The 57,671-nt window shown below is 43.1% G+C and carries 39 protein-coding genes, 1 tRNA gene and 2 pseudogenes (2 of these 42 running past the window's edge); 25 read left to right on the top strand and 17 right to left on the bottom strand.

What is annotated here, in order from left to right:
• On the bottom strand, positions 1-532 hold the 5' portion of the coding sequence (locus PCRYO_RS06765) for a bifunctional protein-serine/threonine kinase/phosphatase (RefSeq protein WP_011513654.1). It extends 1,571 nt beyond the left edge of the window; 532 of the gene's 2,103 nt are visible here — the first part of the coding sequence; it begins with the start codon at positions 530-532; the stop codon falls past the left edge of the window.
• Between the two features lie 2 nt (positions 533-534).
• Positions 535-2,046, bottom strand: coding sequence for a NarK family nitrate/nitrite MFS transporter (locus PCRYO_RS06760; RefSeq protein WP_011513653.1), 1,512 nt, complete (start codon positions 2,044-2,046; stop codon positions 535-537).
• 559 nt (positions 2,047-2,605) lie between these two features.
• Here PCRYO_RS06760 and nirB point away from each other — a divergent pair.
• The 5 genes from nirB (at position 2,606) to PCRYO_RS06735 (ending at position 8,279) form a co-directional block, all read left to right on the top strand.
• Positions 2,606-5,215, top strand: coding sequence for a nitrite reductase large subunit NirB (nirB, locus tag PCRYO_RS06755; RefSeq protein ID WP_011513652.1), 2,610 nt, complete (start codon positions 2,606-2,608; stop codon positions 5,213-5,215).
• 45 nt (positions 5,216-5,260) lie between these two features.
• On the top strand, positions 5,261-5,668 hold the full coding sequence (gene nirD / locus PCRYO_RS06750; RefSeq protein ID WP_011513651.1) for a nitrite reductase small subunit NirD: 408 nt from the start codon (positions 5,261-5,263) through the stop codon (positions 5,666-5,668).
• 126 nt (positions 5,669-5,794) lie between these two features.
• Entirely contained in the window at positions 5,795-6,457 is a 663-nt protein-coding gene (locus tag PCRYO_RS06745) for a hypothetical protein (protein WP_011513650.1), read from the top strand.
• A 342-nt stretch (positions 6,458-6,799) separates the two neighbouring features.
• Positions 6,800-7,762: an acyltransferase gene (locus PCRYO_RS06740; RefSeq protein ID WP_011513649.1), complete on the top strand. Its 963-nt coding sequence runs from the start codon at positions 6,800-6,802 to the stop codon at positions 7,760-7,762.
• A gap of 175 nt (positions 7,763-7,937) precedes the next feature.
• On the top strand, positions 7,938-8,279 hold the full coding sequence (locus PCRYO_RS06735) for a DUF3817 domain-containing protein (protein WP_011513648.1): 342 nt from the start codon (positions 7,938-7,940) through the stop codon (positions 8,277-8,279).
• Between the two features lie 19 nt (positions 8,280-8,298).
• Here the strand turns inward: PCRYO_RS06735 and PCRYO_RS06730 are convergent, their stop codons facing one another.
• On the bottom strand, positions 8,299-9,336 hold the full coding sequence (locus tag PCRYO_RS06730; RefSeq protein ID WP_011513647.1) for a hypothetical protein: 1,038 nt from the start codon (positions 9,334-9,336) through the stop codon (positions 8,299-8,301).
• A 225-nt stretch (positions 9,337-9,561) separates the two neighbouring features.
• Here PCRYO_RS06730 and PCRYO_RS06725 point away from each other — a divergent pair, with 225 nt between their 5' ends.
• The 12 genes and pseudogenes from PCRYO_RS06725 to PCRYO_RS06670 all read left to right on the top strand — a co-directional run bounded on the left by PCRYO_RS06725 (position 9,562) and on the right by PCRYO_RS06670 (position 24,749).
• Positions 9,562-10,587: a LysR family transcriptional regulator gene (locus PCRYO_RS06725; RefSeq protein WP_011513646.1), complete on the top strand. Its 1,026-nt coding sequence runs from the start codon at positions 9,562-9,564 to the stop codon at positions 10,585-10,587.
• A gap of 307 nt (positions 10,588-10,894) precedes the next feature.
• Positions 10,895-12,181, top strand: coding sequence for an NRAMP family divalent metal transporter (locus tag PCRYO_RS06720; protein WP_011513645.1), 1,287 nt, complete (start codon positions 10,895-10,897; stop codon positions 12,179-12,181).
• A 372-nt stretch (positions 12,182-12,553) separates the two neighbouring features.
• Entirely contained in the window at positions 12,554-13,444 is an 891-nt protein-coding gene (prpB, locus tag PCRYO_RS06715) for a methylisocitrate lyase (RefSeq protein ID WP_011513644.1), read from the top strand.
• Between the two features lie 115 nt (positions 13,445-13,559).
• Positions 13,560-14,687: a bifunctional 2-methylcitrate synthase/citrate synthase gene (gene prpC / locus PCRYO_RS06710; protein WP_011513643.1), complete on the top strand. Its 1,128-nt coding sequence runs from the start codon at positions 13,560-13,562 to the stop codon at positions 14,685-14,687.
• 249 nt (positions 14,688-14,936) lie between these two features.
• Positions 14,937-17,570: a Fe/S-dependent 2-methylisocitrate dehydratase AcnD gene (gene acnD, locus PCRYO_RS06705; RefSeq protein ID WP_041753495.1), complete on the top strand. Its 2,634-nt coding sequence runs from the start codon at positions 14,937-14,939 to the stop codon at positions 17,568-17,570.
• Positions 17,571-17,762: 192 nt separating this feature from the next.
• Positions 17,763-18,011, top strand: a pseudogene (locus tag PCRYO_RS06700) (type II toxin-antitoxin system Phd/YefM family antitoxin); the annotation flags it as partial.
• Between the two features lie 113 nt (positions 18,012-18,124).
• Positions 18,125-18,385 (top strand): Txe/YoeB family addiction module toxin, encoded by a 261-nt coding sequence (locus tag PCRYO_RS06695; protein ID WP_011513640.1) that lies wholly within the window; start codon positions 18,125-18,127, stop codon positions 18,383-18,385.
• A gap of 80 nt (positions 18,386-18,465) precedes the next feature.
• Entirely contained in the window at positions 18,466-19,707 is a 1,242-nt protein-coding gene (gene prpF / locus PCRYO_RS06690) for a 2-methylaconitate cis-trans isomerase PrpF (RefSeq protein WP_011513639.1), read from the top strand.
• 73 nt (positions 19,708-19,780) lie between these two features.
• Entirely contained in the window at positions 19,781-20,545 is a 765-nt protein-coding gene (locus tag PCRYO_RS06685) for a hypothetical protein (RefSeq protein WP_011513638.1), read from the top strand.
• A gap of 32 nt (positions 20,546-20,577) precedes the next feature.
• On the top strand, positions 20,578-22,431 hold the full coding sequence (locus PCRYO_RS06680; protein ID WP_011513637.1) for an ABC transporter ATP-binding protein: 1,854 nt from the start codon (positions 20,578-20,580) through the stop codon (positions 22,429-22,431).
• A gap of 83 nt (positions 22,432-22,514) precedes the next feature.
• Positions 22,515-23,105, top strand: coding sequence for a GNAT family N-acetyltransferase (locus tag PCRYO_RS06675; protein WP_011513636.1), 591 nt, complete (start codon positions 22,515-22,517; stop codon positions 23,103-23,105).
• Between the two features lie 141 nt (positions 23,106-23,246).
• Positions 23,247-24,749 carry a bifunctional 2-methylcitrate dehydratase/aconitate hydratase gene (locus tag PCRYO_RS06670; RefSeq protein WP_011513635.1) on the top strand — a complete coding sequence of 501 codons (1,503 nt, stop codon included), beginning with the start codon at positions 23,247-23,249 and terminating at the stop codon, positions 24,747-24,749.
• A 47-nt stretch (positions 24,750-24,796) separates the two neighbouring features.
• Here the strand turns inward: PCRYO_RS06670 and PCRYO_RS06665 are convergent, their stop codons facing one another.
• Together PCRYO_RS06665 and PCRYO_RS06660 are read right to left on the bottom strand one after the other, a co-directional pair.
• Complete coding sequence (locus PCRYO_RS06665; protein WP_011513634.1) at positions 24,797-25,588, bottom strand: SDR family oxidoreductase; 792 nt, start codon at positions 25,586-25,588, stop codon at positions 24,797-24,799.
• Between the two features lie 254 nt (positions 25,589-25,842).
• Positions 25,843-27,324: a nucleobase:cation symporter-2 family protein gene (locus PCRYO_RS06660; RefSeq protein WP_011513633.1), complete on the bottom strand. Its 1,482-nt coding sequence runs from the start codon at positions 27,322-27,324 to the stop codon at positions 25,843-25,845.
• Positions 27,325-27,806: 482 nt separating this feature from the next.
• Between PCRYO_RS06660 and PCRYO_RS06655 the strand changes: the two genes are divergently transcribed.
• Together PCRYO_RS06655 and PCRYO_RS06650 are read left to right on the top strand one after the other, a co-directional pair.
• A complete protein-coding gene (locus PCRYO_RS06655; protein ID WP_011513632.1) occupies positions 27,807-29,213 on the top strand; it encodes a DUF2868 domain-containing protein in 1,407 nt (468 codons plus the stop codon).
• Positions 29,214-29,326: 113 nt separating this feature from the next.
• On the top strand, positions 29,327-30,943 hold the full coding sequence (locus PCRYO_RS06650; protein WP_011513631.1) for a DUF3482 domain-containing protein: 1,617 nt from the start codon (positions 29,327-29,329) through the stop codon (positions 30,941-30,943).
• 41 nt (positions 30,944-30,984) lie between these two features.
• On the opposite strand, the gene PCRYO_RS06645 is transcribed toward PCRYO_RS06650, so the two are convergent.
• The 3 genes from PCRYO_RS06645 to PCRYO_RS06635 form a co-directional block, all read right to left on the bottom strand.
• The gene (locus PCRYO_RS06645) at positions 30,985-32,001 is read right to left on the bottom strand and encodes an ArsA family ATPase (protein WP_011513630.1); all 1,017 of its coding nucleotides are present in this window, start codon (positions 31,999-32,001) and stop codon (positions 30,985-30,987) included.
• Positions 32,002-32,034: 33 nt separating this feature from the next.
• Entirely contained in the window at positions 32,035-32,328 is a 294-nt protein-coding gene (locus PCRYO_RS06640) for a cory-CC-star protein (protein ID WP_011513629.1), read from the bottom strand.
• Positions 32,329-32,440: 112 nt separating this feature from the next.
• Positions 32,441-34,120, bottom strand: coding sequence for a carbon starvation CstA family protein (locus PCRYO_RS06635; RefSeq protein WP_011513628.1), 1,680 nt, complete (start codon positions 34,118-34,120; stop codon positions 32,441-32,443).
• A 308-nt stretch (positions 34,121-34,428) separates the two neighbouring features.
• On the opposite strand from PCRYO_RS06635, the gene PCRYO_RS06630 reads away from it, so the two are divergent.
• Together PCRYO_RS06630 and PCRYO_RS06625 are read left to right on the top strand one after the other, a co-directional pair.
• Positions 34,429-35,097 carry a hypothetical protein gene (locus PCRYO_RS06630; protein WP_011513627.1) on the top strand — a complete coding sequence of 223 codons (669 nt, stop codon included), beginning with the start codon at positions 34,429-34,431 and terminating at the stop codon, positions 35,095-35,097.
• Positions 35,098-35,199: 102 nt separating this feature from the next.
• On the top strand, positions 35,200-35,763 hold the full coding sequence (locus PCRYO_RS06625) for a hypoxanthine-guanine phosphoribosyltransferase (protein WP_011513626.1): 564 nt from the start codon (positions 35,200-35,202) through the stop codon (positions 35,761-35,763).
• A gap of 113 nt (positions 35,764-35,876) precedes the next feature.
• Here PCRYO_RS06625 and recD read toward each other — a convergent pair whose 3' ends face one another.
• From recD to PCRYO_RS06610, 3 genes are all read right to left on the bottom strand, one after another.
• Entirely contained in the window at positions 35,877-38,072 is a 2,196-nt protein-coding gene (gene recD / locus PCRYO_RS06620; RefSeq protein ID WP_011513625.1) for an exodeoxyribonuclease V subunit alpha, read from the bottom strand.
• 76 nt (positions 38,073-38,148) lie between these two features.
• Positions 38,149-42,603, bottom strand: coding sequence for a UvrD-helicase domain-containing protein (locus PCRYO_RS06615; protein WP_011513624.1), 4,455 nt, complete (start codon positions 42,601-42,603; stop codon positions 38,149-38,151).
• Between the two features lie 76 nt (positions 42,604-42,679).
• Positions 42,680-47,164 carry an exodeoxyribonuclease V subunit gamma gene (locus tag PCRYO_RS06610; protein WP_041753100.1) on the bottom strand — a complete coding sequence of 1,495 codons (4,485 nt, stop codon included), beginning with the start codon at positions 47,162-47,164 and terminating at the stop codon, positions 42,680-42,682.
• A gap of 377 nt (positions 47,165-47,541) precedes the next feature.
• Here PCRYO_RS06610 and PCRYO_RS06605 point away from each other — a divergent pair, with 377 nt between their 5' ends.
• From PCRYO_RS06605 to PCRYO_RS06595, 3 genes are all read left to right on the top strand, one after another.
• Positions 47,542-48,045 carry a hypothetical protein gene (locus tag PCRYO_RS06605; RefSeq protein ID WP_041753493.1) on the top strand — a complete coding sequence of 168 codons (504 nt, stop codon included), beginning with the start codon at positions 47,542-47,544 and terminating at the stop codon, positions 48,043-48,045.
• Positions 48,046-48,082: 37 nt separating this feature from the next.
• Positions 48,083-48,892 carry a hypothetical protein gene (locus PCRYO_RS06600; protein WP_011513621.1) on the top strand — a complete coding sequence of 270 codons (810 nt, stop codon included), beginning with the start codon at positions 48,083-48,085 and terminating at the stop codon, positions 48,890-48,892.
• Positions 48,893-48,964: 72 nt separating this feature from the next.
• A tRNA-Arg gene (locus tag PCRYO_RS06595) sits at positions 48,965-49,040 on the top strand.
• A gap of 295 nt (positions 49,041-49,335) precedes the next feature.
• Here PCRYO_RS06595 and PCRYO_RS13310 read toward each other — a convergent pair.
• A pseudogene (locus PCRYO_RS13310) lies at positions 49,336-49,512 on the bottom strand (ferredoxin family protein); the annotation flags it as partial.
• 143 nt (positions 49,513-49,655) lie between these two features.
• On the opposite strand from PCRYO_RS13310, the gene PCRYO_RS06590 reads away from it, so the two are divergent.
• On the top strand, positions 49,656-51,272 hold the full coding sequence (locus tag PCRYO_RS06590) for an NAD(P)/FAD-dependent oxidoreductase (protein WP_011513619.1): 1,617 nt from the start codon (positions 49,656-49,658) through the stop codon (positions 51,270-51,272).
• 374 nt (positions 51,273-51,646) lie between these two features.
• Here PCRYO_RS06590 and fecE read toward each other — a convergent pair whose 3' ends face one another.
• From fecE to PCRYO_RS06565, 5 genes are all read right to left on the bottom strand, one after another.
• Entirely contained in the window at positions 51,647-52,414 is a 768-nt protein-coding gene (gene fecE, locus PCRYO_RS06585; RefSeq protein WP_011513618.1) for a Fe(3+) dicitrate ABC transporter ATP-binding protein FecE, read from the bottom strand.
• Positions 52,414-53,445, bottom strand: coding sequence for a FecCD family ABC transporter permease (locus PCRYO_RS06580; RefSeq protein WP_088591971.1), 1,032 nt, complete (start codon positions 53,443-53,445; stop codon positions 52,414-52,416). The genes fecE and PCRYO_RS06580 overlap by 1 nt, the downstream gene beginning before the upstream one ends.
• 177 nt (positions 53,446-53,622) lie before the next feature.
• On the bottom strand, positions 53,623-54,699 hold the full coding sequence (locus PCRYO_RS06575; protein ID WP_011513616.1) for a FecCD family ABC transporter permease: 1,077 nt from the start codon (positions 54,697-54,699) through the stop codon (positions 53,623-53,625).
• Positions 54,700-54,741: 42 nt separating this feature from the next.
• On the bottom strand, positions 54,742-55,815 hold the full coding sequence (locus PCRYO_RS06570; RefSeq protein WP_011513615.1) for an ABC transporter substrate-binding protein: 1,074 nt from the start codon (positions 55,813-55,815) through the stop codon (positions 54,742-54,744).
• Between the two features lie 73 nt (positions 55,816-55,888).
• Positions 55,889-57,671, bottom strand: partial view of a TonB-dependent receptor gene (locus PCRYO_RS06565; RefSeq protein ID WP_105575663.1) — the 3' portion only. Its footprint extends 305 nt past the window's final position; 1,783 of the gene's 2,088 nt are visible here — the last part of the coding sequence; the start codon falls outside the window, past its right edge; it ends in the stop codon at positions 55,889-55,891.

The following is a 57,671-nucleotide window of genomic DNA, read 5'->3' as shown; positions in this document are numbered from 1 at the left end:
ACAGATGGATACGGTCGCCGATACATAGTAGACCTGATAAGGTGGATAATAGTGGTGGCACGCGCTCATAGACTTGCGGGAAATAGAGGGCGTCATTGGCTTTATTGACCGCCTCACGAATCAAAATGGCAACTTGATTGTCATCAAAGTCTATGTTTGCTGATTGCGATTGGTTCTCTGCCAATACCATCTCTTCAATTGCTTCATTTTTAAGTGCCCCGTTTTTAAGTGCTAAGGTAAGATGGTGCGTGACAGTATTGACCACCAATTGGCTGGCTTGTTTGGGGAACTGACAGGCACTGACACCATCAGCCATTAAAACCAATAAAGGCGCGTGAGGACACTGAACACCGCCGTTGATGGTTGCTGTAAACTGTCCATACGGCAAGCAGGTTGTTATCAGCAAGCTGTCTTGATTTTCAGACTTGCGCCCTTGCATGCTATGAAAATCAAGCTGCCACAGTGCATTATCCGCACTATGGCGACTGGTTTTGTCAGTGGTCTTAAAGTCTTGTGTGCTGCCCTTTTTCATGCTTAGCTCACTTTAATTTGGGCAAAGCTGCCATCAGGCATCTCTTCGATGATAACGCCTTCAGGTTCTTTTAAAAAGAACAGTGCAAAGAAGCCAACGACAGCAGTCGCGGCGATTACCATGAAGAATACTTGATAAGAGACCAGACTCAATACAGTTAAATAAACAACCGAGCCAACATTTCCATAAGCGCCGGTCATGCCAGCAAATTGTCCGGTCATGCTACGCTTGATCAGTGGAATAACCGCAAACACAGCACCTTCACCCGCTTGTACAAAGAAAGAGCAAAACATCGTGATGAATAATGCCAAGGCAATTGGCCATGTTGAATCCACGATGCCCATTAATAGATAACCAACAGCCAAACCTGCGGTCAAAATCAGCAGCGTTATTTTGCGACCAAACTTATCGCTGAGCCAGCCGCCGCCCGGTCGCGACATCAAGTTCATAAACGCATAGCTAGATGCCAAAACCCCTGCCATCACAATTGATAGATTAAATGTCTCTTGATAGAAAAGCGGCAACATAGACACTACGGCAAGCTCTGAGCCAAAGGTCGCAAAGTATAAAATATTTAAGATACCGACTTGCTTAAAATCATATTGATGCGCTTTTGGCACAGGAGTCGTAAATACCTCTTTATTAAAGCGATAACTACTCACAAACTCATAAATATATAAAATAACCAATCCGATGTAGACGATATTGACACTTGCCTGACTGAGTAAGCTGACGCCAGCGGGTGATAGCTTCCATCCCAAAAGCGCTAACGCCAAATACATTGGCAGTTTAAACGCCATCATCAGCCAAAAGTCACCTGCTGAAGTCACCATCATGGCACCAGACTTTTTGGGTTTAAAATATGTCGCACCCTTAGGCGTATCACGCACCATCTTATAAAAAATCACACTATAGAGCATCATCACCACCCCTGAGGTGGCTGTTGCATAACGCCAGCCCTCATTGCCACCAACTATAGCCGCGGCGATAATAGCCACTGTCGGTAACAGCAGCGCAGCAGCAGCAGAACCAAAATTTCCCCAACCGCCATAAATACCTTCAGCAGTACCCAGCTCACTTGCAGGGAACCAATCACTCATGAGACGAATACCCACCACAAACCCTGCACCCACAAAGCCCAAGAAAAAACGGGACAATGCCAGCGTGTTGTAATCTTGCGCAAAGGCAAAGGTAAAACAGGGAATCGCTCCAATAGCCAAAATGGCGGTATAGACGAGGCGCGGACCAAAACGATCGGTCAACATGCCAATAATGACTCGAGCTGGAATAGTCAAAGCGACGTTTAGTATCAATAAGGTTTTGACTTGGTCCTTGGTCAAACTCAAAGTCTCACCGATGGCAGATAAGAATGGTGCGTGGTTAAACCATACAAAAAAGGTCAGAAAAAAAGCCATCCATCCAAGATGGAGTATCTGGTTTTTACCAGTAAAAGAGAGAATATTGAGCTTGTTTTTATTTGGTGCAGCAGGGCTCGGTGATGGCGATGACGACATAAGCGGTTTCCTTAAATAGTAAAATTCAGGGCTAACATGGAAAGCCGTAAGAACACGTTATGTTGAACGAACTGACCAGTTAGAGCATTTAAGGGGATGCAATGGCTGTGCCAGCTGCCGCTATCAGCTTCGTTATACAGATAAAACCTCGGCTTTGATAAAAGCGTTCATGCTTTGCTATAGCTGACTTCCAAGCAACTATTACAAGGTCATTCATAATTTAATAGCCATATAGAAACGCTAATTTTATCGAGATGAATGAAAAACCCTGACTGCCATAAATACAATCAAATTGGTGCATGGTTTTATCTATTTTGGTGCATCCATTTTTTATATCCTCACTTTTAATGAGAAAAGACTTTTTTATTTATCATTGCTATTTATATCCTCACACATACCACGCTGCCTAGGAAATACACTGTCATCGTCAGGTTTTTCGTCTGTAGTGATGAGACTCTCGCTTAAAGATATGGCGCTATATAACGGTGCTTGGCACAGTTATTGAAGATGTAATTACTGTAAGCACTATTTAGACAAACCCATGACTAAGGATAATTACATGAGTAGCACTATAGTGAGTAAGGCAGGTAAAGCTAAGTTGGTGGTGATTGGTAACGGTATGGTCGGGCACCATTTCGTTGAGCGAGCCATAGAAAAAGGGTTACATGAGCAGTTTGAGATTCATGTGTTTGCTGAAGAAGACCGTCCCGCTTACGATCGGGTATATTTATCGAGCTACTTTGAACATAAAGATGTTAGTAAGCTCAACTTGGTTGATTTAAGCGCCTATGCATCTGCCCAGATTCAATTGCATCTGAACCAGCGTATTGTAGATATTGACACCACCAATCAATACATCATCACTGAAGCTGGCGAGCGGATTGAATATGGTGAGCTGGTGCTGGCGACAGGCTCCTATCCATTTGTACCGCCGATTCCAGGGCGTGAGCATGCACACTGTCATGTATATCGCACCATTGCTGATTTGGATGACATTCTTGCCATCGCTGAGCAACCAAAAGTAAAAAGAGGCGTAGTTGTGGGCGGAGGACTACTCGGGCTTGAAGCAGCAAAAGCACTGGTCACCTTAGGACTAGAGACTTATGTGGTAGAGTTTGCTCCGCAATTGATGGGCGTACAGCTTGATGCGGCTGGCGGCGATATTTTAAAACGAAAAATTGAGGCGCTTGGCGTCAAAGTATTAACTGGTAAGAATACCCAAGCCATTATTGATAATAGCGACGCCATACATAAAAACCTGAGCACCTTTAATGAGAATCCGTGCCAGCTGACCATGCAATTCACCGATGATACCTCGCTTGACACCGATATGATCGTCTTTAGTGCAGGTATTCGTCCGCAAGATGGCATTATCAAAAACAATCCTGAGTGCGGTATTGAGATAGGTGCACGAGGTGGTATTTTAATTGACGAACAATGCCGCACCAATGCTGCGCATGTCTACGCTATTGGCGAATGCGCGGTGTGGGATAACAAGATATTTGGCTTAGTAGCACCAGGCTACAGCATGGCGAGTATTTGCGCGGCACAAATCACAGGAGATCAGTCGCAAACCTTTACGGGCGCTGATATGAGCACCAAGCTCAAACTGATGGGCGTCGATGTTGGTAGTATTGGCGACGCCCATGGCAACAGCGCGGACAGCTTGAGCTATTTGTACCAGAACCCTGCTGAGGGCATTTATAAGAAATTGGTCACAACGCCTGATAACAAACGCTTGCTTGGCGCGGTGTTGGTCGGTGATACCGAAGACTATAATAATCTATTACAGCTATATCTCAACGACATCGACCTACCTGCCCACCCTGAAAGCCTCATACTACCCAACGTTGAAAAACCGAAAATGGGTATAGAAAATTTACCAGATAGTGCAACGATTTGCTCATGCTACAACGTCACCAAAGGGGCTATTTGCGCGGCGGTTGAAAACGGTGCGTACTCCATTGCCGAAGTGAAGTCTTGTACTAGTGCAGGTACAGGATGTGGTGGCTGTGCGCCTATGGTGAAAGACACTTTAAGCTACCAGTTAACGACCCTTGGGTTTGAGGTCAATAACGACTTATGTGAGCACTTTGCCTATACCCGTCAAGAGCTCTATAGCTTGATTCGTGTCCATGGTATTAGAACCTTTGATGCTCTGTTGGATGAGCATGGTAACGGTCATGGCTGTGAGATTTGCAAACCTACGGTCGCCTCCATCTTGGCCTCATGCTGGAATGATTATGTGCTCAAGCCTGAACTGACACCGTTGCAAGATAGCAATGACTATTATCTGGGCAACATCCAAAAAGACGGCACCTATTCTGTCGTACCTCGTGTGCCGGGTGGTGAAATCACCGCCGATAAGCTGATCATCCTCGGACAAGTCGCCAAAGAGTTTAATTTGTATACCAAAATCACAGGTGGGCAACGCGTGGATCTATTTGGGGCACGTTTAGACCAATTGCCTGATATCTGGACACAATTGGTGCAAGCTGGCTTTGAGACTGGTCACGCTTATGGTAAGTCGTTGCGTACTGTTAAATCGTGCGTGGGTAACAACTGGTGTCGCTACGGTGTCGATGACAGTGTCGGCTTGGCACTCACCTTAGAGGATCGTTATAAAGGAGTACGTTCACCGCATAAGATAAAGATGGGCGTGTCCGGATGTACACGCGAGTGTGCAGAGGCACAAAGCAAGGACTTTGGCATTATCGCCACTGAGAATGGTTGGAATTTATTTGTCTGTGGTAATGGTGGTATGACCCCGCGTCATGGTGAGTTGTTTGCCACCGACCTTGATAGCGACACGGTCATCAAATACATCGACCGTATTATCATGTTTTATATCAAAACAGCAGATAAACTCCAGCGTACCTCAAAATGGCGTGAGAGCTTAGATGGCGGATTGGAATATCTACAAGCGGTCATTATTGAAGACAGTTTAGGCATCGCTGATGAGCTAGAGGCGCAGATGCAACTGCTGATCGACAACTATGTGTGTGAGTGGAAAGCAACTATAACCGATAGCGAAAAGCTCAAACGTTTCCGTCACTTCGTCAATAGTGAGCAAGGGGATGACAATGTGGTTTTTGTCACCGAGCGCGAGCAGATCCGCCCTGCGACCGATAGTGAAAAAGCTAAAATCTTAGTGACTGAGCTGGCTTAATCAACGTCTAACACTTTCCGATCATATACGAATAAGGATCACCCAATGAACCAGTATACCGTTTGCAGATTAGAAGACATACTCCCTGAGACTGGTGTTTGCGCACTGATAGAGGGTAAACAAGTGGCTATCTTTCGCACTAAGGACGCTAAGCTGTTCGCGCTTGATAACTATGACCCGTTTAGTCAGGCCAATGTATTATCTAGAGGGTTAATTGGAGGCACTACCGTGACCAACGATGCTGGCACTGATGAAGCGGTACTGTATGTGGCCTCACCTATTTATAAACAGAGATTTAACCTTGCCACCGGTCAATGCTTGGATGATACAAGTGTCACGCTTGCTACTTACCATGTTGAGCTTGATACCAGTCTTGAAGGTAATAATGTGGTGATAAAATATGATCAGTTAGAAGCGTCATCTACAACACTATTAGAAATGGAAGTTGTTTAAGGCGTAGCCGTCTTTTTAGCAAATTGAAACATGTAATTTACATTAAGATACTGAATAAAAAATTGTACTGGCATAATATTGGCGGTAAATATATTTCACTTAATGCCATTAAAAGGATCATAAATCATGTCTGACAAGTCTACTAATAACGATAACATTAAAAATGCCTTAGAGTCTCTTGAGAGCGCAGCGACAACGCCTTCAAATGATGCGGTAACAGGCGTAGAAGTAGTAAAAGGTGATACTGTCGTTTATGAAGACGGTGATTTTGAAGATTACAATGCTGACAAAGACTATGAGGTTGATGAAGAAACTAAGTCTGGCAAGGATGATGAGTCCAATAAAGACGATCAAGATGACAATTCTGCCAAAGAAGATAAGCACAGTACGACGATAGCGAACATCTATCAATGGGCTTCTAAGCTCAAAGATGACTTTATTTCTGACAAAAAAGAAGCGAAATCTGACGAAGAGGATAAGTCTGATTCTGAAAATGAAGACAAGCATGAGGACAAGCATAGTGCGACGATAGCTAATATCTATCAATGGGCTGCTAAGCTTAAAGAGGATTTTACGTCTGAAGCTTCTAATATGACGCTTGACGTTTCTGAAAAAGCGGTTGCTATTATGCTTAACAGACTTTTGGATGCCAAAACTGCCGAGTTAGAAGCTTTTGATAAGAAAGTGGCAGACTCTGAAGAATCGGTAGACAATGCAGAAGAAGAGCGTAGTAAGATTGCTGAGAAAAAAGACAAATACCAAGGTATGATTGACCAGCTACAAGGCTAATTGGTACTTTGAGTAATTGGTACTTTGATTGATTGGTCTTATTGATCCAGTGTTAATTATTTAGCACTGGATTTTTTATTGTTTTTGGCTTGTCGTGAGCTCAAGAGTGTTCGTGTCGATCATCGACTGTAAACCCTCTAAATATTAACGGTACATTATAAACCTAGTTTGATATAAAAATAAATCAAATACGATTGATGTCTATTAGCTACTAGGTATATCCACGACTAACGGTGAAATGTAACGCCAAACCAATTACGTAAACACGCCTATCGATTTCTGCTAGTATTATGCCACTACGTTACTAACCACTTATAATATGTAAGGTTAAGAGGATTTAACATGCGATTCAAATCATTCGTTCAAAAACTACATGAACGCAATCCTAAACTTGGCAAAATCGCTTCGCTGACCACAGCAACAGGCGTTATTACTTTTAATAGTATGTTGGCAGGTCCCCCTGTATGGATTATGGGTGCAGCCAAAGCTGTTACTGGTGCAGCGATTGCTGATAAAGCGGTCATTGATGTGACCAATTATTGGATTAACAGCAATAACGCGATGATCGATAACATTCTGCCGAATAAAGACTGGCGTATCAGCCTACCTGACGATATCCATACCAAGGGCAAGTATTTACTGGTAAGCAATCACCAATCATGGGTTGATACCAGTATCGTGCAATATATTAGTGAAAAGCGTTTACCATTGACGCGATTTTTTACTAAGTTTGAGCTGATATATATTCCAGTTATTGGTCAAGCTTTCTATTTTCTCGATTTTCCAATGATGCGTCGACATTCTAAAGAGGCGATTGCGAAAAATCCTGCCTTAAAAGGCAAAGATATCGAAGAAGCAAAACGCGCTTGTGCATTGCTGAAAGACAAGCCTTTTACACTGTTAAATTATCTAGAAGGCACACGTTTTACCACCGTAAAACGGGATAAGCAGCAGTCGCCCTATACACATTTGCTTAAACCAAGAGCGGGCGGTTTGTCGCTAGCGATTAGTGCGCTTGGCGAAGACATCGATGGTATTTTAGATATGACCATCGTCTATCCTGATGGTGTGCCGACATATGGCGACTTATGGAAAGGCAATATCAAGCGTTTGGGCGTCGATGTCAGACATATTAAGATGCCTGATGACTTATTTGCCAGTGTTCAAAATGGCGGCTATGAGACTGATGAGGCGATAAAAGCAGAAATGTTTGATTGGGTCGAGCAAGTTTGGCAGCAAAAAGATCAGCTCATTACTAAGATGCTTGCGGAATTTGAAAGTAAGCCCCCTGCCCTTGATGCTTAGCTAGCAAGCTTTTTAACTTAATCTGTTTTATTTGCACATATATTGACCGTTCTATTGGTTTTTTTACTAAAGATAATAATAGCAACCTACGGCTGCTATTATTGCTTACCTCGTTAAACGACCATGCCTTATATGTCGATGACAAAAGGAAAATACAGTGCCACAGGCTCAGCCAATGTTTGAAACCGCCTCTAATCTTACAACAGAACAAAATACAGCATTAAAAACGCTTACGACGATAGGTTATTTAGAAGGAACCTCGTTTTTACTGTTGCTCTGCATCGCTATGCCACTAAAGTACATGATGGACATTCCAGAAGGGGTAAAGTATATCGGTATGGCTCACGGCGGCTTATTCATCGCCTATATTGTTGTACTCATGGGCACAGCCGTCAAGATAAAAATGCCTATATGGGCGATCCCTGCCGGCGTGCTTGGCTCGTTCTTACCCTTTGGTCCGTTCATATTTGACCATTGGTTAAAAAAGAGCCTAAAGAAAAGCAAGAAAGTTATTTGAGACAAGAGTTTTTATGACGCTAATCATTGGTTTCACGATATAGCGTGTTTTGTGACTCTTCTCTAAAATCTTCGTATGTGATGGCAGGCTTTGATGTTGACGTACTAGCAGCTGCCTCATTATTCATCGCGTTCGTTTCAGGCTTGGGGTTTGATGATTTGGCAGGGTCAGAGTCACTGGGCACTTCAATGACAGCAGGTGGCGTATTAGCCTCTACCACAACATTTTTCTCAGTGGTGTTCATTTCAGTGTCAGTAGCTGTTTGTTTGGTGACCGGGCTTGTCTGAGTCGCGCTTTCATTAATAGGCGTGCCAGCTTCATTTAACGCTGTAGACGTAGTGCCGGCAGACAAGAAACCAGTCGCAATTAACGTGAATACAGCACCAGAAATCATGAGTGAGCCAAGCACCATACCGATAATGAGCGGCTTTTTACTACTCTTCTGCTTTTGTATTGATTTTACCGCTTTCTTTTTTTTCGATTTTTTGATGGGCAAAGTTGTTAAAGGTGCAGTGCTGATAGGTTCATCAATATAAGCGCTATCATTTACCTCAGTATCTTCATCTTTAACTGTAGAAGCTGCGTTATCAGTCGCCTCAGTTGTCATTAAAGGGTGTATAACCTTCTCATCTTCATCAGAGAAGTCCAAGCTTACCGATGTGCTCGCGTTATCAGATATCTGTAACCCTGCTGTATTTTCCACATTATCTTGCTCTTGGCTGCCAAATAACTCTAGTTCTGCTGCACTTAGTGGCTCATAGGATGACAGCTTGTCAGCGTTTTTAAGCGGTTGTAATATGTGCGGCTGAACAGAACTGTCCAGTAGACTTGCACTAAGACCAACATCAGTCTCATCATAAGCATCAGTGGTGACAGTTGGCTTGAGCTCATTTTCTGTATTTTCGATAGTACTTTCAATAGTCTCTGCGCTTTCAACACGAGTGATATAACGCTCATAGATATTATGTTTACGATTACGCAGTCGTGGCTTCGTATTAGCGATTTTTGCTAAGTTTGCCTCTAAATCGGCGCTTTGCTTGTCTTTTTTGTCGCTCATGAAGTGATACCAAACCAGTTTATGCCACGAAACCGTAGATGACTGCTAGAATGAAGGGAAAAGTTTTTTAGTTTGCTAAAGTGTAACGCTATCGTTAATAAACAATATAGAGTGTCAACTCATATGCTTCAAGCATAATTTTATAGTTTTGCTATTATTGATATAAAATACAGTAGTATCCGCTTCATCAATCGACATGATATTACAGATAAATGAGCATAAAACATGGATTTAAAGCAGCTCAATGCGTTTATTGCCGTTGCCGAGCTTCGGAGCTTTAGTGCAGCCGCTACCAAAATCGGACTGTCACAGCCCAGTTTAAGCCGTTTACTGAAGCAACTTGAGATAGACATGGGCGTGATGTTGGTTGATCGTTATCATAGACCGCTACATTTAACAGAAGCTGGCACGTTCTTTTACGATAAAATCAGTACCATACTGACAGAAGTCGATACGGTTGTTGGTATGACCCAGCGCTTATCTGCCCCTAGCAGCGCATTAAATATCGGTTTTGTACCCTCTATACTGTATGGGTTGCTACCTGAGATTATTGCCAGACTGAAGCAGTCCAATCCTGAGATTGACGTCAACCTAAAGGACATTAGCTCCTATCAGCAAATGGATGCGCTCAAATCTGGTGATATCGATATTGGTTTTGGACGCTTTGCCCATCAAGACCCATGGATACAGCAAATACTGTTACGCCACGAGCGCTATGTCGTTGCCCTCCCCAAAGCCCATCCGCTTGCCAATGTGCGCGAGCAACGCTTGATCGATTTGGCCAATAACCGCCTGATTCTCTATCATCAAACCCACTTGCCTGTATCTACAATGCCAGAAACGGTATCAAGCACAGGGACTCCTAAAACCTTGGGGCAGAATAAGAAAAATAATACGAGCCATCATCAAGCCTCTACTGTTGAGCAGATAACAGAGCCTTTACTATATTTATTTGCACAGTACGGCATCTCTCCATTTATGACCACCACCGTTAGTGACTTGCAAGTGGCACTCGGGTTAGTAGCGGCGGGCGAAGGCATCACCTTAGTCCCTGCCAGCTTAAAAACGGTGCGTACGGAGCAGATCAGCTATCAGCGTCTCATTCACGAAAACGTCACCTCACCTATTTATCTGCATACACTTAAGGATTTTGTGCATCCTCATATTCCTGACTTATTGCGTGCGACTTATCATGTCTATGAGCAGCGCGGCATTACTTACCGCCGGCAAAAATTTGAATCTCAGCGCTAAATTATCAGATATTGAGTCATAATTGTGGTATAAAGAAGCCCGAAAAAATAGCCATTGATAAATCTTGATATTTACATTTAATTATGCTAACTATCAGGAATGGCTATGCAAAAAATAAGTAATAATTATATGAATAATCATTCTACTAAACCGGATTGGTGTGCTAAAGTCGATACAAGACAAATCGTTTTAAGAAACAGTACTCGTAAACAGTACTAATGAATAGTATTAAGCGATGCGCTCATGATCATTGGCAAACTGACACAGGTAAGTGATGATTTGCCGTTTTAACCATTTCGAGGTAAGCATGACCACACAACCACTCAATAACCCAAGCGCCACAGGCGATACTCTCTCCGCGCAGCAAGAAGGCTTTAGCTGGCGAATCTTTGGTCCCGGTATTCTGATGGCGACTGCTGCTATTGGCGGCTCGCATCTGATTTCATCGACACAGGCTGGCGCGTTATATGGCTGGCAGCTGGCGATTATGATTATATTAGCCAACGTCTTTAAGTATCCGTTCTTCCGCTTTGCCACCGATTATGTCTACGACACTGGCGAGAGCTTAATCGCAGGCTATGCCAAACGCTCAAAAGCTTATCTCTGGATTTATTTTATCCTATCTATTTTATCGGCGGTGATTAGTACGGGGGCTGTGACATTGCTTGCGGCAGTGATATTGGGCTTTATGCTTCCCGCATCTGTAGGACTATCAAGTATTGCCTTAGCTGTCATTATCGTTGCTGTATGTTGGTTTTTTCTGATTGCTGGTCATTATAAATTGCTTGACGGCGTGACCAAGTGGATTATGATTGCGCTCGTATCTGCAACCGTGTTAGCGGTGATGATTGCTGCTGGTAAGCCGACGGTTATGGTGGCGGATTTTGTCCCTGCCTCTCCTTGGAACTTGGCGACTTTAGGGTTTATTGTGGCTCTTATGGGTTGGATGCCAGCACCACTTGAGTTCGCTGCCATCACCTCGATGTGGACATCAGCCAAGAGAAAAGCGGACAATACCACTCACCGTCAGGGCTTACTGGATTTTAATGTCGGTTTCTTAGTTTCCGCTATTTTAGCCTTGTTCTTTTTAGCGTTGGGCGTTTTCGTACAATACGGCTCAGGTCAAGAGATTCAAACCGCAGGTGTCGCTTATATTGATCAGCTTATCAATATGTATACCGCCACTATCGGTGAATGGTCAAGACTACTGGTCGCCTTTGTCGCCTTTATGTGTATGTTTGGCACCACTATTACCTGTGCGGATGGCTATGGACGTGCCAACGCCGAATGCTGGCGCTTACTAAAAGGTGAAGACGAGATTAATAAAAAGCAAATCGCCTTTTGGACCACCTATGCTATCGGTGGCGGTCTTTTGATTATCAGCTTCTTTGCCGGACAATTAGGCGCTATGCTGAAGTTTGCGATGATATCCGCCTTTATATCCGCGCCTATCTTTGGTTGGTTAAACTATTCGCTCGTGAAAAACCATAAAAAGCTATCAGCCGGTATGAACGCCTATTCGATTGCAGGGCTTGTATTCTTAGGTGGCTTTACCTTGTTATTCCTAGCTAGCCTTGCAGGTATTATTGGTTAAAAATAAAGGTTAGCCAATCTAGCTAATAATAGACTTGATAGAGTAAAAGCCCTTTTAGCAAGACTAAGAGGGCTTTTTTGTAGACAACGATAAAACGCTTATAGATATAATTGTAACCAGATGTAAATATTTAATTAGGAGAAATGCAGCGTTTGATACGTTATGAATACTAATGGATACAAACCTCTAATTATTGGATAGCACTATCCATTAATTAAATAGTATTAATATTTTTAATTTGTTAATTTAATTTATATTAACAGTTGAATGAAAATCCCGCTTTGCAGTCCTGAATAATTGGTTATAATCAAGCACAACGATTGAATCGCGAATGATAACGACAAGATCTTCCCTCCACGTAAGGACCACGACATGACCCTATCAGCTGGCGCTCGCTTTCGCAGTGCAATGAAACAAAAAAATGATAATAATCAACCGCTACAGATTGCTGGCGCAATTAACGCTTATACAGCAATGATGGCAACTCAAGTTGGTCATCAAGCCTTATATCTCTCTGGTGCTGGCGTGGCCAATGCCTCATTTGGCTTGCCAGATTTGGGTATGACTAGCCTTGATAACGTCTTAGAAGATGCGCGCCGTATTACCGATGCGGTTGATACGCCATTATTGGTTGATATTGACACCGGTTTTGGTGGTGCATTTAATATTGCTCAAACCATTCGTAAAATGGAAAAAGCCGGTGTGGCGGCGGTTCATATCGAAGACCAAGTGGCGCAAAAGCGTTGTGGTCATCGTCCAAATAAAGAAATTGTTAGTATCTCAGAAATGGTTGATCGCCTAAAAGCGGCACTTGATGCCAAGACGGACAAAGATTTTGTGGTGATGGCACGTACCGACGCCCTATCTGTCGAAGGTCTTGATGCAGCGGTTGAGCGCGCGGTTGCTTTTCAAGAAGCTGGTGCTGATATGATTTTTGCCGAAGCACTAACGGATATTGAGATGTACCGTAAGTTTACCGATGTGCTTGATATTCCAGTCCTAGCTAATATGACCGAATTTGGTCAGACCGATCTATATACCACCGAGCAGTTATATGCGGTAGGTGTTGATATGGTGCTTTATCCATTATCAGCCTTCCGTGCGATGAACAAAGCGGCATTAAACGTATATCAGCATCTGCTTGATGATGGCACGCAAGACAAAGTTGTCGACACCATGCAAACCCGTATGGAGCTGTATGACTTCTTAAACTATCATGAGTTTGAACAAACGCTAGACAAACTGTTTGCTGATAATAAGTAGTCTTAGCGGTTAAAAGCGTTGGTTTTCCTATCAATGAGGATGTCAACGCAGTATTTGATATTTGCAGCATCTTTATCTTTTATCCAACACAAGCTACCAACAAAAGGAATTTATCATGGCAGCACAAAAAGAACTTTCGGGCGCAGGTTTACGTGGTCAAGTAGCAGGTAAGACCGCTTTGTCTACCGTTGGCAAATCAGGCTCAGGTCTGACTTATCGCGGTTATGACGTATCAGAGCTGGCTGACAAGTGCATCTTTGAGGAAGTGGCTTATATGTTGCTATACGGCAACTTACCTACCCAAAGTGAGCTTGATGCTTATCAAACTAAATTGAAAGGTTTACGTGGCTTACCACAAGCATTAAAAGATGTGCTTGAGCGTATTCCTGCGGACGCCCATCCGATGGACGTATTACGTACCGGTTGCTCGATGCTTGGTAACCTTGAGATGGAAACTGACTTCTCACAAGAGAACGATAAAACCGACCGTATGCTGGCGGTTTTCCCATCAATCATCAATTACTGGTATCGCTTTACCCACGACAACGTGCGTATCGAAACTGAAACTGATGACGATACCATTGGCGGTCATTTCTTACATCTGCTAAAAGGTGAAAAACCAAACGAGCTACATACTAAGGTAATGAACGTATCACTGATTCTTTATGCTGAGCATGAGTTTAACGCCTCAACCTTTACCGCTCGCGTCTGTGCGTCTACCCTGTCTGACATTCATTCTTGTATCACTGGCGCGATTGGCTCATTACGCGGTCATTTACATGGCGGCGCCAATGAAGCGGCGATGGATATGATTGAAGGATTCACCTCTCCTGATCAAGCAGAGTCTGAGATGATGGCAATGCTGGCGCGTAAAGATAAGATTATGGGCTTTGGTCATGCTATCTATAGCGAATCAGATCCACGTAATGTTGTAATTAAAGGTTGGGCTGAAAAACTGGCAGCAGATGTTGGTGATGAAGTGCTATACCCAGTATCAGTACGCTGTGAAGAAGTGATGTGGCGCGAGAAAAAACTCTTCTGTAATGCTGACTTTTTCCATGCGTCTGCCTATCACTTTATGGGCATTCCAACCAAACTGTTTACGCCAATCTTTGTTTGCTCGCGTCTAACAGGCTGGGCAGCACACGTGTTTGAGCAACGTGCGAACAACCGTATCATTCGCCCAAGTGCGGAATATACTGGCGAAGAGCTGCGCCCAGTACCAGAGATGAGCGCGCGTTAATCCATATGTATTTACTATCTCGCATAAATACTTATGCGAGATAGCCGGCTTAACCGCTAGACATATACAACAATTTAGCAGTTAAACCTTTTCTTAATAACCTCACTGTCTTTTTAAGCATATTTTTTTAGCAAAGCCCTCTTCTAACGTCTCATTTCACTGATGATTTTGCTAAAAGAATGACTATTTTTTGAATTTAAACCACCCAACAGCTAAAGGTGACTTATGGACAACGCCCTTGTACAACCGATGAATGAACCCTTTAAAAAGCCATTACCTGGCACAGATTTATATTACTTTGATACCCGTGAAGCCATCGAAAATATCGAAGCTGGCGCGTATGACAAGCTACCGTTCTGCTCAAAAGTATTGTGTGAAAACTTGGTACGCCGCTGCCCACCAGAAGATTTAACCGCAGCGCTCAAGCAACATATCGAAGGCAAGCAAGATTTAGATTTTCCGTGGTACCCTGCCCGCGTCGTTTGTCATGACATCCTAGGTCAGACCGCGTTTGTTGATTTGGCCGGTTTACGTGACGCCATCGCTGAGCAAGGCGGTGACCCATCAAAAGTGAATCCAATCGTTCCAACACAATTGATTGTTGACCATTCATTGGCTGTTGAGCATGCAGGCTTTGAAGAAAATGCATTTGAGAAAAACCGTGCTATCGAAGAGCGCCGTAACGATGACCGTTTTCACTTTATCAACTGGTGTCAGTATGCCTTTGATAACGTCAACGTCGTACCGCCCGGTAACGGCATCATGCACCAAATCAACTTAGAAAAAATGTCGCCGGTTGTGCAAGTGGTACAAAATAAAGCCGGTGAACAAGTGGCATTTGCCGATACTTTGGTTGGTACTGATAGCCATACCCCGATGGTTGATGCTTTAGGCGTTATCTCAATTGGTGTTGGCGGGCTTGAAGCGGAAAGCGTCATGCTTGGTAACCCGTCTTATATGCGTCTCCCTGATTACGTTGGCGTCAAGCTAACTGGTAAATTGCAAAGAGGCATTACTGGTACCGATTTGGTACTCGCTATGACTGAATTCTTACGTGATGCAGGCGTGGTATCTACTTATATTGAATTCTTCGGTGAAGGTGCGCGCCAACTGAGCGTTGGTGACCGTGCATCTATCTCAAACATGACCCCAGAATATGGTGCAACCGCGGCGATGTTCTATATTGATGAGCAAACCATCGATTATTTACGATTAACCGGTCGTAGTGAAGCGCAAATCAAATTGGTCGAGCAATATGCCAAGCAAACCGGTTTATGGGCTGATGGTATGGAAAAAGCCGAATACGCGCGTGTGCTTGAGTTTGATTTGTCCGCTGTTGTCCGTAATATGGCAGGCCCTTCACGTCCGCATGCGCGTGTTTCAACCACAGACTTGGTTGCGAAAGGAATTGCTCACGGTGAGGGTGATAAATTACCAGAGCCAAAAGATGGTCTAATGCCAGATGGCGCGGTGATTATCGCCGCGATTACCAGCTGTACCAATACGTCTAATCCTCGCAACATGGTTGCTGCTGGTCTTGTCGCCCGTAATGCTAATAAGAAGGGCTTATTGCGTAAGCCTTGGGTAAAATCGTCATTAGCACCCGGTTCAAAAACCGTAAAAATGTACCTAGAAGAAGCGGGTCTGATGCCTGAGCTACAAGAAATCGGCTTTGACGTGGTTGGCTTTGCTTGTACCACTTGTAATGGTATGAGTGGCGCGCTTGATCCTGATATCGAAAAAGAAATCATCGATAACGATCTGTTCACCACTGCGGTATTATCGGGTAACCGTAACTTTGATGGTCGTATCCACCCATATGCCAAGCAAGCGTTCTTAGCATCACCGCCACTGGTCATCGCTTATGCTATCGCCGGTAACATTCGCTTTGATATTGAAAAAGACTCATTGGGTAAAGACCAACATGGCAATGACGTTTATCTAAAAGACATCTGGTTTGATGATGACGAAGTCGATGCTATTGTCGCTGCTGCCGTGAAGCCTGAGCAGTTCAATGCCGTGTATATCCCGATGTTTGATGAAGCCAAAAAAGATACGGGTAAAGCGCTCAGTCCACTATATAACTGGCGTGATCAGACCACTTATATTCGTCGTCCACCCTATTGGGAAGGCAAAATGGCAGCGATGAATAAGCTAAAAGGTATGCGTCCATTAGCGGTATTAGGTGACAATATTACCACTGACCATTTATCACCGTCTAATGCGATTTTGGGCGACTCAGCAGCTGGCGAGTACCTTGATACCATGGGTCTGCCAAGCGAGGACTATAACTCTTATGCGACCCATCGCGGTGACCATCTAACTGCGCAGCGTGCGACATTTGCTAACCCTAAGCTGTTGAATGAAATGGTACGTGATGAAAAAGGTGAAGTAATACAAGGTTCGCTTGCTAGGGTTGAGCCACAAGGTCAAGTTATGCGTATGTGGGAAGCAATCGAAACCTATATGAACCGTGAGCAGCCGCTGATCATTATCGCAGGTGACGGCTATGGTCAAGGCTCAAGCCGTGACTGGGCTGCCAAAGGTGTACGTTTAGCAGGCGTTGAGGTGGTGGTCGCTGAAGATTTTGAACGTATTCATCGTCAAAACTTGGTTGGTATGGGCGCACTACCTTTGCAGTTTGAAAAAGGTACGACTCGGAACACCCTAAATATAGATGGTACGGAAGTCTTTGATGTCACAGGCGAAGTTTCTGCTGGCGGCATGATGACGCTGGTGATTAACCGTGCTGATGGTAGCACGACTGAAACCCCTATCATTTGCCGTTTAGATACCGCTGATGAGGTTAAAATGTATAACGCAGGCGGGATGCTACAGCGCTTTGCCAAAGAGTTTATCGATGGCACGTTAGATATCGCGTAAGTGTCATGAGTGTGAAATAATCAAAGAGCCGATGTTGTATAACCTTATATGACATCGGCTTTTATTTGCTTTTGCATTCTACACACTGAGCCTTCTTACTTATACCTAAGTATTAGATAGTAGCTAAATATTGAGTTTACTTAATTAATGGCGTAATATGTACTATATATTGTACAAGTTATGGAGTATGTCGTGAGAGTCATTAGTTTTTCAGAAGCCAGAAAGCACTTAAAGTCCGTCCTAGATACGGTAAACGATGATGCCAACGCCACTATCGTGACCCGTCGTGACGCTGATGATGCGGTTGTCATGTCGCTTGATTATTACAATAGCCTGATGGAAACCGTCTATCTATTAAGATCTCCTGCCAATGCGGCGCACTTAGCGGAATCTATTGCCCAATATAAAGCTGGCAAGACTGTTACGCGTGAGCTAATTGATACCGCAGAAGGCAGTGATAAAAGTGATGGTAGCAGCGATGACAATGAGCATACGAATGGCGACGTTGAGAATGCTTGAACTCAAAGGCTTTAATCAATGCAAAGGGTCTAATAATGAGTGAGCAACTAGCATGGACAGATGCTGCGTGGAAAGACTATCTGTACTGGCAAACACAAGACAAAAAAACACTCAAACGTGTTAACAAACTCATCACCGAATGTAAGCGTAATCCGTTTGAAGGCATTGGTAAACCTGAACCCCTAAAAGAAAATCTATCCGGATTTTGGTCAAGACGCATCGATGATGCCAATCGGTTGGTATATGCCGTCGATGATAACTATCTGACGATTATCTCTTCTCGCTATCATTATTAACGAGCGCTCTTAGTCGTTCGTGTTTACTTGCTGATGGCACCATACCCAATCTTATAACAATAGAAAAAGGACTTAATACAGTGGCCCAAACCAATTCTAAATCAAAACCCTCTTTCGCCCCCCAACTATCCGTTCCTGCTACCTATATGCGCGGCGGTACCTCCAAAGGCACGTTTTTTAAATTATCTGATTTACCTGAGCGCTGCCAAGTCGCTGGTGAATCACGTGATCAATTTTTGCTACGTGTCATCGGTAGCCCAGATCCTTATGGTAAGCAAATCGACGGTTTAGGCAATGGCAGCTCTAGCACCTCTAAGACAGTAATATTGTCTGAATCTGATAAAGCAGACCACGATGTCAACTATTTGTTTGGACAGGTCAATATTGCCAAGCCTATGATTGATTGGGCGGGTAACTGTGGCAACTTAACCGCTTCAGTTGGCGCTTGTGCGATTAATATGGGTCTGATCGATGCTGATAAGATCGCCAATAGTGCGAATACTGGCATCTGTGAAGTGCATATTTGGCAAGAGAATATCAGTAAAACCATTATCGCTCACGTGCCTGTGTATCAAGATGAGCAAGGCAAGGTACAAGTGCAAGAAACCGGTGACTTTGAATTAGACGGTGTGACCTTCCCAGCCGCTGAAGTCAAAATTGAGTTCATCGATCCAGTTGATTCATCTAGTGACATGTTCCCGACAAACAATCTAATCGATGACTTCGATGTCTCAGGCTGTGGTCTAAATATTGATAGTGTCAAAGCAACCTTTATCAGTGCCGGTATTCCAACTATTTTTATGAAAGCAGAAGATTTAGGCTTTACCGGTACTGAGCTGCAAGGCGACATCAATAGCGATGGTGAGCTACTTGCCAAGCTTGAGAAAATCCGTGCCACAGGCGGTGTGGCGATGGGATTATTTAAAGACGTTTCTGAAGCACAGACCAGCCAGCACATTCCAAAAATCGCATGGGTAGCTCCTGCGCAAAGTTACAGCGCCTCAAGTGGCAAAGCCGTTGATGCCAATGATATTGATTTGGTCGTACGGGCGATGAGTATGGGTCAATTGCATCATGCGATGATGGGTACGGCCGCGGTTGCTATTGCTGCGGCAGCGACGACGCAAGGGACATTGGTTAATGAAGCAGCAGGCGGTAGCGAGTTAGGTGAAGTTCGTTTTGGTCATCCCTCTGGCACCTTGCTCGTCGGCGGAAAAACCGAACTGATCGATGGACGCTGGCAAGCCAAAAAAGTCTCGATGAGTCGCTCAGCACGTCGTATCATGATAGGTGAAGTGTTTGTGCCAGCAGATGCGTTTTAATTTTGATGATATTTTTCTCTGATATAATTTGAAGCCCAAATAGCTAGATTAATAAAATAAAGGCTAAACTCATATGTTATTTAATGAAGTCATTGAACGGATGAATTTGTTTACACTTTCGGCAGTAAGAACATCAGATTTAGCAATTTCAGCAAAAAAAATGATGAATTGGGATAAAGAAGCATGGTCTACCTCTCCTTGTTTGTCTACTGCAGCTAATAGACCAGACTTAGATGAAAAACTATTACCGTTAGTACATGATTTATCAAATGAATTAAGTGTAACTATTTCTTTGATCTTTAGAGAACCTGAATCCTCTGATATTTCAGAACATGGCGGTGTAAAATTTGGTCATGAGATAGAATTTACACCTATTGAACATATAGTAGGTACTCAAATAATTCTATACAACTTCTGCCTTCTTGAAGCATATGAATTCGACTTGTATAAAAAATTATTAGATAAAAATAAGGAAAATTTTTTAGATGAGAAAGTTTCTTTAAAAGACATTCTTAATAGGGGTTCAGACAAGCTACTTGCGGGAATTCTTGAACGTGAGCAAAATAAGCATGAGAGAATGGGCGTAAGAAACAGAGTGAATAATTGGAATAAACTTGGTGTAGAACCTATACCCGAAGAATGGGTAAAAGCATATGAGGATATTTCAAATAGAAGGAATACACTGACTCATGAAGCTCATCCAGATGATGTAACTTTAATTGAAGCAATTATTTGTTTCCATCGCATGAGGCTAATAGCAAGGAAGATAGCAATACACTTCGAAGACGATACCGTAACCCTTTGTCCAAGTCCTTTGGACGATTATCCTGAAATTTAGAAAAATTTGAAATAAAATTATAAAACTGACATATGCCAACGTCTCCCCAACCACGCCGCGTACAGTTAGACAAGAAACCGCCGGTCGAGAAAAAAGAACGGCGGGCGCTGTTGTGGGATATCCTAAAAAAGCTTGCTGTATTTGCAAAACCTTACCGTTTACTGATTATTGCCACTTTGATATTAACAGTGCTTGGCTCCTTTACCGCGCAAGTTAATGCCTTTGTGTTGCGCTATGCCGTTGATACCTTGACCGAAATCGCTACCCTTGCCGATCCATGGGAAGCTGGCGTGCGCATGCTGACCATTATCAGTGCGGTACTCTTAACCAAAGAGATATTGTCGATATTCATCTCTTTTGGACAGCGCTTCTTTGGTGAAAAAATTCGTATCAATCTCTCACGTGATTTGTCGCAAAAAATCATTGATCGCATCTTAACCTATCGTATGGCATTTTATACCAGTAGCGAAAACGACAGCGGTAAATTACAAACCCGTATTGATTATGGCGTTAGTAGTCTTACAAGCTTGGTGCAAAACTTCTTTATCGATATGCTACCTCTGTTTGCCAGTGCCATCGTTTCACTGATTATTATGTTTTCGACCAATTTTTGGATAGGCTTGGTTGGTCTGATTATCATCCCGATTTACTTTTTTATTAGTCAAAGACAAGCGCGGCGGTTACAAGGTTTTCGCCGGCAGATGCGCGGCTTTAGAGAAGCCAAAAGCGGGATGGTTATCTCGCTGATTAATTCTATCAGTGTCGTAAAATCGTTTGTCCGCGAGTCTATCGAGGCGGAGAAGCATTTACAGATTCAAAAAGAGATGACCGACAATCAGCTGCGTATTCGTAGCATTGGTTTTATTTATGATGCAGTAAAGACCTTTATTGAGCAAATCGGCGTAGTGGTGATTATTTTACTGACCGCCTATTTTGTATTAAAGGGTCAAATGACCATCGGGATGATTTTATTCCATGTCATGCTATTCCAAAACGTCGCCGCTCCTATCCGACAGTTACATCGTATTTATGATCAAATCAACAATGCGCTGACCTATGCCGAAGGATTTTTTGAGATTTTAGAAGATGAAAGCCAAGTTGAGAACATCACTGGCAGAAGCAGTAAAGATTTAAAAGGTCTCATCGAACTTAAAAACGTTTATTTTACTTATCCCAATGGCACACAAGCGCTAAAAGATGTCAGCTTTACCATCAAACCCAATCGTATTACTGCACTGGTGGGCCTCTCCGGTGCAGGAAAGAGTACGATTATTAGCCTATTGGTAAAGTTTTATGCACCTGATGCTGGCAGTATCTGTCTCGATGGGTATGACTTAGCTGACTGCGATACTCATGAACTTCGCCAAAATATCGGGTTGGTACTACAAAGCAATCATATTTTCTCAGGTACGATTGGCGACAATATCCGTTATGGTGATATGAATGCTAGTGACGATGATATTGTGATTGCAGCAAAAAAAGCCTCTATTCATGAGCAAATCATGTCGTTATCCAAAGGCTATGAGAGTACCGCAAAATCCCTATCAGGTGGACAGCAGCAACGTATTGCGCTAGCAAGGATGTTCTTAAAGGATCCGCCTATTGTGTTTTTGGATGAACCAACGGCCAGCCTAGACGCTATTGCCAGTCAACAGGTCAAAAAAAGCTTAGATCTTATTAAGAAAGACCGTACTGTGATTATGGTGTCGCACAATATTGCCCAAATCATTGATGCCGATGACTTAGTAGTGATAGAAGACGGGCGCGTGGTCGAGACCGGCACTCATGAAGAGCTTTACCATAAAGGCGGCAAGTATTTTGAAATATTCAGTGCCATGTCAGATAGCCTGAACTTAGATAAAATCAGTCAAACCTTGAATAGTTAATGCGGTATGAAATCGTTATAATGCTCACTCTTTGCTGCATCCTATTTTTGATTATCCTTTAAATCGTTAGAAGCTATGTGATTATGACTTGTGAAATTTCGATAAAAACCTTTGATGAATTAACCTCCGTTGATCTGTATCATATTTTAAAAGCGCGCTCGCAAGTGTTTGTGGTTGAGCAAAATTGCCCTTATCAAGACATGGATGAGGTCGATTTTGATTGCTTACATCTGGTCGCGCACCAAAACGAGCAGCTGATTGGCTATTGCCGCATTATTCCGCCTGTTTTTAATACCAAAAAATCTGCCGTAACCCCATCAGGTCCTATCCCATCGATTGGTAGAGTGCTGGTTTTAGCAGCACATCGCGGTGATGGTGTCGCCCGTCAAATGATGCTAGAAGCTATCAAATATTGCCGTAAAAAATACGGTAAAAAACCTATCATCATCTCAGCCCAGACTTATCTATTAAACTTTTACCAATCTCTTGGGTTTATCCCTGAAGGCGAGCATTATCTTGAAGACGGTATTGAGCATGTCATCATGGTGCTACCTATTATTAAAAAGGTCAAAGTAAAAAGAGAAAGCTCAGGTACGACAAGCAGTATTCTTAGCTTTTTGCTATTGATATTAGCAGTGTTATTTATTATTGGTTTACTGTATTTGATGGTCTAAAGATTTTTCCAATCAAGGCAGGTCTTACACTACTTCACTGTGGTTAGATTGTGAGTATGCTATTTTTGATAGCAGGTTTATTGATTCGTAATAGGATTGATAAGTCACTTATATATCTGACTCAAGGAAGAGGTAACGATTATGTCTACTGTGGAAAGCAATGTACGACCGGAGTATGATAGCGAGATTGAAAAAATCGCCGATTATGTACTCAATTACTCTATAGATAACGACTCACCCAATAGCGCTGATGCTTGGAATACTGCTCGCTACTGCCTGATGGATACGCTTGGCTGCGGACTACTGGCATTACGTTTCCCTGAATGTACCAAGCATTTAGGTCCTGATTGCGCCGATCAAATTACTCCTAATGGCGCGCGTGTCCCCGGCACCTCCTATCGACTAGACCCTATTAAAGCTGCCTTTGACATTGGCTGTATCGTGCGCTGGCTTGATTACAATGATACATGGCTCGCTGCCGAATGGGGTCACCCCTCTGACAATTTAGGGGCGATTTTGGCAGTGGCGGATTATATCAGCCAGCAAAACGTCAGTCAGGGGCATGCACCTCTTATTATGAAAGACGTACTAGAAGCTATGATTATGGCACATGAGATTCAAGGGGTGTTGGCATTAGACAACTCCTTTAATCGTGTGGGTCTTGATCATGTATTTTTAGTGAAGTTGGCATCGACCGCTGTCGTTGCCAAACTTTATAAACTGCCACATGAGCGTATCATGGCTGCCATCTCTCAAGCTATCGTCGATGGTCAAGCGCTACGTACCTATCGTCATGCACCCAATGCTGGTAGTCGCAAATCATGGGCTGCAGGGGATGCGACCAGTCGAGCCGTACGTTTGGTCGATATCACGCGCCGCGGCGAGATGGGCATTCCATCTGCATTGACAGCGCCGCAATGGGGCTTTTATGATGTGCTGTTTAGCCATACTAATAAGGATTTGGCGCTTAAGCCTGAAAACGAGCGGTGCTTTACCTTCCAGCGCGAGTTTGGCAGCTATGTGATGGAGAATATCTTATTTAAGATAAGCTTCCCTGCCGAGTTCCATGCGCAAACGGCTTGTGAGGCGGCCGTTATCTTGCATCCACGTATTGATGACCGCATGGAAGACATTGAAAAAATCATCCTAACGACTCATGAGTCTGCTATTCGGATCATCTCAAAGGAAGGGACGCTGGCCAATCCTGCAGATCGCGATCATTGTTTGCAATATATGGTCGCAGTGGCTTTACTCACCGGTGATTTGATGGCTGAAAACTATGAAGATGATTATCATGCCGAGCATCATATTTTGATTGATGGTCTGCGTCATAAGATGGTCGTTGAAGAAGATGCCGGTTATTCAAAAGACTATCATGATCCAAGCAAGCGCTCGATTGCCAATGCGATACAGGTATTCTTTAAAGATGGCAGTAGTACCGATAAGGTAGCGATTGAATACCCTATCGGTCATAAACGCCGCCGTACTGAGGGTTTGCCGATATTGGAGGCAAAGTTCCGTGCCAGTCTTGCCACGCGGTTTATCGACAGTCGCTGTACAGAGATTTTTGCATTGTGTAGCGACCAACAGCGGTTAGAGCAAACACCAGTAAACGAATTTATGGATTTATTTGTCGCCTATTGATCGCCTTAACTCGTCAATTTCTAATGAAGTAAGACTCATTCTAAAACTTACCACGGTATAGATTCCCCTGCCCAATCCACAAAACTCCCTGATTGGGCAGCACCCATCTTACTGAGTACCTCAAGCAAGCATTCAGCACTATAGGCTGGCGAAAATAACTGCCCGTCAGCTACGTTGCCCTGAAACGGAGCTGATAGCTGGGTGTTGACAGTGCCGGGCTGCATCACTACCACGCAGACGTTTTTAAGCGATCGACTCCATTCAATACTCAGGTTTTTCATACCCATATTAAGCGCCGCCTTACTCATGCGGTAGCTGTACCAACCGCCAAGTTGATTGTCACTGATACTACCTACCCTTGCCGATATCGTCGCAAAAATCGCCGGTTTGTCTGCGCTTCGTTCAGCTTTCGCCAATAGCGGCTTGATGTGCTTGGCAATGAGCAAGCTTGCCAAAGCATTAACCTGCATATTCTGTAAAAAAAACTCACTTTCAATCTGTTGTAGTGATTTTTCTGGCTGACGCGTCTTGGTATGCAGTAGTCCAGCACAATTAATCACCCAATCTATATGTGTGGTTTGCTGCTTAATCGCATCAGCTGCTTGTTTGATACTTTGCTCGTCACAGATATCCATCGCTATCCAATACAGATTTTCTGCTTCAAAATCAGGCACGCTTTTATGGTATGTGGCAAAGACACGGATGTCAGTATTGGTGTGCATATCATTATTCGTAAGGGTGCTGGCGTGTTCATTGGCGGCAGTGTGGACCAATTGTTCAACCATGGCTTTACCGATACCGCCTGTACCACCAATGATAAAATAATTTTTAGTATTCATAAGGCGTTCATCCTTGTGAGTATTTATAGGGGTTATAACGCAATATTAAAACTACTTCTACTATATTGATTCAATGTAAACCTATTTACCATAGGGGGAGTGTGTCACTTATCTTGAACGCTGATCATGTGATAAATTTTTGCAGCCTTATTATTTTGATAAAACAGGTTATACAAAAAAAAGCTGCCATAACAGGCAGCTTTTTATACGTTTGCTTTAATTGTCCAGATTTTTCTAGCCTCTGATTTTAGCTTCTAGTGATGCGCTGGTTCTTTTGATATAGGTATCTCTTTACCGTCGCAATCAAACAATTTGCCTTCAGTAAAATAATCACCTTCATATAGATCAATCATCACTACAGGACGTACCGAGCGGTCTTCTGTACCAGCAACAAATACGGACTGTTGGTCTGAATTACCTACTTTTAAGTGGTTAAACAACAAGTTTAGGGCAATGGCCATGATGGCAGCAGAGCTGATACCTGAATGGAAAATCGTGGCAAACCAGTCTGGAAATTGATCATAAAATGCTGGCGCGGCAATCGGTAGCATACCAAAACCGATGGAGGTCGCAACGATGATTAGATTCATATTATTGGTGTAGCTGACTTGCGCAAGCGTACGAATACCACTGGCTGCAACCGTACCAAACAATACGATACCGGCGCCGCCAAGTACGGCGGTAGGAACGGTAGCGATAACACGACCCATAATCGGCATCAAGCCCAAAATAACCAAAATAATACCGGCATAAGCGACTACAAAACGGCTTTTAACACCCGTTACGGCAACTAGACCTACGTTTTGTGCAAAAGCACTTTGAGTAAATGAGCCAAATATAGGGGCAATCATACTGGCTGCCATATCAGCTCGTAGTCCATTACCCAAACGTTTTGAATCGATATCTGTCTCAATGATATCACCAACCGCCAAAATATCTGCTGACGTTTCAACCAAAATAACCAATACCACGATAAACATAGAGATAATTGCCGCAATCTCAAAGGTCGGCATACCAAAATGGAACGGTGATGGGAAAGCAAAAATAGAGCCTGTCGTAATACCAGAGAAATCAACCAAGCCTAATGCCCAAGCAGCAAAAGTACCAATGACCATCGCTAATAGAATCGATAGGCGACTGATCGCCGCATTACCAAGCTTGCTTAGTAATAACACCATCGCTAGCGTGAAGCCAGCAAGACCAATATTGGTCATACTGCCAAAGGTAGGTAAGTTGCTGTTGCCGCCCATTGCCCAGCGGGCAGCGACTGGCATCAAGGTCAAACCAATAGTAGTAATGACGGTGCCAGTCACTAATGGCGGGAAGAATTTGATAATTTGGGAGAAAATAGGCGTGATCAAAAAACCCAAAGCAGAGGCGGCAATGACAGCACCAAACACAGAAGGTAGTCCGCCCCCCGTTGTCACAATCGCAACCACGGTTGCCACACTCGCAAATGATACACCTTGTACGAGTGGCAGCTGACAGCCAAAGAATGGCACACCAATCGTTTGTAATAAAGTCGCAAGACCACCGATAAATAATGAGGCGGCAATTAACAAGCCAATTTCAGCGGGTAATAATCCAGCTGCCTGTCCCACAATTAATGGAACCGCAATAATACCACCGTACATGGTCAGTACGTGTTGAAAGCCATAAGCAATATTGGCACCAATACCCAAGTTTTCATCTTCTGGGCGGGCAACTGCCGATTGAGAAGTAGATTTAATATCCATATTAAATAGCCGTCCTTCGTGTTCTGTTGTTGATATGTTCTAGGCTTGTTCTTCGACAACTCCTAGAGTGGGACTCAAGATTGTTATAAAACCAAATACTCTACCTATCATTGCTAAAAAGGCGTATCACCCTTTTATTCATCAATCTTTATTATTGGTCAGCTATAGCGCCACTTTTGTTTATAGCGGCAGATAGCGCTGTGTATAATCTGAATTTGACATTAGAATAGGGATGAATATTTGATAAAACATTTAAATCAGGATTCTAATGTGTTTTTAGCATACCGCTTATTTATAATAACTGCCAGTTATTATTGACCATATGGTCAGGTTTTTTGTTAGCAACATAAATATTGTTAAAATTGACATCTATAACCTTCAGAAATAAAGTAATAATTGCATTAACAAATACGCTTTTATAATTATAATTTTCCACACATTTTAATATCTCATTTCACCATTGATTATACGGACATCAGACCATGCTATCGCCCCAAGACCAATTGACTGAGCTGGTACGTACTCTTGAGACGCAGCAGCACGTCTTTGCTACTGACCCGCTACTCATTACTGAAAAGCTGCAAAATGAAGAAGGTTCGCCACTGCAAAAACTGCATCGACGAGCGTCACGAATAGACAGCAATGGCGCGCTGGCAGGCGTGCTTGGTAAGATTGATGGTCGCATCAAAGGCATCATGGTTGTCATGAGCGTGATTTGGTGTCTCTCAGGATTTTTGGGATTATTTACCTTATTGCAGACCAATGTGGTGAACTTCTTTTACGTCTTGGTATGCTTATTGGGTTTTCATAGTCTTATGCTTCTGGGCTGGCTAGTCATGACGCTTATCAATCAAGGCAAGCAGTCTTCAAATTGGTTTGCCAGCTTTGTCAGTCCCAGTTATTTGATACGTGGTAAAGATGATGTAACTCAGGCAGCGGTGAATTTATATGAGCGGCAGCTGCAACACAGCGGTATGCGTTGGTATTTAGGCAGATTTAGTCATCAGTTATGGCTTGCCACACTGACCGGTATGCTGCTTGCGATTATTTTTCTGTTGATTGTGCGTCAATACAGCTTTAGCTGGGAGTCAACGCTGCTGTCAGATCAGGCGCTAATTACTTTGACGCAAGTACTTGGATGGTTACCAAGTATGGTTGGATTCGATGTTCCGGACAGTACGGCTATCGTACAGAGCCGATTAGTGACTGATGCTATGCCTTTGTCTGTCGCACGGCAATGGGCAGGCTTGTTGGTTGGTAGTTTACTGATGTACGGGATTGTCCCACGCGCGATTGCTTGGGCATTTTGTGCCTTGATGTTCCGTCGTAAAAAGATGCGTTTGGATATTAAGCTGCCTTATTATCAAAAGATTTTGAATTTTTGGCAGCGTCATGTGGTGGATGCTGATGACTTTAAAGAAGCCCCCGCGCCTATCGCCCCAAAAGCCCAAGTCAGTGCGGGCAAAAAACTGGTTGCGCTATTAGAGTATCCAGCGGAGCAAAACCAATGGTGGCAGTCGGGTTTCGTTACAGGCATTACTGATACGACTGATATTGAGAATTTTGGTATTCTTGATGACCGTGAAGATATGGCACGGCTAAAGGCTTACCTAGATGCAAATCCGGTACAGGTATTGCTTGGTATTCATTTTAAAGCGCTGCCTGACCGTGGTACATTGCGTAAACTTGATCAGATCGCCAATCACGCCAAACATGGACTGATTGTACAACTGTTAGAGGACAATAGCCTGAGTCTGACAGAGCACCATAATACGGGCAATGATGTGTTAAATGCTGGTTCAGACTCGAATTTAGAAAAACAACATGTTCGTTATCAGCAATGGCAAACCGCCCTATCTGCTCGAAAAATCGGTTTGGTTAATAACTGAAAATCTTTTTTTAGACGATGGATTATTGAACTCATACCGAAAGATAGATCAATTTGTTCTACAATAAAAGCTATGATGTTTTTGGATACTACCAATCAATATAAGATTCTATTATGAATAACGACAATAATAATCAAGGAAATAATGCGCAGAACAGTCTGCAAAAAACCGATAAGCCTGCAGGGCTTTTTGCTGATAAAGCGCATGAGGTCAATCCTCAAGCATCATCGTCTGGATTAGCCCCACAGTCATCAAGTGAACCAGAGACTAGCTACAGGACAGCTAAAAAAACCATCGCTAGTGGTGAGGCATTAAAGCTTGCGGTCGTTGGTCATACCAATACGGGTAAGACTTCTATATTACGTACTCTATTGCGTGACGTTTACTTCGGTGAAGTAAAAAATGAAGCCGCAACTACCCGTCATGTAGAGCGCGCCCAACTGACGGATAGTCAAACGGGTGAAATATTGGTGGCTCTATATGACACGCCAGGTTTGGAGGACGCATCAGGGCTGATGGATTGGCTTGAGGATAATACCGCCAGTCGCCGTGATGGTATTGAGCGCCTGCAACAGTTTTTGGCATCTGATATTGCTCAAAGTAGTGATGCGCTAAGTAGCAATGAGGACTATAGCCAGGAAGCCAAAGTGATTCGTCAGCTGTTAGCAAGTGATATGGCTATTTATGTTGTCGATGCACGTGAGCCGGTACTCGGTAAATATAGAGATGAGCTGGCTATTTTATCTTGGGCCGCGATTCCTGTTATGCCGGTATTTAATTTCACTGATGCTCAGGATGCCAATATTGATGACTGGCAGACTATGCTGGCAAGACGTAACTTACATATCTCGACGCGCTTTGATTCAGTGGCATTTGAATTTAACGATGAGATGCGTTTATGGAAGAATTTAGCCACCATGCTTACCCACTCTGAGATGCTTGAGCAATTAATGGCGCGCCGCACTGAAAACTGGGCACAGTTATATGATGAAGCCAATATTATCATTGCAGATTTCTTGTTAAACGTCGCAGCATTTGTCCGTGAAATTGGCGAAGATGATGATCCCATGCCAGTATTACAGCAAATGCAAGAAGCGGTTAGACAGAGCGAACGAGCAATGCAGCATAATTTGCTGAGTTTATACAAATTTTATGACAATGATGTAGCGGCAACGCCACTTGAGCTACAGGCCTATCAGCAAGACCCGTTCGACCCTGAGCTGCTAAAAAGTTATGGTATTCGCACCACATCAGGCGCTGCGGCTGGCGCGTTACTAGGATTGGGTATTGATGCGGCGGCTCTTGGTACAACCTTGGGATTGGGTGCTGCCATCGGTGGCATCGCAGGTGGATTGCTATCCAATACTGGCAGTATCGCCGATAAAATATCAGGGGTTAAGCGGTTATATATCGACCCTGCAACATTGACCCTGCTAGCCACTCGAGCGATAGATTTGCTCACTGCGCTACGTCACCGTGGGCATGCAGCAACAGATGCTACGCAGCTGATATATAAGGGTGAGGCCTCAATTGGTGATACTGACGCTGGGAATAATAATGCTATAACGCCATGGGCAACGCACAAACTGCCCAGTGAGCTGAAAAAAGCTCGTGGCAAACCGCAGTGGTCATCACTCAGTAGTGGCAAGTCTGAGCAGGCGCAGTTATTACGCGCAGATATGGCATGGTCGCTGGCAAGTAAGCTGTCGTCGTATCAGGGTCAGCAATAATGCATAAACATGTTAAAGATAATATCTCTTACTGACGGGCTTTATGATGCCGGGCTTACTAATGCACTTAAGGCATCAGTACCGCGTACGTCGGTTTGCTGCAGATATATTGGGTATAGCGGATACTCGGAAAAATTCTTTTCAATATCTTGCATTAATTGCTGTTGGCGCTCAGCACGACGATGCCAAAACGTATCGGACTGCGTCGGAGATATCAACTGATTGATAACGATTGCGGCTGGCATAAGTTTACTGTCTTCTAACTGCTCTATCGCTCGCTTTGTTTCAGCCAGTGGCAATACGTCAGCCGTCATCACTAATACAATGGCGGTTTGTGTACGGTCATGAAGCAGCAACCCTGCCTGACGAAACAGCTGTTTGCGTTTTTCTAGTACGGATACTGCTTGCTCCCAGCGGTCGGTTTTTTTTGCGGCAAACGGATTGGCTAAGTCGTTTTTATTATTGTCTTGTTCATGACTGCCCAAATGATTTGCCACTGAGCGCAGTTTTGCTTGCCTTCGCTGCTGCGCTAGCAATCCATCCGTCCATGCCCCCATCATCTCAGGCAGCACTAATAAACGCAGTGTATGTCCCGTCGGTGCGGTATCAAAAATAACGTGCTCATAGCCGGCATCTGCTGCTTCGACTAGATGGTGACACATGGATTCGAGCATCGCGGCTTCTTGTGCACCAGGTGCTGATTTTGATAGCCGTAGATGCTCGCGAATTTTTGGCATCATGTCTGGGTTTGCATAGGAAGTAATGGTGCGTTCAACTTGGGCAAAATGCTCATCGACGATGATATCAGGGTTTAGTTCAATAGCATCTAGATAAGAAGTTACTGCTGTTTTTTGGTTTTTGAGCGGGACGTTTAATACATCGCCCAAGCTGTGTGCTGGATCGGTCGAGACAATCAGTGTCTTTTTACCTTGATTGGCATAATAGCTGGCAAGTGCAGCGGCAGTGGTAGTTTTACCGACACCGCCCTTTCCACCGATAAATATAATCGGCTGTGTCATTAATTGCTCTACCAATGCAGGCAATGGATGTAATGCCATACTTTTATCTCGTTTTAATTAATTCAAAGGAAACTAGCAGCAACCAACATGGTCAAAAGGGCATCTATCCATGCCCATGCGTGTATGCCATTCATGGAAATTTTCTAAAAACAAAGGCTGCAATTCTAGCGTATAAAAGCTTGCCGGATTATCGATGCCTAAGCTTTCCGCAAACATGAGTAGCATAAAAAAATCTTCCTCATCACGCGCGGCGCGTGCCATCGTCTGGCGATACGGCGCATGATAAAACTCGTTTAACCCAGCCGCAAACCGTTGCCACCATGGCTCAATATTTTTTATAGGTTTTGTGATATCTGCCTTTTCCATAATGACCCTTATTTTGCGTATGCTTATTATCTATCATGCCTATATGAGACAAAAAACGCCAGCAATTGCTGCTAGCGTTTTATCTGACATTTCATTAATTATTCAACATGGCTTAGAGGTTGCTTTTGCCTCTGTGTATCGACCATTCTTTACGGAGTACTGATAAACTCTCAAACGTCACTAAAATTGTGGCTATCAAGATAATGATATCCATAATAATAAGCAGCCAATTACCGTCATTGAAAAAGGTTTTTAGCTGAATCAATAATGCAAAAACCGTCATGACCAGTAAGAACGACAATGGCCCTAAGGTATACCATACTGGTCTGCCTTTACGTAATAAAATAACGGTTACAATCATTAAGGTTAATGCTGCCATGAGCTGATTCGTCGTGCCAAATAACGGCCAAATAATCATACCACCAGCACCATCGATGCCACCAGCACCGAATGCTAATAACAAACAGCTACCAACGGCAAGCAATGTGGCCACCACACTTTTATTTAGAACAGGCAGTTTATAAATTTCACCAAATTCTTGGAAGATATAGCGTTGCAAACGTACTCCAGTATCCATCGTGGTACCAGCGAACAATGCTGCCATTACCGTCAGCATCGTCTGCGATAAAACCATATCAATGCCAACACCTGCATTCAAGATAGTCGCACCGCCATCGATAAAGGCACCAATAGAGCCGTCGCCAAATTTTTGATAAACGGCTTGCCAGTCGCCAAGGGTTGCAAAGCCTGCTGTTGCCGCAAGTATCGCACCGAGTGCTAGCATGCCCTCACCCATGGCACCGAAGTAACCAACGAATCGCACATCTTCTTCTTTATCAATTTGCTTAGACGTCGTACCTGTCGCTACCAAACCATGAAAGCCTGAGATTGCACCACAAGCAATGGTCACAAACAATAAAGGCAGCATAGATGGCGTACCGATTGGCAATGCTGTGTTGATCGCTGGCGCGACAATATTAGGAGTCGCAATAAAGATAGCGGCATATAATAAAATCAGACCGACAAATAACTGCAAGCCATTGATGTAATCGCGCGGCTGCAACAGCATCCAGACTGGTAACAAAGACGCGATTGCCGCATAGACAAATAAAATAATAATCCAAACAGCATTGTCAGGTAAGCCTAAAAATGTCTCAGGTAACACAATGGGGAACATAGGACCAAGATAGATAAGCCCATATAAAGCCGTGACCCCAATGATTGATACCCAAACCAGATTCATCTTATAGCGATAAATGCATTGACCGATGATAAAGGCGACTATCAAAGCACCCCAAACTGGCAGTACAGCGGATGGGGTTTTTATCATCATATTAGCAATAGCGACGCCGAATACCGCATTTACCATTAGTAATAATAAAAAGATGACGATCATCATCAAGCTGCGCACACGTGTACCCATGACCGTACCGGCAATCGAGCCAATCGATTGACCTCGATTGCGCATACTTGCCCAAATGGCAGACATGTCGTGGACACCTGCCATAAAAATAGTACCTAATACCACCCAAATGATAGCAGGTACCCAGCCCCAAATAACCGCAATGGCAGGACCAATAATCGGTGCTGCCCCTGCGACTGAAGTAAAATGGTGTCCCCACAACACATATTTATTAGTGGGAATATAATCTACCCCATCCTTCATAGTATGTGCTGGCGTGGGGATACTATTATCCAATGCCAAGATTTTAGTGGCGATAAATTTTGAGTAAAACAGATAACCGCAAAGCATAGCGGCAACAGCAAACAATAGCACGATTGCACTATTCATCTTATCTCTCCTTAGACAAGTAATGGGTAGCCTTATAAGTTCAAGCTTTTTAATTTAGAATATAAAAAATATGTTAAATTAGTCTTCGGCTGGTGACTCAGAGCACCTGACCATACGCAATTACGCAGTTGATAGAAATTTTGTCATATCATCATCCATTAATACGGCTGAACTTTATAGTTAGCAGACGTCATCAGTCAGTATATGATATGGTGAATCTTTGGTTGGCAACCCATTTAAATACTAACCGATTTAACGAAGAATGTAACGCTAGTTAAACCTCGAAAACAACAAATAAAGGAAGCACAATGGCGCATTATTTTGGATTTGTACCTTCAGATAAATTAAAAGCATTAATCGTTGAAGCTGAGCAAATCATTGCATCGAATGAGGAAGTACCATACTACCCATATCGCGATGCTTTAACGCATCAGACTGCGCGTGATCTTATTGATAATTTATTGGTTGGTCTGGTTGACATTATCCCAAATCCTGAACGCCAAGCGTCCATGCGTAAAGTGGTTGTCACTGTTGAACGTGCGACCGATACCTTGCTTAATATTTTGCTGGGTAAAGAAAATAACGAAGAAGTATTGCCAAGCTTCCATTTTCTAAGAGATCGAGCAACCTTTATCGATAATGACGGTCTAAAACGGGTGGGTTTTAAGCTCACAGAACAACATACTGCCATCATTCAAAAAGGTTTTGCAGCCATTACTCCTGAACATGTGGATACCAAGACATTTAAAACCGCACTCGAAACCATGAACGAAGAAACTTTAACTCACTTTATTAGCCGTTTTGCTGAAACCTTAAAATTGGGTATGATTAAACGCAAATCTGTACCTGTTGCCAAAGCAGCTATCGATAAAGGCATGAATATGGCACTTAATAAGTTGTTACCTGATTTGCCAGACAGCTCATTGAATCGCTTGGCGAACTATTACCGCCCTTTTATCGTAGAAAAGCCAGAATAAGTGCCAATATTTGATTAATTTTGCCTCAAAAGCCAGTTGGCATTGGGCATATTCACGAAAATTTGCTAAAATAAGCGGCACTTTTTACCAAAGGCACGTCCGATGACCCAAATCAGCAATCAAGAAATTGAAAAAACATTACGTAACTCAGAATGCCTAATCAGCAGTATAGAAGTTGCTGCCGCTTATGAGCGTTTAGCTGCACAGCTTAATCTGCACTATGCTGGTCTAAATCCGATTGTTATGGTCGTTATGAATGGCGGGCTTATCCCAGCCGGTCAATTATTGACTCACCTTACTTTTTATCATCGTATGCATTATATCCATGCATCACGCTATCGTGATAACGAAGGAACCAATGAGCTTGATTGGAAATTTAAGCCTGATGTTAACATTGAAGGCGAGCATGTCTTATTGATCGATGATATTTTTGATGAAGGCATCACCTTAAAAGCAGTGGTTGAAGAATTGAGCAAGGAAAAACCTTTATCGATTGAATCATGTGTTCTCCTTAATAAAGAGCATGATCGTAAAGTTAAAGGTTTCGATGTTGATTTCGTTGGTATTAATGTTGCAGATCGCTATGTTTATGGCTGTGGTATGGACTTCCATGGTTATTTACGTCATCTGCCTGGTATCTACGCTATTAAAGAAGACAAGATTTAATCAGTTTTTGATTGACTTGATAGCATAGTAAAAAAGCATCCAATGGGTGCTTTTTTATTGCTTATTGATAAGTATATATATTTGAGTGTGATAATACATGCGATAAATACTAACTAAAACTGCAATGCCAAACCCGTATTGCGCTCAGTCGGTGTCTGAACGGCTTTTTCGAAAGCATGTTTTGTACTATATATTGTCACCTGTTTTTTAGCACGGGTTACCGCCGTATAAATAAGCTCTTTGCTCAAAAGCCTTGCATGACTATTATCAAAAGTAATGGCCACATGATCAAACTCAGACCCCTGCGATTTATGAATGGTCATTGCATATGCTGTGGCTATAACGTCTTCATTTAGCAGATTGACAGCAATTCCCTGTGCTTTATTCTCAAAGAACACCTCAAGTCGGCTTCTTCCATCTCCTGTTTGCAAGCAAAAACCAATATCGCCATTAAATAATCCAAGTTCATAGTTGTTTTGTAAAACCATAACGGGACGACCATGAAACCATGTATTTTGACCTAGCGGTAGCTTTAGCTTAGTAAGATGCCATTGAGTGATATGATTATTAATGTAGTGATCACCCCACTCGCCATTATGACCAGCACTTAGGACTCTAAACTGATTAAACGTTTGCATTAATGAAGTAATTGTACTTTTTACTAATTCTGGCACGGATTTTTCTATTGGATTCTTTAGTAGTGATTCAACTCTATTCAGGTATTGATGATAACTTAAAGTGAGGTTCGAGAGAATTTTATAATTGCTTAGGCTATTTTTTATCTTATTATCTATAGCTATCTCTGTTTGCAACGTATTTACATATTGAAAACTCAGTGCCTTGTCCTGCCTTAACAACTGCCAAATAGCTTGAGTATCTGCCTCTGTCTTATTAATTTGATTGGCAAGCTTCCCAATCCCTGAGTCTGCGCTAAATCGGCGACTCTCTGTTAGCTTTGCATGTATAGGTTGTAGCAATGGAATGCAGCATAAGTCAGCCAATACTGCCCCAGCATCTACTGCGGCTAGCTGGTTCGCATCTCCTAACAATATAAGCCTTGCGCCCGGTTTTACCGCACTTACAAGGTAATTAGCCAGTTCCACCCCCAACATAGATGCCTCATCGACAATGATAATATCTTCGCCGAGTGGATTATTTGCATTGTAACGTGGTCTACCTGTTCGACCAATGCCTAATAAGCGATGAATGGTCTTGGCTTCTTGCAGTTGTAGCTCTACATTCGATCCATCTAGAGCCGCTTGCAAAGACTCTTGCATTCGCTGGGCAGCCTTACCAGTCGGTGCTGCTAAGGCTAGGCTGGCACTGTCTGTACTGAACCGAATTTTTCCATGCTCATCACCCCCACTCTCTGCAGCTTGTTGCAGAGCAATTACTAATTGAGCAACCGTATAGGTCTTCCCTGTACCGGGACCACCAGTAATAATGCTAAAGGCATTGTTATTAGCGACATTAATAGCCATTACCTGCTGCTCATGTAGGTTTTCCGGTATCGCTATCTCTAAAGGGGTTATCTGTTGGTTCAAAATAGTATTGATGTGCTGTGCTAAGTTGAATTCTGCTTGCCAAGCTCGATGTAACCAAAAAGTGATCTTAATATTTTGTGTATCAGCTTCTGGTTCATTAATATGCTGATACACAATAGGTTGATTATTTTTGCTTAGGCTATTTTTATTATTCACGTTAGAATTAGCGTCAGCGAACAAAGTATGCTCATGAATAGACTGAATGAAGGAATTCAGATTCGTGTTTTTCACTATCTGATAAAGTGCAGCAACCGCATCAAAGCGTTTGCTGAGTATCTCTTTTTCACGATTGGTGAGTGCTAGCTGTGCCCATAGCTGAGCTCGCTTACCAAACATGATGTCTAGCAGGATAAATAATGATAACCCAGCTGTAGAATCATCCTCTTGCTGAGTAACTGTTTGAATGTCAATCAGTGCTAGGATTGGTGTTGCTAGCATCTCTAATAGTTGCTGCTGCCAGGCATATAGGGTGACTAGCTCGCCATTGATTTGACCTTGTATTGGATGTTCATGCTCAGCTGCCTCAATGGTGAGTACAGTATGTCCCTCTTCTAAATGAGTGGCCAACATAACGAATAAAGCAGTAAATAAGCCATTTTGTTCCGTCTTATCGATTTGCTTACTATCAGCATTAGCCTTTGCCTCAGTGACGTTATACGCTAAGTGCGTTTGCTGACGGCGCAGCAATATATAATCACTGATGTTACTAGCCCAGCTTTCTTGTAAGCTAACGCCCGCTCTGCTCTTATTGTTATTATTACTCATAGTATGCTTGTCTCTATTTTTATCCAGTTAGTCGCTATCATGGTTTTTTCTTATTTAATTCGCTATTTATGGCCCACTAATCTGGCAGGCCAAACAACGCATCTAGGGCCTTAATGAACTCAATTGGAATATCCCACGTGACTAATCCATAGCGGTCGTTGGGCATTGAGTGACTATTATCAGCTTCTCTGACATCTTGCAATAGATCAGCAGCTATTTGAGAATTTGGATCATACACGCCCCGTAAAAAGACATATTCAACAGCGCCAAGATACTTATCTTCATTACCTGCATAATCACTAATTCTCATTGCAAGGAAACGATGTAACGCGACTTGATAAATCGCTGCTTGTAACCAATATCCTGCCTTTGACATTGCTTGTTTGAGTGTGCTTACGTCATAATCGCTTAGGCTATTACCTAAAAAATTACTTTTGTAATCGACAACGTAATACTTGCCAGCATGCTCATACACCAAATCGATTTCACCCCGCAGATAACGATACAAATGCGTTTTGTTTTGTGGAACAAGATTGACGTGTTTGTCCACCTCATTCGGGAGATACTGCTGAAATAGGCTATTAATATCTTGCGCCTTAAAGCGCTCTGACAGCCCCATATTAAACTCTAATTCAGCAAACCGTTGACTTGCATTGATAGACTGTAAGGGTTGATTGGACGCTAATAACGGCGCCTTTAGCACCTCTTCAAACCAGTTAAGTAATGCCTCATGCTTTGTAGCATCCATTGAATCTAAGTCAGGTATACGACCATTTTCTCTATTATTTGCTTGTAATAGTCGACTTTGCTGTTCAGCACTACTATAAACCAAAGGCAGCTGATAACTACTAACGGCCCTATCAATCACCTGAGACCACTGCGATTTATTATTGAAATCAATTTTTTCAAATATTTCATGCAAAAACGTACCGGCATTGGCGCCTTTGACAAAAGTAAAACGGATATCATCCTCTGATTTGAGGCTCAACTCACTAACTGGTTTAAAAAAACCACTATTACTGGACGATACTACCGACTCTGTCATATCAATGTCTATGGCATCATCCATACGTTCATCTACCACAGCCAGCGCCTGCGTAGATTCATCTAGCTGACGGGCTAAAGCCGTAAAACTGGTCTTGGCCCAACCATAAAAATAATTGGTTTTCATAACTTCTGCAAAAGGCGCGTACTCAATAGTCTCAGTTATAGATTTAGCAGTGGCAAGCGTTGCGTTACCTGCTAAGCCCAATGCATTAGCACCATTACTGTCATTATTATAGAACTCATTGACATTATGCCCTCTGAGCATACCTACGATGCCTTTGAGCCTATCAGGCAAATCAAACTTTGCCTCTGGTGATTCCAACCAATAGAACGCTGGCTTTAGCTCAAATCCTGTTTTGTTATTAGGATCTCGCAACACCACATAAAGCTGCTCGCTGGCACGCGTAAATGCCACATAGCCAAGCCGTCGCAGCTCATCAAAGCCTTCTTTCGTCTCGATTTCGGTATAACAATCTTCTGTGGTGGCAGAGCCTCTTACGGGTGAGAAGCGGCGCTGGTTGCCTGTTGATTGACTCTCTGCCGATTGCTGCATTAAAATCGACGGAGCTTGCTGGGCGTTGTATAGATACAGCCCAAACTTTTCATTATTGCCCGCCTTCCGACTAGCATCGCCCATACCCAATACATAGACAATGGGAAACTCAAGCCCTTTGGACTTGTGGATGGTCATAAGCTGCACGCCAGACTCTGTCGGTAGCGGGTATTGCTTAGCCCAATCACTGCTAGGAGCAGCATCTATATTTTGTCTAAACCACGCCAATAGTTCGTGCTCACCCATGCCGATACCATACTGCGCCAAGACATCCATCATATGACGCAAATCCATAATGTGACGATCGCCTTCTGGATGAGTTGCCAGAGCTTGCCAAACGCCTTGCGGCTGCACAGGGTTTTTATCTAATAAGTAATGTAATGCTGACAAAACACCAAAGTGCTGCCAGTTTTGAGCCGCTTGTTTTAGGTAGGTAATAAAGTCTTGATAGCTTTTTTTATTATTAACTGCTTTCGTACTAGCGCTACTTAAATAACTACCCTCTGTCACTCCTGACTCATGGTCAGTCATCATGGCTTTGACTTCTTTGATACTCAGGCCATACAGATGGCTAGTCAGCACCCGATTGATCATGTCATGACGATATGGGTATAGCATGGCACTCAGCAGCGCCGCCACATCTTCTGCCATGATGGTTTCAAAGATACTGACATCACTAGTAGTCAAGGTCGGTACATTAAGCTTAACCAGCTCATCCTCAACCCGTTTTAAGTCTTTTTTGGTACGTGCCAGCACACCGATATCACTAGGCTGAATCGGTTTGCCTTTTAAGGTCTGATTACTACTGAGCAAGGTCGCAATATGACGCGCGGTGATTTCAAACTCATCATACTCAAGCTCTTTATCTTTATCATAAGGTAGATGCAACAAGCTCACTGGTTGAGCAGAAAGCACTTCTGTCACTAAAGCACTGTTTTGAGTAGTTGGCTCATTAAACCAAGACAGCTGGTTTTCTGGTTTAGAAGCTTTGATATGCTGATAATAAATACTGCTACCTAGCTGTGCTAATTTATTATCAGCAGCCGTTTCCGTTGGCATGCCAAACCAGCAATTTAGTGCATCAATCACACCAGCATTTGATCGACGGTTAATATCGAGCGTCCAAAGGCTACTTTTCTCAAACTGGGCTTTCATATAGTTGTAGTTGGCCACATCACCGCCACGAAACCCGTAAATAGCCTGCTTTGGATCACCCACTAATAACAGAAACTCATGACTGGTTTTATTAGTGGTTGATTGCTTGTCACTGTCCGACTGCTTACGTTTATTCTTTGGCAAATAGATGCTTTCAATCATAATGGCTTGCTCGCCATTAATATCTTGCGACTCGTCAATCAATGCCACAGGATAATGATGACGAATATAACGCGCCAGCTTATCTCCTTGGCGGCCAGTCAATGCTTGGTTTAAGCGCACCATTTGTAAACTAAAGGTCGTCTCACCGCGCTCCTCTAAGATAACTGGTAGCCTGTCACGTACCGCAAGCACGATATGGCGATTAAGGTTGGCTAATACCAACAATATATGCTGATTTAAACTGTCTAGCATATCTAAGAGAACCATTAACTTACTAATGGTTTCTAGCTCAAAAAGCGTCTGATGCTCTTTTTCTTTATTCTTATTAAAGTTCTTAATTTTGCCATCTTCATCTGGATATCTGGCATCTTGCAATGATGTCAAAATCTTATTCTCGCTCTCATTTAAATAGCTATTAAATGTCAGCTGATACTCTAATATCTTTTGATGCACATCAATAATGGCATCAAACTGTTTGGTTAAATTAGAACCACCACGAAATCCTTGAGACTTTCTATAATCAGGATTTAAATAAGGCTGGATATCTACTAAATCTAACTGAGCAAACTCATTAAGTAGTCGCTCATACAAACCAAAGTCAAAACCTTGCTCCAGCTTTATCTCATCAATCGGCGCTGAAATAAACTTAAGCGAACGAGTCACATATTTTTTATGATCGCTAACTGCAGTCAGCTTGCCTTGCTGATCCATTAGCGCATATAGTTTAGGCTGCTCATAGTATAAGCGGCTCTGAAACTGACGCAGCTCATCATGGATAATACTGTCAGTCACCTGTTCAATACTGCTGTCTTCAATAATAGCCATACCTTGCTGATGACCGGTCTCGCTACTGTATTCAATCAACCACTTTTGCGCCAAACTGTCGAGTGTACCTACAAACAGCTTATCCAACGTGGTTAGTACTAGCGCAGTGCGTCGAATGGCCTCCGCCATTGGATAGCCGTGGACATGATCAAGTAAAAACCCAGTCAAATGCAGATTAATGGGATCGTCCATAACGGCGTCTAAGCGTGCATATTTAGCCTGATTAACTAGCCAGTTTTCACGATCTTTTTTTACTTGTTTACGTTTCTCAGCCGCCGCTTGCCTATCAGCAGCAATGTCTTTATTGAACTCATCCATCCCTGTCCCAGCATTTGAATCAACGCTTGAACCTTTACCTGCTTGTTTATCCTTATTACTTTCAGGCATTACCTGTAGTACATCAGGATATAAAGCATCCTTGTTATTGGGTTCAGCACTTAGGCTATTGACCCATTGTAATAGCTGATAAAAATCTACCAAACGATCGTGGATACGCTGACGCATTTCGGCAGCGGCAGCTCGAGTAAAAGTCGTGGCAATGATTTGCTCTGGCGCACGTCGCGCTTCGATCAGTAGGCGCAGTACAATACCGGTCAACGTCCAAGTTTTACCCGTGCCCGCTGAGGCTTCAATCAGGTGTTTACCCGTCAGATCAACATCGACTGCCGGTATAACATCATTTTTACGTTCAGGCACAGCAGATAAAGTCAGCTCATCTGAATATTCATCAAATAAATCTGATTGTGTAAATGAGTCAGTAGTATTGGTTGGGTCGGTAAAGTCTGTCATATGGGCGCATACTTTTAATTATTATTTATTAAAACAAGATAGCAAAAATTAATTAGGGGCTGCTTTAGATAATGAGCTAACCATCTAAGTTAGTTAACGCATTAAACATCGGCTCATACAGTGGCTGCGCTAATGTAGTCAGAGCTGCTGACAAAGCCTTAAACGCATCTTGGTCACGCAGTACATATTGCCAAATTGCATGCTGCGAACAAGTATCATATACCGTATCTGAATTGTAGTTAGGTCTTAACCAGTCCGAGAAGTCGGCACGTTTTGGCCAGTAGCTATTATCGTCACCTTTTTCAGGCTTTAGATACTTATCAAGGTAATTAAGTGCATATTCTGGCAGTAATGTAATAGGCACTTGACCCGTTAACTTGCCAAAAAACGCCCATTTTATCAGCTCAATCACAGCGTCTTCATACACAATTGGGCTTAGTTTAAATGCGATTACATCTTTATAGTTACCAACTTGTGAGCTGGCCTTATTGAAGCGCCAAATACTTACGCCATCATTTAATGCCACTTGCTCGGCAGTGGTACGTCTGGCCACTTGCCAATACAAATGTGATAACCAAAACTTGAGCAAATGCCTAGGGCTAGCAGAATTGGGCAGTATATTTAACCATTGCTTAGGCGATTGCTGAGCATAAGGCACGCCTGCCTGAATAACTGATATGGGTGCTGATATTGGTACTGAGCCCTTTATCTTAATGACTTTCGGCAACAGCTTAAACAGTGTTTCTATACCCTCTATATTCGTCTGATTACTTGACTCGTTGTCAGTACTACTCAGTATATTTTTTAGTTCTATCTGAACAGGATGTTCGGCGGTTGGCGTCAATAGCTGTAATACTGTAGCGACATCTGCTCCACTCTCGTTGAGAATACTGCTCTCATCAAAGCCATTAGCCATTAATTGCTCTTTGAACTCCAAGCATTGTTGTTGCAGTTTTTTTTGTTGATTGGGTAATGTGGTTTGGCGAGCCACACCGGCTGGCATGATTTTTTGATACATCAAGATTTGACTGTCTTGTTTAGCCTTCCCATCACTATTCTTATTGGTGGCATTGTTGGTCAATTCATTTATCAAATGCTCTTTAATCTGATAGGTGGTCAAACTGTCTAGAAACAGTGGCTCTTGATGCGCCATCGCTTCCTCGCCTTGCACTACATGCACTTTTTGAGACCGTAAAAACGCTTTGGCAGGATGACGCACTTGATAGACCAATACTCCCTCAACGTCTATTTCTCCAATGTTAAATATAGTATCAAATAGGGTCTTGATGAGTGCCTCATTCATATCACTACTATCACTGGCATCAGCAGTATTATCTAGCGCTAGCATCTCAATCAATGCAGAGAATGTTTGATTATCTACTTGTCCCATTTGCCCCAAACCTTGACCGAAAATCTGAGCAATAGATTCATATTGCCCTTTTGTAGGTAAGCCTACTAGCTGTGGATGCTCGCTAGATACTCGACCCTTCAAGGTATCAAACACAGCTTGCCAAAGCGGCGCAGGCGGGAACTGCTTTTTTTGCGCTAATTTGGTTTTGCGCATGGCTTTATTTAAGATAGCATCCAGCTCATCAATCATATCGACAGGGCTAGAATCCTTAGCATTGATATTAACGTTGGCATTGTCAACAAGATTAGTAGACGCTTGCTCAAAAATATCAGCGCCTTCGATTGCCGTTTCAAACAGACTCTCATGGAAAGGCAGTGCAGGATGCTCAGTTACTAACCACTGCTTAATCAATTTAGGCAAATAACGCTTGAGACTCTCGGTGGTGGGATCAATATTCTCAGGCAATGTCTCCAGCGAGTTCACCTGCCACTGCACCTCGCCTTGCAAAAACTGCAATAGCTCACTCACTGGATTGGCTGGCAGATGCTCGTGGGTGTCCGTCAAGCTTTGGCCGTTGTAGAACATCCAACAAGCACTGCGCGCGCACAGTAGTGCATCTAAAAATGCGCCATTGTCATCATCTTCGCTGACTCTATCACCGCGGCGTGCATTGGTCGCTTTCATCAAATCATAGCGGTTATCACGGTCACTCCCAGGAAACTCAGAGAGGTTCATATTAAGCATCACCACCAACTCAAAAGGCACGTTTCTTAATGCACCAAATTTACCAAAGGTAATCACACCAGTAGGCTCAGCACTGACCTGCTGGCTTTCAAGCTCTGCTTCGATACTGTCTAGCATAAAGCTTAGTTTAAGCGGTAACTGCTCAACACCTGCCAGCCTTTGCTCTACCTCTTTGTTGGCGCTATCACCACTAGAATACTGTCTATAATGGCGATTGGCTCGTAAACTTGATTTAAAGCCGTTCATAGCATTATAGATGGCGCGCATGGTGCGTGTTTGATCGACATCGCCAAAGTAACGATGAATGACTTGTGTCTCAATCTGATCAAGCCAGTCTTCTGCTTTCTTTTTTTGTGTATGATCATCACGTCGTGCGACCAAGCCAGTATAAATACGACAAAGCGCTTCAACAATCAGCGCATCATTTAGGCTCACTTGTGGTAGCGGTAAGGTCATTTCTGGTAAAGCTGTACTTGGCCATTCATCGTCATTCAGAGTATATAAACAATTGCTTAGCTCAGCCTCTGGCATCACTAGACCTAAAGTTAATCTATCTAATGCCTGTGCAAAGCTAAAGCGATAGTCGTAATCGTTACTGTCCAAAGTTTGCTTAAGATGCAACTCGTCAAAACCGCGAATGAAGCCCGCCTCTACCAACAAGTCACAACCACGGCTCATTTGCTCATGAGTCAGTCCAAAACTTTCAAATAAAGGCGGTAACATGAGCCAATCTAAGACTTCAGCTGCTTCAAAACGGGCGCTATGGCTACTCAATAGTTTGTAAAAACCGATAATCGCTTCCCATAACTGGCGAATGTCGGCATCGACAACACCAGTTACCTTCGCAGGCAAGGTCAAACCGTCTTGACCCTTACCATTGACGAAGATAGAGCCAATCAATGCATGATGACGCTCAACGTCAGGTAGCAGCACAACAATGTCGGAGATATGGCGTTTTTTCTCACCGGGCTTGATAGGTTTATTTAGCCAACGACCAATCATAATACGTAGTACTTCAAGCTGACGCTGTAAACTATGGCACGAATGGATGCTTAGGCTATTATCTTGCGCAGACATTGCCCAAAAGCGGTCTTTTTCAAAGCGCTTATTCTCTAATGCCTCATCTTCATACCATGGTGTTTGATGCAGCTCTTGATCAAAGCCTAGCTCTATTTGCTTACTCATCTCCTGCGAAACTTTTGCAGCCGTCGCTTGCTGGGTAGATTGCTCATCAAGCATCAACACATCGTTTTGCAAACGTCTAAGTAAGCTTGGACTATTCTGAGCGCTACTAGCATCATCGATATACTCAGCAGCAAACCTATGATTAGAACCAATGCTCAGCGTATCATCAAAATTATCTTGCCATTCAACCAGTGCATCGTCGTACTGCTCATTACCAGACAAGTTAGCCAGCATCGCAAACGCATCACGCGATTGCTTACCCAAACGTGATAGCAAACTGTGGCCGTAATCACGCAGAAACACGCTTTCAGGATTGATAATCTGCTGACGCTGTAACCATGATTTATCGACGATATCGGCCCAAAAAAGCTTTGATGGATTGTAATGCAATAGCGTGATATTCATGTATTGCGACAGGCGCTGTAGGAAATCTAGCTCGGTCTGTGGTAGTTGCTGGATGGTAAAGATACGCAGCACTTTGGGTAACTGACTTTGCTCGCCAGCCTTATTTGACTTTAGTGCTTGCCAAAACACCTCTTCCAATACAACACGATGCTGATGCACATCCGCAAATAAATGCGACCATAAGAAGCGTTGAGCAACTTCTAACTCAACATAATGCTCCACTAACCACTCAGGCGTGCCACGCGCATACTTATCAAAGCGCAGTGACAAGGCATCTTTATCCGCTATCAACTCATTCACATTCAGCGGTTTATTATGCGACCATAATGCCAACCAATCCTCACGATGGGTCAAATAGCGATTAAACACCCTCGCCAGATCATTTGACAGCTGCCAAATACGCGCATCTTGCTGCGACTTATCTTGTCGTACATTGTCTTGCTCAACTCCAGCTTGTGGCTCATCAATCAAAGACGCCAGCAGCGGATTCACCGGATGTTTTTCATCTTTAATAATCGACTCTTGGTAGTAAGTCAGATACCCAAACAATCGCCATTGCATTACTGTCGGTGACAACACCGCAACTTCGGGCACGTTTAGAGTTGTCGCTTCAGGGTTTTGCCCCAATAAGTACGCATTATGGCGAGTCAATACATCTTGCATCAGCGTCCATTGATACTGTCCCCAAAACTTAGTACGCACCAAGGTACTAATACCAGCACGGCTGGCAATGGTTTTATCCAACCAATCACCCAATACCATTGAAGGCACAATGACAATAAAAGGCTCAAAAACAGGCTGACTTTTGGACTGATACTGCACAAGAAGCTGATCAACAAGATTTTCGGTACGATGGGATTGTATAATGGTAAACATAGAGAATCGTCTGATTGAAGTAGCAGGAGAATAAAGGAATTGATAAAGAATACATGCTCGAGATAGCACGCAAACATTCATAGTAAAATTTTGAGTGTAATAACAACGCTGTAGGCGGCAATACTTGTCAATCCATGTTTAGCAGTCGTCAATGGATGACATTTCTGCTAGCATGACGCTGTTAAATCAAACTGCATTGGTAAACACTCATGTATATCCGCTTACAGACTCTCTTGTAAGACGAATAGTAATCTGGCTATTAGTTTGCCATTGTTCGCCAACGTTTACTAGCATATAAACCACCGATAAAAACACACTGCGACAATAGATGTCGCTGCGTTTTACCTCAATTCTTAGTGATGAGACAATTTAATACTATGCCCTTGCGTCCCATTGATGCCATTTTCATTCACCCTAAACGACGTTTATATGTCGTATACTACCGCGGTGAGCTTTGGCAATTGCCACGCATGAAAATAGATCATCAATCTTGGCAAAATAGACAGCCATATAAGGATGACAGTCGTGGACTCTATCTGAGTATTCATCAAGCCATAAGCGACCCTATTTTGGCACAAAAATTACGGACCCTAAATCTACCTATGGCAGTACGTGGAAGCACCTTATCACGCTTCGAGGCATGGTGGGAAACTCACGGCTTTGAGTGGCTTAAAGACAAACTAAGTGCAGGACAATCACCATTGGCGGCGCATCAAACCTCCACAAAAATGATTGACAATCAACCCTCTTCCCCTTCAAACTACCTCTCTGCTCTGGCAAGTAGCAATAATACCACTGCTCATAAAAACCCAGAACAAACTGATATTTTTTCGGATATGCTAGCGGATTTAGCAGATGAAGTGCTGCATCAACCGCTCTAAACCACATTTAAACCAACAATAAGAAGATCGGTACCATATGAAAGACTACAAGCTGCTACTGGCTGGGCTCATTTTACTGCTGCTGATTATTTTTATCGCCATCTTTACTTGGTTATGGACCAGCAATCGTAAAAACATGGATCCATTGCCTATTATGTCAAATGAGAGTGGATCAACTGCTTCAGCGGAAGAAGATGGAGAGACGGTTGCCAAGAGCACTTTGCACATACAAGCAGAAGAAAAACTACAAACGCCTTTAGACGCTGTGATTTCAAGTTTTCAATCTCGTTATCCCAATGTAGAAATCATGACAAGTTATGTCGCCTCTGTTGCACTTTTGACACTATCGGATAATAAAGTAGCCGATGATGAGCCGTCTTTATTTATTGTTGATACCGATATCATTATTGCTGATGGCAATTTATCGGCAGCGCGCTTAGCACCATTACAAGAAAAATTAAAAATAGCACAAGATAAACAAAACCAGAGCAAGGCAAAAAATGGCATGGTAGAAGATACTATTGATGCAGATAGTAATGCTGATGAAATCGCTGCTAAAGGTGAAGCTGATAATACAAACACTCGAAGTCTTGTATCGTTTAGTTATGCCTTAAAAGACAAGAAAAAAGTAGACGGTGTCATCTTAACTCAAAATCCTATTGCACTTAACTTTCGAAACTTTTTACTCTCAAGTACAGGGCAAGATATATTAAGTAGACACGATTATGAAAATATCGATGGCTATCAAAATGATATGGCAAACCTGTTTAAGTCAAATACGCAAGGCAAAAAAGCAACAGGCGAGTTGACAGTAGATGTCGCTGACGCTATCAGTATTGCTAAATAAATACAAAACCCTCTACTTACTCGGTATTAATTGATTTTATAAGTGCTTTTTTCTACAATAGCACTCTATTATGCGCCTATAGCTCAACAGGATAGAGCAGTTGCCTCCTAAGCGATCGATCGGGGTTCGAGTCCCTGTGGGCGCACCAACAAACATAACGATATGACACGATAAACCCTTGTAAGCCAAGCGCTGCAAGGGTTTTTTGTTTTTTAATATACGGTAGTCACCGATTAATAACGGTATCTACCACTTGTACACGGTGAAAATAACGGTATCATAGACGGTATTCATCGATACCGAAAAATACTTAAGATCCAACAAAGTTACACGCCATGGTGATGGCAAAAATCTATATCTTATATAACGTCTGAATGGATATTTATTTTAGCAGATGGCTTTTCGATAGGTCTTTTCTAAAATCTTGGTTTCGATACTGGTGTAATAGCATTGGCTGAGCATTCAGGATCACACAAGCTGCAATCTATGCAACTATTAGGATCTATCGCTAAAAAGTTAAGACCTTCAAAAAATGCATCCACGAGACATACTGCAACACAGTCCGTGTATTTGCATTTAATGCAGTTATCACCAATGATGAACGCGATAAAAATTATCATTTATAATTCAAGATGGCGGATCATTTTCAAACTACAATACAAATCCGTAAATTTACCCTGCGTAAGTAAAATATTTATTCGCTTATTTGTATCAGTACCAGTAAAATGCGAGACTGTTTTTTACACGAGTTTATGAGTAACCAATGATACGTTTAACTGAAATTAAATTGCCATTAAATCATGCACCTGAAGATTTAACGACTGCTATAACGACAAAACTTAAAATTTCTGCTGAGCAAATGGCGTCATTTGTGATGTTTAAACGTGGTTATGATGCTCGTAATAAAAGAAATATCCAATTAATTTATACGCTAGACATCACACTGGCCGACTCGAATTTAACCAATGATTTATTGGTTCGATTTGAGTCAGACAACCATGTTAAAGCAACACCAGATACCAGTTATAAATATGTAGGTGCAGCGCCAAAAGATTTAACTGAGCGTCCTGTTGTTATTGGTTTTGGACCTTGCGGTTTATTAGCAGCACTAACCCTTGCCCAAATGGGTTTTAAACCTATTATCATTGAACGTGGTAATGAAGTCAGACAACGCACCAAAGACACCTTTGGCTTTTGGCGTCAGCGCAAATTAAACACAGAATCAAACGTACAATTCGGTGAAGGCGGCGCCGGTACCTTTTCCGATGGAAAATTATATAGCCAAGTGAAAGATCCCAATCATTATGGCCGTAAAGTCATGACTGAATTTGTAAAAGCTGGCGCACCAGAGGAGATTTTATTTGTCAGTAAACCGCACATAGGTACTTATAAATTAGTCACCATGGTAGAAAAAATGCGTGCCGAGATTATAGAACTTGGTGGCGAAATTCGTTTTGCTACTCGCGTAGACGACTTACATATAACTGACTCAAAAGTAACTGGCGTGACACTTAATAGTGGCGAAACCTTAAAAACTAACCATGTTGTTCTTGCTGTTGGTCATAGCGCCCGTGATACCTTCCAAATGATCTATGATAAAGGCGTGTATGTTGAAGCAAAACCTTTTTCAATTGGCTTTAGGATTGAACATAAACAGTCAACCATAGACCAAGCACGCTTTGGTGACAATGCTGGAAACGAAATACTTGGTGCTGCGGATTACAAACTGGTTCATCATTGTAAAAATGGTCGTTCTGTTTATAGCTTCTGCATGTGTCCAGGCGGAACCGTTGTTGCCGCAGCATCAGAAGAAGGCCGTGTTGTCACTAACGGCATGAGCCAATATTCAAGGAACGAGCGTAACGCCAACAGTGCTATTGTTGTCGGCATCGACCCAGAGCGAGATTACCCAAACCACCCTCTTGCTGGTATCGAATTACAAAGACAACTAGAAACCTTAGCGTTTGAATTAGGCGGCAAAAACTACAATGCACCAGCGCAAACCATTGGCGATTTCTTAAAAGGTAAACCAAATTCAGAGTTAGGTGATGTCAACCCGTCTTACACACCGGGCATTACCTTAACTGACTTAAGCAAAGCATTACCTGATTTTGCCGTGGATGCCATACGTGAAGCCATTCCAGCGTTTAATAAAAAAATCCAAGGATTTTCATCTGACGACGGTCTACTAACTGGCGTAGAAACCAGAACATCGTCACCAATAAGTATTAAACGCAATAAAGAATTTCAAAGTATTAATACCAAAGGTTTATTCCCAGCTGGCGAAGGCGCTGGTTACGCAGGTGGCATATTATCAGCAGGGATTGATGGCATTAAAGTGGCCGAAGCTGTGGCGAAATCGATGTTGAAGATAGAGTAAGAGCGGCTTTAGGCTTTAGGCTTTAGGCTTTAGGCTTTAGGCTTTAGGCTTTAGGCTTTAGGCAATTATTAAAGCAGGTTAATTTTCAGTCAAACATTATACTCATTCTGATAAACAATATTGCTGTCCGTTTATCAGAATTTTTAATGATCAATTTGTGTATGTGAAATAAGCAAGAACTATAGTTAACTACAACCTAAACGATTTGCACGCTCATACATACAATCGTCAGGATACTGCTCGACATCTTTTTAGTAAGGCTTCATTAGGCATTTTAGTCGGTGCTTTGTGTCTGGTTGTTTTAGGCTCTAAGTCCTGCTGCCAGCTGTAAATGTACTGGTGCTCAGCTGATAAAAGATAGCGGCGTAGGCATGCTATAAATACACACACATGGGTGAACCTGCTACAGGGTCTGTAATCACTTTGGCTTGCACGTCAAATATATCAGCAAGCATTCCCTCCGTCACCACCTCACAAGGGGTGCCCATTATTTGCAGTTCGCCCGACTTTAGCACCACCAATAAATCACAATATCTCGCTGCTTGGTTGAGGTCATGGAGCACAACTATAATGCTTTTGCCGTTGTCTTTTAATTCTCGTATGAGTCGCATCAGCTCTATTTGGTAAGAGATATCTAGATAGGTAGTTGGTTCATCCAGCATGATAATATCCGTATCCTGCGCTAAAACCATCGCGAGCCAAGCGCGCTGCTGTTGACCGCCAGATAAGGCTTCAAGTGATGTCTCAGCTAGAGATTGAATAGACATCTCATTTATAACGCTATCTACTATCTGGTTGTCTGTCGCGCTCAACTTACCCCAATGTGAGACATAGGGCGTTCTGCCATACTCAACCAACTGTCTGACAGTCAAGCCTTCAGGATTGGTCTGTACTTGTGGCAATACCGATATCTGACGAGCAATCTGCCGATTATTCAATTGCGCCATATCTTGTTGTCTAAGTAAGATTCTGCCCGATTGAGGTTGAATCAGCCGGCACAAGCCTTTTAATAGCGTAGATTTTCCGCAACCATTTGGACCAATGAGTCCAATGACTTTATTTTCTGGCAACTCAAGGGACAAGTTTTTGATAACTGTCTGTCCGCCATGATAGCCAAGCTGTAGTTCATTCACTGATAGCATCACCACCCCTTATAGCGCGATAGCAAAAAGATAAAATAAGGCGCACCGATCACTGAGGTTAAGACGCCAGCTGGTAGCTCAATTGGCGCAAATAGACTGCGTGCCAATACATCTGCGGTGACTAAAATGATCGCGCCTATCAGCGCTGACGCTGGCAACAAGATGCGGTGCTGATGCCCAAAGAGCAATCGTGCGATATGCGGCGCGAGTAAACCAATAAAACTGACTGTCCCTGCCACCGACACCGCCAAACTCGCAATCACCACTGCGATAAATAATGTAGTAAATTCTAATGGCTTGACTGACACACCAAGATGATATGCCGTTTCCTCGCCAAGTCCCAATACATCTAAACGCCATGCTAAATACATACTGATGACCATTAATACGGCAAATATTATCGTTAACATTGGAATATGTTGCCAGCTGCGACCCCACAAGCTACCAGTTAACCAAATCATTGCGGTATTGATTTCTACAGGATAAATCACCAATAGAAAATTAATCCCACTGGCTAAAAAAGCACTAATGGCAACGCCAATCAATGCCAAACGTGCTGGCGTAGGCTGTGATATCTGTGCCAACAGCATGATAGAACTAAACGCCAATAATCCGCCAAGTAAAGCTGCGACAGATAGCCACCACGTTGGTGCCGCAGGAAGCATAACCAGCAACAAAGTCGCGCAAAACCCTGCGCCAGCACTGATACCCATCAAGTCAGGAGATGCTAACGGGTTACGAATGACCCCTTGTACTAATGATCCTGATAGACCAAGGCTTGCCCCCACTAAAATTGATAATAGCGTGCGCGGCAATCGGTGCTGCCACACAATAAAGTCTTTGTCGCCGCCAAATCCTTGCTGTAAATGCTGCCAGATTTGCGCTAGCGTTAATTCACTGGCACCAAAAAAGATGCTGCTCACACTAAGGATGAATAGCATCAGAATAATCAGTACCACCGCCCTACTTGCCGATTTACGAGCAAATAGTGAGTTTGAGCGCGATGAAGAAGCTTTAGTTTGTATCGTCATTCGTTGCTTACTTTTGTTGCTGGATAGGATTTTGAGTCGCCTTTGATTAACATGCATACAAACTTAGCGGTCTTGATAAGCCATAAAAACATATATAACCGACTTTCACATTGAACAGTCACTTATATTCGACAGTCATTTATAAAGTATTTCAAACTTGCTTGTATTAGCTATCGATCAGCTATCGAGTCGTCTTCTACACGCCAGCGCAATAAAAACAGGTGTCCCAATAAGTGCCGTTAGCAAGCCCACTGGTGTCTCTGCTGGATACGCAACCGCCCGTGACAAGACATCCGCCCACACCATCAATATACTGCCAAGCAGCATAGACAATGGCAAAATCTGCTCATAAGCCATATTCGATACCTGCTTTAACAGGCGCTTGGCAACATGGGGGATAATCAAACCGACAAAGGCAACAGGACCGGCGACCGCCACACTGATCGCCGTCAATATCGTAATCAATGCCCCACATGACCACTGTAATGCCCGCAGGTTCACCCCAAGGCTACTTGCCACATCATCGCCCAGCACCAAGACATTTAATTTAGGTGATAGCCACCAGCCATAACCCAAGGTCAGCAGCGATATAGCCGCTAGCATGGGAATGGACTCCCAGCGCGTATTGGCAATAGAGCCAGCTAGCCAATACAGTACCCCATAAGCTTGCTCATCCGTAGTAATCAGCGCCGCTCGTGTCATGCCGACCAGCAGCGCATTGATAGCAACGCCCGATAAGATTAGACGAACAGGATGCACCGGACGCCCAGAAAAATAACCCGCCAATCCTGCAACGAGGGCACAAGAGAGCACTGCCCCAACCATTGCTTGCAAAAAGGTAGAGGTTAAAAAGGTAAATCCTAAACCAATAGAAGATAAAGCAACCACGCACGCTGCCCCTGCATTGATACCCAATACCGCAGGAGATGCCAGTGAGTTACGGGTCATCACTTGCATTAGTAACCCCGCCACCGCCAAATTGGCACCGACTATAATCGCCACGAGCACGCGCGGCAGGCGAATCTCTATTAATAATTGTGCAGTTAGCGACGCTTGACTATTTTGCTGCGTCAATAAGGAAAATAAATCCGTCAACGACAGGGCAAATTTTGAATATGCCGTTAACCCTTGCCAGCAGCCAATCAGTAAAATGACCAATAACCCACACCATAATAACGCCCGTATTATCGGGCGCTTTGCAATATGGGGTTTTAAGGATATAGAAGATGAGCAGCTCAGTTGCGGTTCAACCATAAAAATCGCCTTGTTTTAAAAAGACAGTAGTACAATGTCTCATTAATTTGACTCTTTTAAAGAAGGACTTGAACTTTTTTTGCCTTTTGGCTTAGCAATCTCAAGCAGCTCAGCTGTCATGTATTCAGCAGACTGCATACTGCGATTGAGCGCCCAATAATTGGGATCGACTTCGATGACCTGATTGTTTTTAACTGCCGTTAGCTGATTAAATAATGGTGAGGACTTCCATTCATCATAAATGGTGTGATCGTTATAACGTCCAATTAAAAGCCAATCAGGATTAGCCGCTAATAATTGCTCCAAACTGGTTGCGATATACGCCTCACCTGTTTGCTCAGGAATCGGACTTTTGATATTTAGATGATTGAGTAAACTACCGGCGTACGAGCTTGGACCATGCAGCCACATGCCTTTATCACTGATAATAGCAAACTGCACGCTGTGGTTAGCAAGTGGAGTTGTTGCCAATTGCGACTTTAAATCTGCCATTTTTTTTAGATGTGTATTGATGACTTGAGACATTTTTTGATCTTGATGTACGATATGACCGACCAATTGCGCCGTCTGTATATTCTCTACATAACTTTCACCGCGACTTTTAAGCACGATCGACGGTGCAATGCGATTAAGCTCATCGGCGATGACCGTATGACGCTCGTCATCGGCAATGATAAGGTCGGGTTTTAAATCAGCAATGGCTTCAAGGCTTGGCTGATAACGTGAACCGACCGAGGTATAGCCAGATAGCTGCTGATTAAATTCAGGAATAATACTGTCAGGTTTATTATCATCGGCAATACCAACCGGATTAAGTCCTAGCGCTAAAGCATCCCCTAAAAATGAGTATTCCAAAACTACGATACGCTTTGGATCCTGCGGATAGTCGCTCAAATTGGGCAAACGCGCTTTAATTTCTTCATCAGTTAGTAGAAGAACGTTATTTTTGTCACTTGACTCAGTAACTGCTGCTGCCAACGTGCCGTTATCAGCATTCAATGATGGCGTTGCCGTAACATTGTTTTTTTGATTGATAATAAAAACAATACCGCCAACCACAATCAATACGATGACCAGCAAGGGTAAAATAAGCGTGAGCTTTGGACGTTGATTCATAAATAGCTTTTCTTAATATCATTAAATGGGTTGGACGCTAGGGACATGAAATTTTGGCATTAAGACGCACTCGTTAAAATTCGTAGTTATAGGTTAATAGCCACGTTCTAGGCGCACCAAGACCAATTTGGTTTTTGCCCGAGGTGCCATTGGTAGCCCCAAGCGCATATTCTTTATCCAGAGCGTTATTTAGATTCAATTGCAGATTATGTTTGCCCATGCTGTAGGCAGTCATTAAATCTACGGTCGTATAGCCAGCGAGTTCGACTGCCTCTGCGTCTCCAGCGTAGCGGTCACTGATATAATTCACCCCGCCACCAATTCGCCATTGATCAGCAGGTTGATAAGCGGTCCATAACGAGAACGTTTGTTTCGGTACGTCGTTTGGCGTCAGACCCGTTTTTTTATCTTCAGCATCAAGATAACTATAGCCTGCCGACACATCCCAATTATCACTTAGCTTACCTCGAGCTTCTAACTCTAGACCTTGATGACGAAACTCATCTTTATCCGTCACTTCGCGATTGTCATTGGTTTTTGGGTCTTCTTTATCAATGCGATAGAGAGAAGCATTCAGCATAATATCGTCATTATTTAAATACGTTTTCACCCCAATCTCTTTTAGGTCGGTCTGATAAAGTGCACCCAATTTTGGATTGATAAACGTTCCTGAATAAGGCAGCTGCCATGAACGCGCTACGGTGGCATAAGCGGAGGTGGCGTCATTAAACTTATAGACGACGCCTGTTCGGTAGCTGAATTTGTCGTCGTTAAGCTCACTGTCCTTACCATTAGCGTTTTGACTCAGGCGCATATTGTCATAGCGAACGTTGCCGACAAGTGACCAGTCGCCAATATGATAGACATCTTGGGCAAAGACACCGATGCTTTGGGTGCTATTTTTACGAAATGCGGGGAAACCTGGGTTAGGCGTTGGACCAGCGCTCGGGTTGGTTGCAGATGTGGGTGGTACATTTTTGTCAGTCGCAAGAGTTAAGTCAATGTCAATGTCATTATAATCGGCACCAAATAGCAGCTCATGACTGCCCTTATTCCAAGCAAGCTCAGACTGTAAGGTTTTGCTGGTGCGTGGATCATAACCAAAATTATTGACAGTACGTTCAACCTTATCATTGACCACATCAGCAGATGATTGACGGGTGCCTTTTTGCTCTAAAGTAATATTGCTGTATGAAGCTCGATTGGTCCATTTAAGACCATCATTGATATCAAACTCATGATTGACATTGGCATGCCAAGTGTCTGAATCTTGGTAATCATTGGTGCCGCCATAAAAAGTATTAGGAGGTACATCAACAGGCTTACCATCTTTGGACGGAACACCGCGATAAGGTACAAGGTGCTGGCGCATAAAATCGAGGGAGAAATCTAGCGTTTGCTGGTCAGTCGGCTGCCAGCGAACTGTCGGTGCGATAAAGACATCATTTGAATCGATATGATCGACATAGGAGTCACTGCGGCGATATTCGGCATTGATACGGGCATTGACGGTATCTGATAATTTATGCGAGCTATCGACGCGCGCCACGGCTAAGCCATCGCTACCCACTTGCGCTTGCACCTTATCGAAGTCATCGCCTTCTGCTTTTTTACTGACGAGGTTGATAATACCACCTGCACTACCACGCCCATACAGCGCGCCCGCTGGACCTTTTACCACCTCTACGCGCTCTACATTGGCGAGGCTGCGATAGGACTGCAATTTGCCATCATCACGCATACCATCGCTATAGACATCGTTTAAACCATTGAATCCACGCAGCACAAACTCGTCTCGGCTACCTTCGCCAAGCGTGTTATTCAAACCGGCGACGCCTTTCATAGCATCCATCACG

It is taken from the genome of Psychrobacter cryohalolentis K5 (assembly GCF_000013905.1).
Lineage (GTDB): Bacteria > Pseudomonadota > Gammaproteobacteria > Pseudomonadales > Moraxellaceae > Psychrobacter > Psychrobacter cryohalolentis.
The sequence above is the reverse complement of the archived record's forward strand: the minus strand, read 5'-3'. Positions and strand labels throughout refer to the sequence as shown.

Excerpts from the sequence above, each read along its gene's own strand:
- PCRYO_RS06760 (WP_011513653.1), bottom strand. The coding sequence starts at position 2,046 with ATGTCGTCATCGCCATCACCGAGCCCTGCTGCACCAAATAAAAACAAG.
- nirB (WP_011513652.1), top strand. The coding sequence starts at position 2,606 with ATGAGTAGCACTATAGTGAGTAAGGCAGGTAAAGCTAAGTTGGTGGTG.
- nirD (WP_011513651.1), top strand. The coding sequence starts at position 5,261 with ATGAACCAGTATACCGTTTGCAGATTAGAAGACATACTCCCTGAGACT.
- PCRYO_RS06745 (WP_011513650.1), top strand. The coding sequence starts at position 5,795 with ATGTCTGACAAGTCTACTAATAACGATAACATTAAAAATGCCTTAGAG.
- PCRYO_RS06740 (WP_011513649.1), top strand. The coding sequence starts at position 6,800 with ATGCGATTCAAATCATTCGTTCAAAAACTACATGAACGCAATCCTAAA.
- PCRYO_RS06735 (WP_011513648.1), top strand. The coding sequence starts at position 7,938 with ATGTTTGAAACCGCCTCTAATCTTACAACAGAACAAAATACAGCATTA.
- PCRYO_RS06730 (WP_011513647.1), bottom strand. The coding sequence starts at position 9,336 with ATGAGCGACAAAAAAGACAAGCAAAGCGCCGATTTAGAGGCAAACTTA.
- PCRYO_RS06725 (WP_011513646.1), top strand. The coding sequence starts at position 9,562 with ATGGATTTAAAGCAGCTCAATGCGTTTATTGCCGTTGCCGAGCTTCGG.
- PCRYO_RS06720 (WP_011513645.1), top strand. The coding sequence starts at position 10,895 with ATGACCACACAACCACTCAATAACCCAAGCGCCACAGGCGATACTCTC.
- prpB (WP_011513644.1), top strand. The coding sequence starts at position 12,554 with ATGACCCTATCAGCTGGCGCTCGCTTTCGCAGTGCAATGAAACAAAAA.
- prpC (WP_011513643.1), top strand. The coding sequence starts at position 13,560 with ATGGCAGCACAAAAAGAACTTTCGGGCGCAGGTTTACGTGGTCAAGTA.
- acnD (WP_041753495.1), top strand. The coding sequence starts at position 14,937 with ATGAATGAACCCTTTAAAAAGCCATTACCTGGCACAGATTTATATTAC.
- PCRYO_RS06695 (WP_011513640.1), top strand. The coding sequence starts at position 18,125 with ATGAGTGAGCAACTAGCATGGACAGATGCTGCGTGGAAAGACTATCTG.
- PCRYO_RS06685 (WP_011513638.1), top strand. The coding sequence starts at position 19,781 with ATGTTATTTAATGAAGTCATTGAACGGATGAATTTGTTTACACTTTCG.
- PCRYO_RS06680 (WP_011513637.1), top strand. The coding sequence starts at position 20,578 with ATGCCAACGTCTCCCCAACCACGCCGCGTACAGTTAGACAAGAAACCG.
- PCRYO_RS06675 (WP_011513636.1), top strand. The coding sequence starts at position 22,515 with ATGACTTGTGAAATTTCGATAAAAACCTTTGATGAATTAACCTCCGTT.
- PCRYO_RS06670 (WP_011513635.1), top strand. The coding sequence starts at position 23,247 with ATGTCTACTGTGGAAAGCAATGTACGACCGGAGTATGATAGCGAGATT.
- PCRYO_RS06665 (WP_011513634.1), bottom strand. The coding sequence starts at position 25,588 with ATGAATACTAAAAATTATTTTATCATTGGTGGTACAGGCGGTATCGGT.
- PCRYO_RS06660 (WP_011513633.1), bottom strand. The coding sequence starts at position 27,324 with ATGGATATTAAATCTACTTCTCAATCGGCAGTTGCCCGCCCAGAAGAT.
- PCRYO_RS06655 (WP_011513632.1), top strand. The coding sequence starts at position 27,807 with ATGCTATCGCCCCAAGACCAATTGACTGAGCTGGTACGTACTCTTGAG.
- PCRYO_RS06650 (WP_011513631.1), top strand. The coding sequence starts at position 29,327 with ATGAATAACGACAATAATAATCAAGGAAATAATGCGCAGAACAGTCTG.
- PCRYO_RS06645 (WP_011513630.1), bottom strand. The coding sequence starts at position 32,001 with ATGGCATTACATCCATTGCCTGCATTGGTAGAGCAATTAATGACACAG.
- PCRYO_RS06640 (WP_011513629.1), bottom strand. The coding sequence starts at position 32,328 with ATGGAAAAGGCAGATATCACAAAACCTATAAAAAATATTGAGCCATGG.
- PCRYO_RS06635 (WP_011513628.1), bottom strand. The coding sequence starts at position 34,120 with ATGAATAGTGCAATCGTGCTATTGTTTGCTGTTGCCGCTATGCTTTGC.
- PCRYO_RS06630 (WP_011513627.1), top strand. The coding sequence starts at position 34,429 with ATGGCGCATTATTTTGGATTTGTACCTTCAGATAAATTAAAAGCATTA.
- PCRYO_RS06625 (WP_011513626.1), top strand. The coding sequence starts at position 35,200 with ATGACCCAAATCAGCAATCAAGAAATTGAAAAAACATTACGTAACTCA.
- recD (WP_011513625.1), bottom strand. The coding sequence starts at position 38,072 with ATGAGTAATAATAACAATAAGAGCAGAGCGGGCGTTAGCTTACAAGAA.
- PCRYO_RS06615 (WP_011513624.1), bottom strand. The coding sequence starts at position 42,603 with ATGACAGACTTTACCGACCCAACCAATACTACTGACTCATTTACACAA.
- PCRYO_RS06610 (WP_041753100.1), bottom strand. The coding sequence starts at position 47,164 with ATGTTTACCATTATACAATCCCATCGTACCGAAAATCTTGTTGATCAG.
- PCRYO_RS06605 (WP_041753493.1), top strand. The coding sequence starts at position 47,542 with ATGCCCTTGCGTCCCATTGATGCCATTTTCATTCACCCTAAACGACGT.
- PCRYO_RS06600 (WP_011513621.1), top strand. The coding sequence starts at position 48,083 with ATGAAAGACTACAAGCTGCTACTGGCTGGGCTCATTTTACTGCTGCTG.
- PCRYO_RS06590 (WP_011513619.1), top strand. The coding sequence starts at position 49,656 with ATGATACGTTTAACTGAAATTAAATTGCCATTAAATCATGCACCTGAA.
- fecE (WP_011513618.1), bottom strand. The coding sequence starts at position 52,414 with ATGCTATCAGTGAATGAACTACAGCTTGGCTATCATGGCGGACAGACA.
- PCRYO_RS06580 (WP_088591971.1), bottom strand. The coding sequence starts at position 53,445 with ATGACGATACAAACTAAAGCTTCTTCATCGCGCTCAAACTCACTATTT.
- PCRYO_RS06575 (WP_011513616.1), bottom strand. The coding sequence starts at position 54,699 with ATGGTTGAACCGCAACTGAGCTGCTCATCTTCTATATCCTTAAAACCC.
- PCRYO_RS06570 (WP_011513615.1), bottom strand. The coding sequence starts at position 55,815 with ATGAATCAACGTCCAAAGCTCACGCTTATTTTACCCTTGCTGGTCATC.